General features: G+C 59.7%; 55 protein-coding genes and 1 pseudogene (2 of these 56 only partly in view). 25 read left to right on the forward strand and 31 right to left on the reverse strand.

The features are described 5' to 3' along the window. The 4 genes from IU397_RS02315 to IU397_RS02330 all read left to right on the forward strand — a co-directional run. Positions 1 to 397: the 3' portion of a hypothetical protein gene (locus IU397_RS02315; RefSeq protein WP_204410217.1), read on the forward strand. The gene continues 632 nt to the left of window position 1, outside the view; the window shows 397 of its 1,029 coding nt (coding positions 633–1,029); its start codon lies beyond the left edge, outside the window; the stop codon is at positions 395 to 397. A gap of 108 nt (positions 398 to 505) precedes the next feature. Then, positions 506 to 793: a 50S ribosomal protein L28 gene (rpmB, locus tag IU397_RS02320; RefSeq protein WP_204410218.1), complete on the forward strand. Its 288-nt coding sequence runs from the start codon at positions 506 to 508 to the stop codon at positions 791 to 793. A gap of 102 nt (positions 794 to 895) precedes the next feature. Then, positions 896 to 1,252 (forward strand): hypothetical protein, encoded by a 357-nt coding sequence (locus tag IU397_RS02325; protein ID WP_204410220.1) that lies wholly within the window; start codon positions 896 to 898, stop codon positions 1,250 to 1,252. Between the two features lie 39 nt (positions 1,253 to 1,291). Continuing rightward, on the forward strand, positions 1,292 to 1,726 hold the full coding sequence (locus IU397_RS02330; protein WP_204410221.1) for a copper chaperone PCu(A)C: 435 nt from the start codon (positions 1,292 to 1,294) through the stop codon (positions 1,724 to 1,726). 93 nt (positions 1,727 to 1,819) lie between these two features. On the opposite strand, the gene IU397_RS02335 is transcribed toward IU397_RS02330, so the two are convergent. After that, complete coding sequence (locus tag IU397_RS02335) at positions 1,820 to 2,083, reverse strand: hypothetical protein (protein WP_204410223.1); 264 nt, start codon at positions 2,081 to 2,083, stop codon at positions 1,820 to 1,822. A gap of 268 nt (positions 2,084 to 2,351) precedes the next feature. Here IU397_RS02335 and IU397_RS02340 point away from each other — a divergent pair, with 268 nt between their 5' ends. Beyond that, a complete protein-coding gene (locus tag IU397_RS02340) occupies positions 2,352 to 2,624 on the forward strand; it encodes a zf-TFIIB domain-containing protein (protein WP_204410224.1) in 273 nt (90 codons plus the stop codon). Positions 2,625 to 2,725: 101 nt separating this feature from the next. Here IU397_RS02340 and IU397_RS02345 read toward each other — a convergent pair whose 3' ends face one another. Both IU397_RS02345 and IU397_RS02350 read right to left on the reverse strand, forming a co-directional pair. Continuing rightward, positions 2,726 to 3,760 (reverse strand): putative sugar O-methyltransferase, encoded by a 1,035-nt coding sequence (locus IU397_RS02345; RefSeq protein ID WP_204410225.1) that lies wholly within the window; start codon positions 3,758 to 3,760, stop codon positions 2,726 to 2,728. 62 nt (positions 3,761 to 3,822) lie between these two features. Then, a complete protein-coding gene (locus IU397_RS02350) occupies positions 3,823 to 5,499 on the reverse strand; it encodes an NAD+ synthase (protein ID WP_204410226.1) in 1,677 nt (558 codons plus the stop codon). A gap of 254 nt (positions 5,500 to 5,753) precedes the next feature. Between IU397_RS02350 and IU397_RS02355 the strand changes: the two genes are divergently transcribed. Next, positions 5,754 to 7,196 (forward strand): 2-isopropylmalate synthase, encoded by a 1,443-nt coding sequence (locus IU397_RS02355; protein WP_204410228.1) that lies wholly within the window; start codon positions 5,754 to 5,756, stop codon positions 7,194 to 7,196. Between the two features lie 65 nt (positions 7,197 to 7,261). Here IU397_RS02355 and IU397_RS02360 read toward each other — a convergent pair whose 3' ends face one another. The 3 genes from IU397_RS02360 to IU397_RS02370 are packed head-to-tail and all read right to left on the reverse strand — an operon-like array spanning position 7,262 to position 10,287. Continuing rightward, positions 7,262 to 8,791 (reverse strand): cryptochrome/photolyase family protein, encoded by a 1,530-nt coding sequence (locus tag IU397_RS02360; RefSeq protein WP_204410230.1) that lies wholly within the window; start codon positions 8,789 to 8,791, stop codon positions 7,262 to 7,264. Further along, positions 8,785 to 9,450, reverse strand: coding sequence for an SDR family NAD(P)-dependent oxidoreductase (locus tag IU397_RS02365; protein WP_204410232.1), 666 nt, complete (start codon positions 9,448 to 9,450; stop codon positions 8,785 to 8,787). The genes IU397_RS02360 and IU397_RS02365 overlap by 7 nt, the downstream gene beginning before the upstream one ends. A gap of 33 nt (positions 9,451 to 9,483) precedes the next feature. Beyond that, a complete protein-coding gene (locus tag IU397_RS02370) occupies positions 9,484 to 10,287 on the reverse strand; it encodes a PHB depolymerase family esterase (protein WP_204410234.1) in 804 nt (267 codons plus the stop codon). A 258-nt stretch (positions 10,288 to 10,545) separates the two neighbouring features. On the opposite strand from IU397_RS02370, the gene IU397_RS02375 reads away from it, so the two are divergent. Then, positions 10,546 to 12,108: a 2-isopropylmalate synthase gene (locus IU397_RS02375; RefSeq protein WP_204410236.1), complete on the forward strand. Its 1,563-nt coding sequence runs from the start codon at positions 10,546 to 10,548 to the stop codon at positions 12,106 to 12,108. 142 nt (positions 12,109 to 12,250) lie between these two features. Continuing rightward, entirely contained in the window at positions 12,251 to 12,472 is a 222-nt protein-coding gene (locus IU397_RS02380) for a hypothetical protein (RefSeq protein WP_204410238.1), read from the forward strand. 96 nt (positions 12,473 to 12,568) lie between these two features. On the opposite strand, the gene IU397_RS02385 is transcribed toward IU397_RS02380, so the two are convergent. After that, positions 12,569 to 13,738 (reverse strand): alpha-hydroxy acid oxidase, encoded by a 1,170-nt coding sequence (locus IU397_RS02385; protein ID WP_204410240.1) that lies wholly within the window; start codon positions 13,736 to 13,738, stop codon positions 12,569 to 12,571. Positions 13,739 to 13,880: 142 nt separating this feature from the next. Between IU397_RS02385 and IU397_RS02390 the strand changes: the two genes are divergently transcribed. Then, the gene (locus IU397_RS02390) at positions 13,881 to 14,999 is read left to right on the forward strand and encodes a twin-arginine translocation pathway signal protein (protein WP_204410242.1); all 1,119 of its coding nucleotides are present in this window, start codon (positions 13,881 to 13,883) and stop codon (positions 14,997 to 14,999) included. Continuing rightward, the gene (locus IU397_RS02395; RefSeq protein WP_204410245.1) at positions 14,980 to 15,459 is read left to right on the forward strand and encodes a MarR family winged helix-turn-helix transcriptional regulator; all 480 of its coding nucleotides are present in this window, start codon (positions 14,980 to 14,982) and stop codon (positions 15,457 to 15,459) included. Before IU397_RS02390 ends, IU397_RS02395 begins: the two co-directional genes overlap by 20 nt. Here the strand turns inward: IU397_RS02395 and trpA are convergent, their stop codons facing one another. Then, complete coding sequence (gene trpA, locus IU397_RS02400) at positions 15,460 to 16,266, reverse strand: tryptophan synthase subunit alpha (RefSeq protein ID WP_204410247.1); 807 nt, start codon at positions 16,264 to 16,266, stop codon at positions 15,460 to 15,462. A gap of 207 nt (positions 16,267 to 16,473) precedes the next feature. Between trpA and ychF the strand changes: the two genes are divergently transcribed. Then, positions 16,474 to 17,571, forward strand: coding sequence for a redox-regulated ATPase YchF (ychF, locus tag IU397_RS02405; protein WP_204410249.1), 1,098 nt, complete (start codon positions 16,474 to 16,476; stop codon positions 17,569 to 17,571). Between the two features lie 123 nt (positions 17,572 to 17,694). On the opposite strand, the gene IU397_RS02410 is transcribed toward ychF, so the two are convergent. Further along, positions 17,695 to 19,974 carry an NADP-dependent malic enzyme gene (locus IU397_RS02410; protein ID WP_204410251.1) on the reverse strand — a complete coding sequence of 760 codons (2,280 nt, stop codon included), beginning with the start codon at positions 19,972 to 19,974 and terminating at the stop codon, positions 17,695 to 17,697. Between the two features lie 126 nt (positions 19,975 to 20,100). On the opposite strand from IU397_RS02410, the gene IU397_RS02415 reads away from it, so the two are divergent. Beyond that, positions 20,101 to 21,192: a cupin domain-containing protein gene (locus IU397_RS02415; protein WP_204410253.1), complete on the forward strand. Its 1,092-nt coding sequence runs from the start codon at positions 20,101 to 20,103 to the stop codon at positions 21,190 to 21,192. A 71-nt stretch (positions 21,193 to 21,263) separates the two neighbouring features. Here IU397_RS02415 and IU397_RS02420 read toward each other — a convergent pair whose 3' ends face one another. The 4 genes from IU397_RS02420 to IU397_RS02435 form a co-directional block, all read right to left on the reverse strand. Further along, positions 21,264 to 21,575, reverse strand: a complete 312-nt coding sequence (locus IU397_RS02420; RefSeq protein WP_204410255.1) for a hypothetical protein — start codon at positions 21,573 to 21,575, stop codon at positions 21,264 to 21,266. A gap of 109 nt (positions 21,576 to 21,684) precedes the next feature. Further along, a complete protein-coding gene (locus IU397_RS02425; protein ID WP_204410258.1) occupies positions 21,685 to 22,389 on the reverse strand; it encodes a Crp/Fnr family transcriptional regulator in 705 nt (234 codons plus the stop codon). Between the two features lie 148 nt (positions 22,390 to 22,537). Beyond that, positions 22,538 to 23,962, reverse strand: a complete 1,425-nt coding sequence (locus IU397_RS02430; protein WP_204410260.1) for a nicotinate phosphoribosyltransferase — start codon at positions 23,960 to 23,962, stop codon at positions 22,538 to 22,540. Positions 23,963 to 24,049: 87 nt separating this feature from the next. Further along, the gene (locus tag IU397_RS02435; protein WP_204410262.1) at positions 24,050 to 25,156 is read right to left on the reverse strand and encodes an NUDIX domain-containing protein; all 1,107 of its coding nucleotides are present in this window, start codon (positions 25,154 to 25,156) and stop codon (positions 24,050 to 24,052) included. A gap of 207 nt (positions 25,157 to 25,363) precedes the next feature. Between IU397_RS02435 and IU397_RS02440 the strand changes: the two genes are divergently transcribed. The 3 genes from IU397_RS02440 to IU397_RS02450 all read left to right on the forward strand — a co-directional run bounded on the left by IU397_RS02440 (position 25,364) and on the right by IU397_RS02450 (position 28,961). Continuing rightward, positions 25,364 to 26,686, forward strand: a complete 1,323-nt coding sequence (locus IU397_RS02440; RefSeq protein WP_204410264.1) for an AarF/ABC1/UbiB kinase family protein — start codon at positions 25,364 to 25,366, stop codon at positions 26,684 to 26,686. A gap of 72 nt (positions 26,687 to 26,758) precedes the next feature. Then, positions 26,759 to 27,817 (forward strand): sugar phosphate isomerase/epimerase, encoded by a 1,059-nt coding sequence (locus tag IU397_RS02445; RefSeq protein WP_204410266.1) that lies wholly within the window; start codon positions 26,759 to 26,761, stop codon positions 27,815 to 27,817. Position 27,818: 1 nt separating this feature from the next. Continuing rightward, entirely contained in the window at positions 27,819 to 28,961 is a 1,143-nt protein-coding gene (locus tag IU397_RS02450) for a Gfo/Idh/MocA family protein (protein ID WP_204410268.1), read from the forward strand. Between the two features lie 85 nt (positions 28,962 to 29,046). Here the strand turns inward: IU397_RS02450 and IU397_RS02455 are convergent, their stop codons facing one another. The 4 genes from IU397_RS02455 to fsa form a co-directional block, all read right to left on the reverse strand. Beyond that, positions 29,047 to 29,760 carry a phosphatidylcholine/phosphatidylserine synthase gene (locus IU397_RS02455; RefSeq protein ID WP_204410270.1) on the reverse strand — a complete coding sequence of 238 codons (714 nt, stop codon included), beginning with the start codon at positions 29,758 to 29,760 and terminating at the stop codon, positions 29,047 to 29,049. A gap of 94 nt (positions 29,761 to 29,854) precedes the next feature. Then, positions 29,855 to 30,787 carry a tyrosine recombinase XerC gene (locus tag IU397_RS02460; RefSeq protein WP_204410273.1) on the reverse strand — a complete coding sequence of 311 codons (933 nt, stop codon included), beginning with the start codon at positions 30,785 to 30,787 and terminating at the stop codon, positions 29,855 to 29,857. Between the two features lie 3 nt (positions 30,788 to 30,790). Beyond that, entirely contained in the window at positions 30,791 to 31,504 is a 714-nt protein-coding gene (locus IU397_RS02465) for a DUF484 family protein (protein WP_204410275.1), read from the reverse strand. A 56-nt stretch (positions 31,505 to 31,560) separates the two neighbouring features. Then, positions 31,561 to 32,214 (reverse strand): fructose-6-phosphate aldolase, encoded by a 654-nt coding sequence (gene fsa / locus IU397_RS02470; protein ID WP_204410277.1) that lies wholly within the window; start codon positions 32,212 to 32,214, stop codon positions 31,561 to 31,563. Between the two features lie 77 nt (positions 32,215 to 32,291). On the opposite strand from fsa, the gene IU397_RS02475 reads away from it, so the two are divergent. Further along, complete coding sequence (locus IU397_RS02475) at positions 32,292 to 34,505, forward strand: primosomal protein N' (protein WP_204410279.1); 2,214 nt, start codon at positions 32,292 to 32,294, stop codon at positions 34,503 to 34,505. Between the two features lie 225 nt (positions 34,506 to 34,730). Next, positions 34,731 to 35,276 carry a DUF2799 domain-containing protein gene (locus tag IU397_RS02480; protein WP_204410281.1) on the forward strand — a complete coding sequence of 182 codons (546 nt, stop codon included), beginning with the start codon at positions 34,731 to 34,733 and terminating at the stop codon, positions 35,274 to 35,276. Positions 35,277 to 35,291: 15 nt separating this feature from the next. Here the strand turns inward: IU397_RS02480 and IU397_RS02485 are convergent, their stop codons facing one another. Further along, positions 35,292 to 36,131: a universal stress protein gene (locus tag IU397_RS02485; RefSeq protein ID WP_204410283.1), complete on the reverse strand. Its 840-nt coding sequence runs from the start codon at positions 36,129 to 36,131 to the stop codon at positions 35,292 to 35,294. 133 nt (positions 36,132 to 36,264) lie between these two features. Here IU397_RS02485 and IU397_RS02490 point away from each other — a divergent pair, with 133 nt between their 5' ends. From IU397_RS02490 to IU397_RS02510, 5 genes are all read left to right on the forward strand, one after another. Beyond that, positions 36,265 to 36,672, forward strand: coding sequence for a DUF3775 domain-containing protein (locus IU397_RS02490; protein ID WP_204410284.1), 408 nt, complete (start codon positions 36,265 to 36,267; stop codon positions 36,670 to 36,672). Positions 36,673 to 36,803: 131 nt separating this feature from the next. After that, on the forward strand, positions 36,804 to 37,169 hold the full coding sequence (locus IU397_RS02495; RefSeq protein ID WP_204410287.1) for a phasin family protein: 366 nt from the start codon (positions 36,804 to 36,806) through the stop codon (positions 37,167 to 37,169). A 228-nt stretch (positions 37,170 to 37,397) separates the two neighbouring features. Beyond that, positions 37,398 to 38,210, forward strand: coding sequence for an aldolase/citrate lyase family protein (locus IU397_RS02500; protein ID WP_204410289.1), 813 nt, complete (start codon positions 37,398 to 37,400; stop codon positions 38,208 to 38,210). A gap of 47 nt (positions 38,211 to 38,257) precedes the next feature. Beyond that, positions 38,258 to 39,214, forward strand: a complete 957-nt coding sequence (locus IU397_RS02505) for an NAD(P)-dependent oxidoreductase (protein WP_204410291.1) — start codon at positions 38,258 to 38,260, stop codon at positions 39,212 to 39,214. Continuing rightward, positions 39,211 to 40,374 (forward strand): glycosyltransferase family A protein, encoded by a 1,164-nt coding sequence (locus tag IU397_RS02510; RefSeq protein ID WP_204410292.1) that lies wholly within the window; start codon positions 39,211 to 39,213, stop codon positions 40,372 to 40,374. The genes IU397_RS02505 and IU397_RS02510 overlap by 4 nt, the downstream gene beginning before the upstream one ends. Positions 40,375 to 40,547: 173 nt before the next feature. Here IU397_RS02510 and gyrB read toward each other — a convergent pair whose 3' ends face one another. The 9 genes from gyrB to mutM form a co-directional block, all read right to left on the reverse strand. Beyond that, positions 40,548 to 42,962, reverse strand: a complete 2,415-nt coding sequence (gene gyrB / locus IU397_RS02515) for a DNA topoisomerase (ATP-hydrolyzing) subunit B (RefSeq protein ID WP_204410294.1) — start codon at positions 42,960 to 42,962, stop codon at positions 40,548 to 40,550. Positions 42,963 to 43,092: 130 nt separating this feature from the next. Beyond that, positions 43,093 to 43,914 (reverse strand): nucleotidyltransferase domain-containing protein, encoded by an 822-nt coding sequence (locus IU397_RS02520; protein WP_204410297.1) that lies wholly within the window; start codon positions 43,912 to 43,914, stop codon positions 43,093 to 43,095. After that, positions 43,911 to 44,531: a LysE family translocator gene (locus IU397_RS02525; protein WP_204410299.1), complete on the reverse strand. Its 621-nt coding sequence runs from the start codon at positions 44,529 to 44,531 to the stop codon at positions 43,911 to 43,913. Before IU397_RS02525 ends, IU397_RS02520 begins: the two co-directional genes overlap by 4 nt. A gap of 55 nt (positions 44,532 to 44,586) precedes the next feature. Further along, positions 44,587 to 45,693 carry a DNA replication/repair protein RecF gene (recF, locus tag IU397_RS02530; protein ID WP_204410301.1) on the reverse strand — a complete coding sequence of 369 codons (1,107 nt, stop codon included), beginning with the start codon at positions 45,691 to 45,693 and terminating at the stop codon, positions 44,587 to 44,589. Positions 45,694 to 45,760: 67 nt separating this feature from the next. Beyond that, positions 45,761 to 46,879: a DNA polymerase III subunit beta gene (dnaN, locus tag IU397_RS02535; protein WP_204410303.1), complete on the reverse strand. Its 1,119-nt coding sequence runs from the start codon at positions 46,877 to 46,879 to the stop codon at positions 45,761 to 45,763. Between the two features lie 102 nt (positions 46,880 to 46,981). Further along, positions 46,982 to 48,349, reverse strand: a complete 1,368-nt coding sequence (dnaA, locus tag IU397_RS02540) for a chromosomal replication initiator protein DnaA (RefSeq protein WP_204410304.1) — start codon at positions 48,347 to 48,349, stop codon at positions 46,982 to 46,984. Positions 48,350 to 48,874: 525 nt separating this feature from the next. Next, positions 48,875 to 49,141: a 30S ribosomal protein S20 gene (rpsT, locus tag IU397_RS02545; protein ID WP_204410306.1), complete on the reverse strand. Its 267-nt coding sequence runs from the start codon at positions 49,139 to 49,141 to the stop codon at positions 48,875 to 48,877. A gap of 86 nt (positions 49,142 to 49,227) precedes the next feature. Next, complete coding sequence (locus IU397_RS02550; protein ID WP_204410309.1) at positions 49,228 to 50,004, reverse strand: enoyl-CoA hydratase; 777 nt, start codon at positions 50,002 to 50,004, stop codon at positions 49,228 to 49,230. A gap of 63 nt (positions 50,005 to 50,067) precedes the next feature. After that, on the reverse strand, positions 50,068 to 50,919 hold the full coding sequence (gene mutM / locus IU397_RS02555) for a bifunctional DNA-formamidopyrimidine glycosylase/DNA-(apurinic or apyrimidinic site) lyase (protein ID WP_204410310.1): 852 nt from the start codon (positions 50,917 to 50,919) through the stop codon (positions 50,068 to 50,070). Positions 50,920 to 51,006: 87 nt separating this feature from the next. Between mutM and ubiE the strand changes: the two genes are divergently transcribed. From ubiE to IU397_RS23775, 3 genes are read left to right on the forward strand one after another with little or no spacing between them, the layout of a single operon-like run. Next, entirely contained in the window at positions 51,007 to 51,759 is a 753-nt protein-coding gene (gene ubiE, locus IU397_RS02560; protein ID WP_204410312.1) for a bifunctional demethylmenaquinone methyltransferase/2-methoxy-6-polyprenyl-1,4-benzoquinol methylase UbiE, read from the forward strand. Positions 51,760 to 51,763: 4 nt separating this feature from the next. Further along, entirely contained in the window at positions 51,764 to 53,293 is a 1,530-nt protein-coding gene (gene ubiB / locus IU397_RS02565; protein WP_204410313.1) for a 2-polyprenylphenol 6-hydroxylase, read from the forward strand. Between the two features lie 24 nt (positions 53,294 to 53,317). Beyond that, positions 53,318 to 53,848, forward strand: a complete 531-nt coding sequence (locus IU397_RS23775; RefSeq protein WP_204410315.1) for a gamma-glutamylcyclotransferase family protein — start codon at positions 53,318 to 53,320, stop codon at positions 53,846 to 53,848. 179 nt (positions 53,849 to 54,027) lie between these two features. Here IU397_RS23775 and IU397_RS02575 read toward each other — a convergent pair whose 3' ends face one another. From IU397_RS02575 to IU397_RS02590, 4 genes and pseudogenes are all read right to left on the reverse strand, one after another. Beyond that, positions 54,028 to 54,276: a hypothetical protein gene (locus tag IU397_RS02575; protein WP_204410317.1), complete on the reverse strand. Its 249-nt coding sequence runs from the start codon at positions 54,274 to 54,276 to the stop codon at positions 54,028 to 54,030. After that, positions 54,273 to 54,653 (reverse strand): hypothetical protein, encoded by a 381-nt coding sequence (locus tag IU397_RS02580; protein ID WP_204410319.1) that lies wholly within the window; start codon positions 54,651 to 54,653, stop codon positions 54,273 to 54,275. Before IU397_RS02580 ends, IU397_RS02575 begins: the two co-directional genes overlap by 4 nt. A 142-nt stretch (positions 54,654 to 54,795) precedes the next feature. Then, positions 54,796 to 56,184 carry an MATE family efflux transporter gene (locus IU397_RS02585; protein ID WP_204410321.1) on the reverse strand — a complete coding sequence of 463 codons (1,389 nt, stop codon included), beginning with the start codon at positions 56,182 to 56,184 and terminating at the stop codon, positions 54,796 to 54,798. A gap of 12 nt (positions 56,185 to 56,196) precedes the next feature. Next, a pseudogene (locus IU397_RS02590) lies at positions 56,197 to 56,714 on the reverse strand (SDR family oxidoreductase); it runs 150 nt beyond the window's last position.

Raw genomic sequence — 56,714 nt, forward strand, 5'->3', positions numbered from 1 at the left:
CAACTGGCCCGCGGATTTGACCCCGCGCAAGCCCCCTGCCAGTTGGGGCGCGATGGAGGGGCCGCTGCCGCGGATGGCGGGCCATGATCCGCATTGCGTGACACGGACCTTGATGATCGAAGCGACGGTCCTGGCCAAAGATGTTGATGCCGTTGAGATGCTGCAACGCTTTGATGCCGATCTGACCCGCGCCTTTCCAGATATCCGATTGCTGGCCTTCGATTTGCAGACGCGCGACCGCCGATCAGGGCTGGACCGGAGCGAGGCCATGGACCCGGCTGTTGTGTCGTGGATTGGTGGCGGGGCGGATCGCTGGCAGTGGATCACCAATGTGGGGACAGTGGCCGCGCCCGATCTGGTTGGCTTTCGTCCTGCACCGCGCCAGAACCTGGCGTAACGGCGCCTTGGGGCCTTGACCCATCAGGCGATTCTCCCTATTGCAGCCAGACTGATCTGAGGTCTGCTTGATGGGCCTTTCTTTCATTTCGAAATCGAGGTAGATCCCATGTCGCGTGTCTGCGAACTGACCGGTAAGGGCCCGATGGTTGGCAACAATGTCAGCCACGCCAACAACAAGACGAAGCGGCGCTTTCTGCCGAACCTGAACGATGTGACGCTTATCTCGGACGCATTGGGCCGGTCGTTCAAGCTGCGTATTTCGGCGGCGGCCTTGCGTACGGTCGATCACCGCGGCGGTCTGGATGCGTTTTTGGCCAAGGCCAAGGATGCGGAACTGTCCGAAAAGGCGTTGAAGATCAAAAAAGATGTTGCAAAGTCCCTGGCTGCGGCCTGACAGACGGATCAACTTGGCTTTGCGTGACCTCGTCCTGACTTGGGCGGGGTCTTTTGTATTTCGCGGGTTTGCTTTCGAAATATTGCTGCTAGAGCTTGAGGTATGACGCCTTGGACCCGCCTCCTTGGTGCTGTTTTTGCAGGCCTTCTGACGATGACTGCCATTGGTGTTGGCCATGGGCGGGGGCAACCGCCAGTGGCTGGTCAGATGATTTTGTGCCACGGCCAAGACGTGGTCGTCGTTCCTGTAGATGTGGCCGGTCGCCCTGTTCCGGTTGTGTTTAATTGCCCCGATTGCGCCCTGACTGCTTTTGTTGATCTGCCGGGTGCCGGTCATTTTGGCACCGTGCCTTGGACGGATCGGTTGATGATCTTTGATGATCTGATGGCCTGGTTCGACACATTGAAACGTACTTTTGACCGGCCATTTGTCAGGGGACCGCCTGCTGGTTTGGTTTGATCTATCCATTTCTTGATTACCCCCGAAAGGAGACACACGATGTCGATGAAATCCCTTGCTGTTGCCGCCGTTGCAATATGTGCCGCGATGCCCGTTTTTGCCGAAGCGATCGAAGTGGACGGTGCCTATGCGCGGTCTTCGGGCCCCAATGCAAAAGCAGGCGCTGCCTTCATGGAACTGCGCAATACTTCGGGCGAGGAAGATAAGTTGGTTGGTGCGCGATCCGACGTTGCTGCGCGGGTTGAACTGCACACCCATGAGGACGCCGGTAATGGCGTCATGAAGATGATTGAACTGGAAGACGGCATCACGATCCCGGCCGGTGCGAGCCATATGATGGAGCGTGGCGGCGACCATGTGATGTTCATGGGTCTGAAAGAATCCCTTGTTCAGGGGGAGACCGTGACCGTGACGCTGGAATTTGAGAAAGCTGGCGATGTCGAATTGCAGATCCCGGTTGATCTGACGAAGTAAGGGTTTTGAGCAGTCGGACCTTCCGGGGGCGGCCGCTCCCCCACCCTCCCACCGCGCGCCCGCCCCCGGTAGGCCCTGGGGTGGGCGTATTAGTCAGGGTGAACTGGCCCTTGGGGGCAGGTCTGCGCGGATCAGATCGCGCAACATGTCTGGGTTGCTATCGGGAGGTTTATTGATGTTCCGGCGCTCTGTACCTGCCTCATGTTCCCCTAGGTGGGCCAACATATCATTGAAGTTGCCGGAGCCCGGCATGATGTGGATGGATAGATTGGCCTGTGTGAGTGCGAAGTCGATGGCAACGAATTCACCCGTTTGGGCCGTGACATAGGTGTATTTGTACTGTCCATATACTACCATCGATCTCCAAAGCCGTGGCTGAAATCCAGTGACCTCTTGAACGAGGGCTCCAAATCATTGTGCATCTTCCCGTCTGCGGGAGGCACTGTGACCAATTAGGTCGTGACGTCCTGATCCCTCGCTTGAATCCTGTTTGGGTCATCAGCGCACCAGCGTTCGAGGACGATAATGGTGTTGCCGCAGCCTGTGCAATTTTCTGCTGTGACTGCTTGAGTCGCCCGGCGCAGACCCCATCTTTGGATCAATGGAGATGAAAAGGAGCGCTTTGATGAAATGTCCCACCGATGGCACCACCCTGGTGATGGCTGACCGTAACGGGGTTGAGATCGATTACTGCCCGGCATGTCGCGGGGTGTGGCTGGATCGGGGCGAGTTGGACAAAATCATCGAACGGTCTGCACCGCAACACGCACCAGTGCAGACTGCCATGGGCCAGCGGCGTGATTACGACGACGATTATGAAGATTACGATGATCGGCGTGACCGCAAAGGAAAGCGCCGCGGCGGCGGCTTCCTGAGCGAGTTGTTCGATTTCGACTAGAGCCTGCTATTGCCCTGTTTTGGCACGCCAACGTGGGCACTGAGATCTTCTTTTCTATCCCAGTGTCCGTCGCGCCCCTCCTATTACCACGGGGACTATTGTCACGGCGTCATTCGCTCGAAAACCAGCAATTCCGAATTGAAACCATCGCTGGTGATGAAGCCGAACACCGCAGCATCTGAGCCGACTAATTTGTAGTTGGGTAGCTGTTTGCCGTAGAAATCTGACAGAATAGGCTCATCCACACCATAGGGATGGGCTTCACTGCGCAGTTGTTTCCCTTCTCGCAGGTTTCGTAGCAGGATCCATTGCGGTGCAAGCCGGTCAATATGCTTCAGATAATTGTGGACCACCTGCGGCTCCATCTCCTGAAATGAGATAAAGTTGACAAACAGATCAATTTTTCCGTGGAGGTTTTCGATGGCCCAATTTGGTAAGACATTCAGTTGGGCCAGATCTTTTATATTACGGTCTTTTCCATCTATAAAATCGGCGACCCCATGGTGCGTGATGTCATCGAAAGCATGTCGGAGATAATAATCTGCGAAAAAACAGGTCGGTGGGATATCAACATTCAGGTAGCGCATTGCGCGGCCATCGCTGGTTTGCATTAGAATTTCACCTAATGTCCCGAAACCGCCGCCGATCTCCAGGACGTTTTCGATTTTAGTCAAGTCGGTGAACTGTGCGAGGTAGGTCAATCCCATGAGATAGTTCAACGCGGAACGGCTATAGACACGGTCGTCGAAGACGAATTGCTCAATCGGCGCGCCTACATTCGATTCAGAAAACGCAAGAAGATGAGGCGCATGTTTGCGGGTGCCAGCACACAGCACGCGGTAGTCGGCCAACGCGCTGGTTCGGCCCGAAATCCAATCACGCAAGGCTGCGGCCTGCTTGGGCGTTGCCGCGTGGGCAAGCGCTTCAATCGCGCTGGTCTGCTCATCATCGAAACCGTTTCCCGGTGTGCCATATGTCGGCACGAAAAAGCTGAGTGGCGCGGTTTGTGATCGAAACTCATGCAATCGATCTGGTGCGAGATCGGGTAAAAGCTGTGCGATCGCTGCGGCCCAGAACGGTGTTGGCGCGTAGAGCGGACCTGCCTGTGCGCTCATCTCAAGAATTCGCTGTTCCATCGAAGGCCCCATTATAGTTTTTGATGCTGGAAAGGATGTCGTTCAATTGACATGGCCGCAGGTCACGGTCTGTTGGCGTCGGCGCTGTCGTCGCGCCAGCGGTTGACGATTGGGTAGCGACGGTCGAGCCAGAAGGCCTTTGGGGTCAGACGGGCGCCAGGGGCTGACTGGAAGCGCTTGTATTCGCTGATGTAAAGCAAGTGTTCGACCCGCTTTACAATGTCCCGGTCAAAGCCTTCTGTGACGATTTCGGCGACGCTCGCCTCCTCTTCAATCAGCATTTCCAGGATCCGGTCGAGGACGTCATAGGGGGGTAGGCTGTCTTCATCTTTCTGGTCTTCGCGCAGTTCGGCAGATGGCGGTTTGTCGATGATGCTGGTCGGGATGACCGCACCGGCAGGACCTTCCATCCAGGGACGATGATTGGTGTTGCGCCAGCGACAGGTCTCAAACACCCGGGTTTTGTAGAGGTCCTTGATCGGATTATAGCCCCCGGACATGTCGCCATAGATGGTGGCATAACCGACGGCGACTTCAGATTTGTTGCCCGTCGTCAAAAGCATCTCTCCGAACTTGTTGCTGAGCGCCATCAACAACAGACCGCGTAGGCGAGACTGGATGTTTTCTTCTGTGACATCCGGATTGGCGCCATTGAACAAGGGGGCCAGCGCATCGGTGACAGCGGCGCGGGGGGCCGAAATCGGTACGGTGTCAAGCTGACAGCCCAAGTTGTGGGCGACGGCGGCGGCGTCATCCAGACTGGATTGCGATGTATATTCGGACGGCAGCATGACGCAGCGGACATTCGCGGCCCCGATTGCATCGGCGGCAATGGTTGCGACGATGGCGCTGTCGATCCCACCGGAGAGGCCCAGCAGCACCTTTTTGAAGCCCGTCTTGCCCAGATAATCGCGCAAGGATTCGACCATGACACGGTAATCCTGCTCCCATGGGTCGGGGAGTGTTTCCTTGGGGCCGTCCAGGGCGCGCCAGCCCTCTGGCGTTTCTTCAAAATCAATATGCGCAACCGCATCATCGAAGACCGGCAATTGTGCCATCAAGGCACCGCCCGGGTTCAGAACGAAACTGCCGCCGTCAAAGACCTGATCATCCTGACCACCGACCATGTTGAGATAGACGAGCGGCAGGCCCGTTTCGACGACGCGGGCGACCATATGGGAGACGCGCTCCTCCCGTTTGACCCGGTGATAGGGGGAGCCGTTGGGCACAAGCAGGATTTGCGCGCCGCTTTCCTCTAGCGCTTCGGCAACGGCGGGGTGCCAGGCATCCTCGCAAATGGGGGAGCCGATGCGCAGGGGGCCGATCCGGTAGGGACCGCAGATTGGCCCGGGTTCATAAAGACGCACCTCGTCGAACACACCTGTGTTGGGCAGTTCATGCTTGAAGATGCGGGCGGCCACCTTGCCGTGATGCAAAATGAAATAGGTGTTGTGCAGATGATCGCCTTCCTGCCATGGCCCACCGATCCCCAAAGCAGGGCCATCGGCGCAATCAACGGCCAAAGATTCGATCTGTCGGGCGATGTCGGCAACGAATGCCGGTTTCATGACCAAATCCTGCACCTGATAGCCGCTCAGAAACATCTCGGGCAGGGCAATCATATCGGCCCCTGCGTCCTTGGCAGCGGTCCAGGCGGCACGGGCTTGGGCCGCATTGGCGCGCAAGGCGCCCACGGTGGGGTTCAACTGTGCAATCGTGAGGCGGAAACGGTCTGTCATTGGATCTGCTTTCTGGCACCGGTCTTCCAGACTTATAGGCTGACCCGCGGCGGGGGGAAGGCCTGCACGGCGCCATCGCTGTTTTCCTGGGCCCTTTTGCGGGTAATCTGGGTTTGGTTCCGGCGTTCTGTTCGGGGTTTTGGGCGGGAAAGGGCTCAAAACACCGCGTCAAAGTCGTTGTGTGGGATCTTAAGGCTCTATATCGTTCTCGTGGGTGATGAGCGCGGGGTATCTGCGCCGATGAGAGAGCAGGTATGATCGTAAAGACAACCGTCCTGGTTTGCTGCGCCATGGTGCTGGCGGCACCGTTGGCTGCGCAATCGTCAAGGGTGCAGACCAAGCAATACGAAAATGGTGGCATCTATGAGGGGACCTTTAAAAACGGGGTCCAGCATGGCCGGGGCACCTATCGGCTGCCCAACGGCTATGAATATACCGGCGCCTGGGTCGAGGGAGAGATCCTGGGCCAAGGGACTGCGCGCTTCCCGGACGGGTCGATTTATGAAGGGGCGTTTGCCGCGGGCAAGCCCGAAGGGATCGGCAAGATCACGTTCGCCGATGGCGGCACCTATGAGGGAACGTGGAAAGATGGCGAGATGACCGGCCAAGGTGTGGCCGATTACGCCAATGGCGTCCGCTATGAAGGTGGATTCACCAATGCCTTGCATGACGGACAGGGCGTGATGGTGAGCCCAACGGGATATCGGTATGAAGGGACCTGGATCGCCGGTGTCAAAGAGGGCAAAGGCAAGATCACCTATCCCGATGGTGCGGTCTATGAAGGCAATCTGAGCCGCGGGGAACGATCCGGCCAAGGCAAGTTGGTGATGCCGGATGGCCTGACCTATGAGGGTGCATGGCGCGGTGGTCAGATCTCTGGAACCGGGCTGCTGACCCAGCCCAACGGGGATGTCTATGAGGGCGATCTGGTCAACGGCAAACGCGAAGGCGCGGGCAAGGTGATTTACGCCAATGGCGATGTCTATGAAGGGGCCTTCAAAGAAGACCAGCGCCACGGCCAGGGCACGTTCACGGGCACCGATGGCTATGTTTATACCGGTGCTTGGCTGGATGGCCGTATCCATGGCTCAGGGCAGGCGACATATCCCGACGGGTCGGTCTATGACGGCGAATTTGCCGAAGATCTGGCAGATGGCACCGGCAAGATCACATATCCCGATGGCTCGACCTATGAAGGTGGCTGGAAAGGTGGCGTTATCGAGGGGCAGGGGATTGCGCGATATGCAAGTGGCCTCGTCTACGAAGGTGGTTTCCGGGATGCAAAGAACCATGGTCAGGGCAAGATGACTTACCCCGATGGCTACAGTTATGATGGAACCTGGAAGGAAGGCGTGCGGGAAGGCCAAGGCACCGCAACCTATGCCGATGGCACCATCTATACAGGCAGTTTCCTGGACGGGCAGCGCCACGGCGAGGGCGTGATCACCATGACCGATGGCTTCAAGTACGAAGGCGGCTGGTTCGGGGGCAAGATTTCGGGCCGGGGCCTGGCGACCTATGCCAATGGCGATGTCTATGAAGGCATGTTCCAGGAAGGGCGGCGTCAGGGTGAGGGGACGATGACCTATGCCAGCGGCGAAGTGGCCGAAGGTGATTGGGACGACGGCATCCTGACGCAAGTCGCCGATGATGCGAGCGAACCCCAGACCGATGCCGTCCAGACTGACACCAACTGATTGCCTGTTGTCAAATTGAGCGCGCAAGCGCGCATTACATCCTCCATGGGTGCCTGAGGCAAATGTTACACCCGTTCGCCAGCGGACATCTTTGTGAGGAAGTCGTCCGCCTCTGACAGGAGCGTTTCGCGCTTGTCGTTGGCCATGCGATCCCAGGTGCGATACATTTGGGCCATGCGGGGATTTTTCTCGAACAGCGCCCGATGGCGGTTCAGAAATGACCAGTAGAGCAGGTTGAACGGGCAGGCACCGTCGCCGATCTTGGTCTTAACCTTGTAGTGGCAGGATTTGCAGTAATTCGACATCTTGTCGATGTAGTTGCCAGAACTGACATAGGGTTTTGATCCGACGATGCCGCCATCGGCAAACTGGCTCATCCCGATGACATTCGGCGCCTCGACCCATTCATAGGCATCGGCATAGACAGCGAGGTACCAGTCGGCCACTTCCTGCGGGTTGAGACCGGCGATCAAGGCGAAATTGCCCGTGACCATGAGGCGCTGAATATGGTGGGCATAGGCCTCTGCCTGGGTTTGTTCGACGGCTTTAGAGAGACAATGCATCTTTGTCTCGGCCCCCCAATAAAGGTCGGGCAGGGCGCGTTGATGGTCAAGCTGGTTGCGTTGGGGATAGTCGGGTCCTTCAAGGAAATAAATCCCGCGCATGTATTCGCGCCAGCCGATAATCTGACGGATGAACCCTTCGACCGCATTGATCGGGGCATGGCCGTCTTTATAGGCATCCTCCGCGGCTTGGCAGACCTCGAGCGGCAAAAGCAGCCCGGCATTCAGATATTGGCCGATGACCGCATGGTACAAAAACCGATTCTCGTTCAGCATCGCGTCCTGGTAATCGCCAAAGAGCGGGAGCGCATCAGTGATGAACTGGTTCAGCGCCTGCAATGCCTGATCGCGGTCAGTGGCGAACCAGAACGGATGCAGATCGCCGAAGTGATTGTCGAAGCGGCTTGTAACAAGGTCGAGCACGGTCTGGGTGATGTCATCGGGCTCGAATTGAGGTGGCCCATCATGGGTCACGTCATCGGGGGCCGCCTTGCGGTTATCGTGGTCGAAGTTCCACTTGCCCCTTTCCGGCTGATCGCCCTCCATCAAGAGGCCAGTTTTGCGCCGCATGTCGCGGTAGAAATACTCCATCCGCAATTGCTTGCGTCCATCGGCCCAGGTGGCGAATTCCGCCCGGCTGCTGATGAAGCGATCATCGGTCAGTTGCGTGACCGGAAGAGGGAGGTCATCAAAGGCCCGGATAAGCCGCCATTCGCCGGGCTCCGTCACGACCACGCTGTGCGCGCCGGTTTGTTCAGCACGACGCAGGAGTTCACCAGTGAGAGAGCCGCTGTTTTCGGTATCGTCCAACTCAGTATAATGAACCGTCCATCCAGCCGTGCGAAGATGGGTCGCGAATTTGCGCATCGCGGCAAACAAAAAGGCGATCTTCTTGGGGTGGTGACGGACATAGGATGCTTCGTCGCTTACCTCGGCCATGACCACGACGTCGCTGTCTTTGTCGGCCTCGCGCAGGGCGGCAACCTGGTCGTTCAGTTGATCGCCAAGGATCAAGATGAGGCGTTTCACCATTGAATTTGCTCTCCTTTCCAATCGAAAAACTGCCCGGTTTGGGCCGGGGTCAGTTTGTCGATCACGGCCAGCAAATTTTCGGCGGCCTCCGCGGGGGGCACGGCCGGGTGTCGCCCCAGATATTTCTGCGTAAACGGTGTTGCGACAGTGCCGGGATGCAGCGCCACGCAGACGGCCTGTTTGTGGCTGCGGGCCAGTTCGATCGCTGTTGTGTGTATCACCTGGTTCACGGCCGCCTTTGCGGTGCGGTAGCTGGTCCAGCCGCCCAAGGCGTTGTCACCAATCGAGCCGACCCGGGCCGATAGCGTCGCCATGACGGCGCGGCCATCCCGGGGGATCAGAGGGATTGCATGTTTCAGGATCAAGGCAGGCCCGATCGTATTCAGCGCGAACTGATCGGCCATCGCCTGCGCGCTCAGGTGTCTGATCGATTTCTCCGGCGCTTGGCCATCGATTTCCAACGCGCCGGTGACGGTCAGCACCAGATCGAAAGGACCATTCAGCCTGCCAATATGCTCGGCGATACTTGTTTCTAACGTTACATCCAGACCATCGCCGGATCGGCTCAGCCCTGTCACATCTATCCCGCGCGCCTTGAGAGCGTTTGCCAAAGCACGGCCAATCCCGCCGCTGCTGCCTATGATCAATGCCCGTTCCATCGGCACCGCGACGTAGCAGTGCTGTCTGATGGGTCAAGCACCGGGCACAAACATCTCCCAGGCGCGGCGGATGTAGTCGACCTTGAAGGTGTGGCCGCCATCGAAAAGACAGATCTCCAGATATTTGCCAGCGGTGTTTTCGCGCGCCTCGCAGGTCAGTCCGGTCAGCGGTTGGCTGGTCCCTGCGGCCGCATAGCCACCATTGGTCGCGTAAGTCTGCATGACCTTGGTGATGTCACCTTGACTTGTCTGGGCGATGGGGCGTCCGGCCAAGGGCACCATGTTGTCTGTGGTGCCGTGATAGTGGATCAGGTTGGCAGGAGGGGCGGGGCAGGTTGTGGGTTCGGGCGCCCAGAACGTGCCGGACAGGGGGGCGAACCCGGCATAACGGGCGCTGTCATTGCAGGCGAGGGTCCAGGTCATCATGCCGCCAGCGGAAAACCCTGTCGCCAGCACGCGGTCCGGGTCGATCCCGAACTGGGCCACCGCATCGTCTAGCACCCGCGCGGCATAGGCGACCTCATCACGCTGGCGCACCCGACCTTCCTGTGGCGAATTGGGGATCGTCCAGTCATCGGCAGAGGCATTGAGCGCGATCAACGCAACCCCCAGATCCTGCGCAAGGTTTTCCAGGCTGCCGTTTCGCATTGTGCCCTGCGATGAGCCGCGATAGCCATGGGCAAAGACGATTGCACCCGGGCGTGTCCCCGCGGGAACAGCCTCGGGCATGCGGATCCGGTAGGTACCGTCATCGATCTGGCAGTCGCTATCCGGCCCGCAGGCCCATGCGAGGCTCGGCAGCGAGACCGCGAGAAGAGCGATAAGAAATCTGGTCATAGCACGTCCGATCCTGACAAATGACATCACTGATGTTTGGGGTCTTTTAAATTCTTCGCAGCATAGTATGCTTCACAACATGGTGACACATCGCGCATCTAAGACTGCTTTGCCGACCGCCCCTCTGGCGGGCCTAAGTGGCTGCGCGCTTGTTCTACTGCTTAGCCGCCTCTGAGCGTGCCGCCCGGCGCCAGCGCTCAGGGGAGAGATGCTTTGCGCCAAAGGCCCTTACAGAACACCATATGAAAGACATCTGATATGACCAACCGATCCCCCAACCGCGTGTTGATCTTTGACACGACCCTGCGCGATGGCGAACAAAGCCCCGGTGCCACCATGACCCATGATGAGAAATTGGAGATTGCCGGCCTGCTTGATGAGATGGGCGTTGATATCATCGAAGCCGGGTTCCCCATTGCAAGCGAGGGTGACTTCAACGCGGTGAAAGAGATCGCAGAGCGCGCACAAAATGCGGTTATCTGTGGCTTGGCCCGGGCAAATACCAATGACATTGATCGGTGTTGGGAGGCGGTCAAGCACGCCAAAAATCCACGGATCCATACGTTTATCGGCACTTCCCCTTTGCATCGCGCCATTCCGAACCTGAACCAAGATGAGATGGCAGAGCGCATTCACGCCACAGTCACCCACGCCCGGAACCTGTGTGACAACGTGCAGTGGTCACCCATGGATGCGACCCGGACCGAAGACGATTATCTGTGTCGGGTGATCGAGATCGCGATCAAAGCCGGGGCCACCACGATCAATATTCCCGATACGGTGGGCTATACGGCCCCGCGCGAAAGTGCCGACCTGATCCGCCTGTTGATCGAACGGGTTCCGGGTGCGGATGAGGTGGTTTTTGCCACCCATTGCCACAATGATCTGGGCATGGCGACGGCCAACTCCCTGGCCGCGGTAGAGGCTGGCGCGCGCCAGGTTGAATGCACGATCAACGGGTTGGGGGAGCGCGCCGGCAACACCGCGCTTGAAGAGGTCGTCATGGCCTTGAAGGTACGCAACGATATCATGCCCTTTGGTACGGGGATCGATGCCACCAAGATCATGAATATCAGCCGCCGCGTAGCCAGCGTCTCGGGCTTCCCGGTGCAGTTCAACAAGGCGATTGTCGGCAAGAATGCCTTTGCCCATGAAAGCGGGATCCACCAGGATGGCATGCTAAAAAATGCCGAAACGTTCGAGATCATGCGCCCCGAAGACGTAGGCCTGACCGAGACCAATATCGTCATGGGGAAACATTCCGGTCGGGCCGCCTTGCGATCAAAGCTGAGCGACCTGGGTTATGACTTGGGCGACAATCAATTGCGGGATGTCTTCGTCCGTTTCAAAGCCCTGGCTGATCGAAAGAAGGAGATCTATGACGACGATCTGGTCGCCTTGATGCGTGACACGGGCGGGGGCGAAGAACGGCTGCAGATCAAGTTCTTGCGGGTGATTTGCGGAACCGAGGCCCCGCAATCCGCAGATTTGACCATGACGATTGATGGGGAGGATCGGCAGACCACGGCGACAGGTGACGGACCTGTTGATGCGGCCTTCAATGCGGTGAAGCAACTCTTTCCTCACGAGGCGAAGTTGCAGCTTTATCAAGTGCACGCGGTGACCGAGGGCACAGATGCGCAAGCCACCGTCAGTGTCCGGATGGAGGAGGAGGGTCGCATCGTGAACGGCCAATCTGCCGATACCGACACTGTTGTTGCCTCGGCCAAGGCCTATGTCGCGGCGCTGAACCGCCTGATTGTGCGGCGCGAGAAAACGGGAAGCGATACACCCGAGATCAGTTATAAAGACGTGTCCTGAACAGGTGGGCGGGTCATCAGGCCCGCCCCAACAATGACCAGCCCTTACCAGACCCTGGCGCTGTTCGACGGTGATGGCTAACGATCCAAGCACAGACAGCCGCTTTGCACCACCAGTCCGGAATGTCGCGACGGCCGATCTGATGGCGCATCGTATCACAAGGCGCGAAACCTATTTACCCCAGATGCTGATACTCAATCCGGTTCGCTCAAAACAATGCGACGCCGTGGAGGATGAGCCATCGAAAACAGAGCCGTACATCCACCATGAAAATCTGCGTATGCGGCCCGCTTGGACCGAAAAACATCAACCTGCGCTTCAGGAGGTGCTGAATGATGGTGCTACGAAAACACTGATGGAATGACCGCTTTTGATCCGCACGTCAGGGGTACGCGTGTCGGATCTGTGCGCAGAGTGTTGGTCGCGGACTGGCGGTCTTTGTTGCGGGCGTGGCGTCCGGTCAGTTTTCTTTCCAGCGGCCTTCGAAATCTTCGGGAATAAGCAGGATGTCGTGGTCCAGATCTTCGACATGGCGGCGGCCACACAGGGCCATCGTGATATCCAACTCTTTGCGGATTGTCTCAAGGGCGGCGGTCACCCCCTTTTGGCCCATGGCCCCCAGACCATGGATATAGGCGCGGCCGATCATGGTGCCCTTGGCGCCCATGGCCATGGCTTTCAGCACGTCCTGCCCAGAGCGGATGCCGCTATCCAGCAGCACTTCGACCTGATCGCCGACAGCGTCCATGATCGAAGGCAAGGCGCGGATGGAACTGAGCGCGCCGTCCAATTGCCGCCCGCCATGGTTTGATACGACGATGGCATCTGCCCCCAGTTTTGCGGCCATCCGGGCGTCTTCGGCATCCAGAATGCCCTTCAGGATGACTTTGCCATCCCATTTCTCCATCAACTTGGCGACCTTGTTCCAATCGAGCGCTGGGTCGAATTGCTCCGCCGTCCAGGCATGAAGGGACGAGGGATCTTTGACGTTTGCGACATGGCCGATGATGTTGCCAAAAAAGCGGCGCTTGGTCCCCAGCATCTCCATCCCCCAACCCCATTTCGTGGCCAGGTCGGCGATCACGGGCAGGGTGAATTTTGGCGGTGCGGTCAAACCGTTTTTCAGGTCCTTGTGGCGTTGGCCGAGGATCTGCAGATCCAGCGTGATCACCAGTGCGGAACATCCGGCATCCTTGGCGCGCTGGATCAGCCGGTCCGTATAGTCTTCGTCCTTCATGGTGTAGAGTTGAAACCAGAAGGGGGCGGTGGTTTTTCCCGCCACATCCTCGATCGAGCAGATGGACATCGTGGACAGTGTGAAAGGCACGCCGAACTTCTCCGCCGCCTTTGCGGCGAGGATTTCACCATCCGCGTGCTGCATGCCGGTGAGGCCAACGGGGGCCAGCGCAACCGGTATCGAGACGTCGTGCCCCACCATCGTCGTCGCCGTGGAACGGTTGGTCATGTCCACCGCCACACGCTGACGCAGGCGGATTTTGTCAAAGTCAGACGTGTTCTCCCGAAACGTCTGCTCGGTCCAGCTGCCGCTTTCACAATAGTCGTAGAACATCTTGGGGACGCGGCGCTTATGCATGCGCTTGAGATCGTCGATGGTGGTGATGACGGGCATGGCAGCGTCCCTTTTTCGTCGGATTGGTTAGGTTCTATGACCAATACGACCGTTTGGAGGCAAATGCAAAGGGATCCCCAGCTTGATTTAAGTTCTATATCGTACTAATTGATGCGATATGAAATTTATAAGGAGATCTGAAATGCCTCTCTCTCGTCGAAAAACATTGGCCTTGATTGGCGGCGGAACGCTGTTTGCGGCAGCGGCCGGTGCCGGGACCTTTATCGGGACACGGACACCTCTCAAGGCGCTGGCACCGTGGGATATGGCGGGCAGTTATGGGGATGCGCGGCTTGGGGCATTGTCCTATGCGTTGCTTGCGCCGAACCCGCATAACCGGCAGCCTTGGCTGGCCGAATTACAGGGTGAGGACACCGTGATCCTGCACCGCGACCCGGACCGTGATCTGCCGGTGACCGATCCGTTCGCGCGGCAATTGACCATCGGGATGGGGTGTTTTCTGGGGCTGATGGACATGGCGGCGGGGCAGCAGGGCCTTGCGGTGGAAACCCAACTGTTCCCAGAGGGCGAGGATGGCCCTGTCGCCATCTGCCGGTTTGGGGCTGGCGGCCAACCCGATCCGCTCTTCGCCCATGTGATGGAGCGGCGCAGCCATAAAGAAGCGTTTGAAGCGCGGCCCGTATCAAAGGATGCGACCGCGGCGCTGGCGCTCCATGCGCGGATCGTGACGGAGCGTGCCGAGGTCGAGACATTGCGGCGGATCGGTGTTGCGGCCTGGCAGACAGAGGCCGCAACCAAACAGGCCTGGCAGGAAAGCATTGATTTGCTGCGAATCGGCAAGGCCGAGATCAATGCCCAACCCGATGGCATTGATGCCGGTGGGGCAATGCTGGAAAGCCTGGCTGCCGTCGGTCTGTTCACGCGAGAGGCGGCTGCCGACCTGAACAATCCCGGTACAAAGGGCGTGATCGAAGAGACGACGGATGCGATCACCGGCGCGCCTGCATTTGCGGTCCAAGTCAGCGACAGCAATACGCGCATTGATCAGATCGGGGTTGGGCGTGAGTGGTTGCGGCTGAACCTCGCGGCTACGGGGGCCGGGTTGGCATTGCGGCCCATCAGCCAGGCTTTGCAGGAATATCCGGAAATGGCCGAGATCTATGCCGAGATACATCAGGTTTGTGCGCCCGACGGCGGGACCGTTCAAATGCTGGGGCTGCTGGGCTACGGTACACGCACGCCGCGCACCCCGCGTTGGCCCTTGGAGACCCGTTTGCTGAATGGCCGAAACCTCACCTGATGACGCGTTGCCGCTGTATTTTCGGCTGTTCAATGAGATCGGGATCATTGAACAGCTCAGCCGGGCGTTGTTAGAGGCGCAGCTGCCCGCGGGCATGCTGGTGTCGCATTTCTCGGTCCTGAACCATCTGATCCGGGTCAAGGACGGGCGCACGCCGCTGGAACTGGCGCGCGCCTTTCAGATGCCCAAGACAACAATGACTCACACGCTGGGCGGCTTGCATAAGCACCAACTGGTGGAAACCCGGCCAAACCCCGAGGACAAGCGCAGCAAATGCATCTGGATCACCGATGCGGGACGGGCCTTTCGCGAGGATGCCATTGCCGCCATGGCCCCTGATATGGGGGAATTGGCCGCGCATATGGAAGCTGGGATCGCGCAGGATCTGGTGTCCAAGCTGACCGATTTACGTATTTACCTGGATGAAAGTAGGATCGCGAAGACGCGATTGCGGGAATGATCATGCTATCCGGATCTCGGCGCTGTGCGCGCCGTCGGCGAGGGATCTGACAAAATCCAGAACCTCGGCCACCGGTTTGCCTGAAGCCAGTTCCGATACAATGGCGGAGCCGACCACGCAACCATCTGCCACGCTGGCAATGTCCTTGGCATTCTCGGGTGTGCGGATGCCGAAGCCCACGATAACGGGCAGGTCGGTGGCTGCCTTGAGGCGAGCCACATCCGGGGCAACGTCGGAAGACTGCGCGGCGGCCGCACCGGTAATGCCAGTGATCGACACGTAATAAACAAAGCCGGACGTGTTTTGCAGCACGGTGGGCAGGCGATTGTCATCTGTGGTCGGGGTGGCCAGGCGTATGAAGTTGAGGCCTGCCTTCTGGGTGGGCAGGCACAGCTCATCATCCTCTTCCGGTGGCAGGTCCACGATAATGAGGCCGTCAATGCCAGCATCCCTGGCCTGGGTCAGGAAAGTGTCGACCCCCCGCGAGAAGATCGGATTGTAATAGCCCATCAGCACGATTGGTGTGGTCTGGTCGGTGGCGCGAAAGGTACGGGTCAGTTCTAGCGTTCGATCCAGCGTCATGCCTCCCGCCAGCGCGCGTTGGCCCGCCAGTTGGATCGTCTCGCCATCGGCCATGGGATCGGTGAAGGGCAGGCCAAGTTCGATGATGTCGACTCCGGCGTCGGGCAGGCCTTTGACCAGTTCAAGGGATGTTTCGTAGTCTGGATCGCCCGCCATGACATAGGAGACGAATGCCTTTTGCCCGGCGGCAGTGAGGCGTTCGAAAGTTTGGTCGATCCGGGTCATGGGCGGCTCCTGCAACATGCTGGCACGTGATGTGCCGAACTTGGCCGCCAAAGGCAATGGGGCAGCGGTGATCCAACGGCGCGCCCTGCCGGGCGCATCACATGCTTTGCCCTTTGCGCCCTGCCACACCGTATCACCGGTTTGGATGCTTGCGGGTTTTGGGGTGCCGGTCTATGGAGCGCCGATGTTTTCGCAAGGAGCGGCGTGATGGGGTTCAAGACCGGTATCGTGGGTTTGCCGAATGTGGGCAAGTCAACCCTGTTCAACGCGCTGACCCGGACTGCGGCCGCGCAGGCGGCGAACTTTCCCTTTTGCACCATCGAGCCTAATGTAGGTGAGGTGGCCGTGCCGGATGGACGGCTGGAGGCCCTGGCCGAGATTGCCAGCTCAAAACAGATCATTCCGGCGCGAATGACCTTTGTGGATATTGCCGGGCTGGTGAAGGGTGCGAGCAAGGGGGAAGGTCTGGGCAACCAGTTTCTGGCCAATATCCGGGAATGCGACGCCATTGCCCATGTGGTGCGGTGTTTTGAGGATGACGATGTGACCCATGTGGATGGGCGCGTGGATCCGGTCGCCGATGCCCAGACGATTGAGACCGAGTTGATGTTGGCCGATATCGAAAGCATCGAGAAACGGTTGCAGAATATTGTGCGCAAAGTGCGTGGTGGCGACAAGGAGGCCGTCATCCAGGAGCGGCTGATGAAGGATGCCCTGGCCGTGTTGAACGAGGCGCAACCCGCAAGGGTGGTTGAGGTCGCCGATGATGATCGCAAAGCCTGGGACATGCTGCAGCTGCTGACGACCAAACCGATCCTTTATGTTTGCAATGTGGGTGAGGCCGAGGCCGCGGATGGCAATGACCATTCCGCCGCGATTGCTGCGATGGCGGCGGAGCAGGGCGCAGGCAGTGTCATCGCCTCGGCCCAGATCGAAGAAGAGATCAGCCAACTGGAAGTGGAAGAAGCTGCGGAGTTTCTAGAGGAACTGGGGTTGGAGGAGGCTGGTCTGGACCGGGTGATCCGCGCAGGTTACGCCTTGTTGGGGCTGGAGACCTATTTCACCGTGGGCCCGAAAGAGGCCCGCGCCTGGACTGTCCCCGCGGGGACACGCGCGCCACAGGCTGCGGGTGTGATCCATGGTGACTTTGAGAAAGGGTTCATCCGGGCCGAAACCATTGCCTATGACGACTTTGTTGCGCTGCGAGGGGAGCAAGGCGCCAAGGATGCGGGCAAGATGCGGGTTGAAGGCAAAGCCTACACCGTGAAGGACGGGGATGTGCTGCATTTCTTGTTCAATACCTGAGCCAGGAAGTTCGGATCGCTGGCGCGATCCGATCGCTTGCGGGCCAGCCATCGGCGCCGTGGGCGCCTCTACCGCGGTACTTTAATCAACAGAACGCCTGATTTGATGCGCTTGCGGTTAAGGTCAGCCGTAATGGGCCACAGGGGTGCCGGCCAGGGCGCTCATATTGTAGAGGCCGCGGGCGGTGATGGAGGGCGTCACGACATGGGCGCGGTTGCCCATGCCCATCAGGATCGGGCCGACCTCCAACCCATCGGCTTTCATTTTCAGGATGTTGCGCACGCCCGAGGCGGCATCGGTTGAGCTGAAGACCAGCACATTGGCGGGGCCGTCGAACCGGCCATCGGGCAACAGGCGGGAGCGGATCTTGGGGTCAAGCGCGCTGTCGACATGCATTTCCCCTTCATAACAGAAATCGCGATCCCGGGCATCGAGCAGCGCCATGGCAGCGCGCATACTGTCGCCGGACCGCGAGGCGAGGTTTCCGAACTGGGAATGGGAGCAGAGCGCGATGCGCGGCTCCAGCCCGAAGCGGCGCACATGGCGGGCGGCCCCGATAACCGTTTCGGCGATCTGTTCTGGGGTTGGTTCTGCATGGACATAGGTATCTGCGATGAAAAGCGGACCATCCGGCAGGATGACAAGGCTGAGGGCGCCAATGGGATCCAGTTCCTGTGTTGAGAGCACCTGGCGGACATAATTCAGGTGCCACAGAAACTGCCCGAACGTACCACATATCAGGCTATCGGCTTCCTGGCGGTGGACCATCACGGCACCGATGGCGGTGGTATTGGTGCGCATGATGGCGCGGGCCAGATCGGGGGTGACGCCGCGGCGGGCCATCAACGCGTGATAGGTTTGCCAATATTCCCGATACCGTGGGTCATTTTCGGGGTTCACCAGCTCAAAATGCGTATCGGGCCGGATCGTCAGGCCAAGCTCCTTGCAGCGTTCTTCAACGACAGGGGGGCGACCGATCAGGATGGGTTGGTCCGTGCTTTCATCCAACATGGATTGGGCGGCCCGCAAGACCCGTTCATCCTCCCCTTCTGCGAAGACGATCTTGCGTTCGGCGGTTGAGGCGGCTTCGAAAACGGGGCGCATCAGAAGCGCGGATTTGAAAACCGAGCGGTCGAGCTTGTCCTTATAGGCGCGGATATCCGGCAGGGTTTGCGTGGCCACACCGCTTTCCATCGCCGCTTTGGCGACGGCGCTGGCCACGACACCGACAAGGCGCGGATCGAAGGGTTTGGGGATCAGATAGTCGGGGCCAAAGGTCATCTGTTCGCCTTGATAGGCGGCGGCGGCTTCGGCGGATGTGGTGGCGCGGGCCAAGGCGGCGATGCCTTCGATACAGCCCAGTTTCATGGCATCGTTGATCTCGGTCGCACCCACATCAAGGGCGCCGCGGAAGATGAACGGAAAGCACAGCACGTTATTGACCTGGTTGGGATAGTCGCTGCGACCGGTGGCGATGATGGCGTCTGGGGCCACTGCGCGAACATCCTCCGGCAGGATCTCGGGCGTTGGGTTCGCCAGTGCAAAGACGATGGGCTGCTTGGCCATTTTCGCGACCATGTCCTGGGTCAGTACGCGGGGGCCGGAGAGGCCGAGGAACAGGTCTGCTCCTTCTATGACCTCGTCCAGGGTGCGTTTGTCGGATGGCTGGGCATAGTCAGCTTTTTGCGGGTTCATATCTTCGGTGCGACCTTCATAGACCAGACCGTGGATGTCGCAGAGCCAGACATTTTGGCGCTTCACGCCCAGTTTGAGTAGCATGTTGAGGCAGGCGATCCCCGCAGCCCCACCACCGGTGGAGACGACCTTGATATCGCTGAAATCCTTGCCCGTGACGCGCAATGCGTTTGTGGCAGCAGCGCCCACGACGATGGCGGTGCCATGCTGGTCGTCGTGGAAGACGGGTATGTTCATTCGTTCGCGGCACAGTTTCTCAACAATGAAGCAGTCCGGCGCCTTGATATCTTCGAGGTTGATCGCGCCGAATGTGGGTTCCAGCGCGCAGACGATATCGGCGAGTTTCTCGGGGTCCGTCTCGTTCAACTCAATGTCGAAACAATCGATGTCGGCGAATTTCTTGAACAGGACGGCCTTGCCCTCCATCACCGGTTTTGAGGCCAGCGCACCGATATTTCCAAGGCCTAGAACGGCGGAGCCATTGGTGACCACAGCAACCAAATTGCCCCGCCCGGTGTAGCGGGCAGCATCGGCCGGGGTCCGGGCAATCTCCATACAGGCATCGGCCACACCGGGTGAATAGGCCAAGGCCAGGTCCAGACCATTGGCCAGCGGTTTGGTCGCGCGCACCTCCAGTTTTCCGGGGCGGGGATGGGCGTGATAGTCTAGCGCGGGCGTGCTGGCTGCCCCGTTATTCGTATCCGTCATATGTCCCTCCCCAGGATTGTTTAGCGTTAAACTATTTTTTTGGGCCGTTCTGGCGCGTGCCCGTCTGCCCTACCTTGCAAAACTGACAGCGCAAGCACAATCTCCGCTTGGAAAAGGAAAAATCCGATGGTTCAGATACATGCCGAGATGCGGTTACCCACCCAGGATCTGCAAGAGGATCTGCAGTTCTTCACCAAAATCTTGGGGATGCGGCTGGATTCAATTTATCCGGCTGATGATCCACAGGTGGCCGTGCTGTCGGGTCATGGCATGCGGTTGCGGATCCAGCAGGGTGCGACAGAGCCACCGGGGACATTGCGCATTCTGACCGATGATCCGGAGGGGTTTGCCAAAGGCGCGCGCACGTTGACGGCGCCTAATGGCACACGGGTGGAAATTGACGTGTTGAACCCGCCCATGGTTATGCCGCACACCGCGCACCGCTTTGTCGTGCGGCGTCTGGCCGATCAGGCCCCGTGGGTGATCGGGCGTGCGGGCATGCAGTACCGCGATCTGATCCCAGACCGGTTGGGAGGGGCCATCATCGCCAGCCATATCCGCATACCAGATGGCGGGCCGGTGCCCGACATGGTGCATTATCATACGGTGGGATTTCAGCTGATCTTTTGCTATCGCGGTTGGGTTGATCTGGTTTACGAAGATCAGGGCCCTCCCTTTCGGCTTGAGGCGGGTAATTGCGTGATCCAGCCCCCCGAGATCCGGCACCGGGTCCTGCATGCCAGCGACAATATTGAAGTGATTGAGATCGGCGTTCCGGCGGAGCACGTGACCACCATCGACCATGACATGACCCTGCCCAATGACACAATTGACCCCGACCGGCTGTTCCAGGGGCAGCGTTTTGTTCACCACCAGGCAAAGACAGCCGCGTGGGGGCCATTTCGACTGCCAGGATACAAAAGCCGTGACACCACGATTGCGGCTCACACAGATGGGGTGGCTGGCGTACACGTGATCAGACCGACGGGCGAAGAGACCGGTTGGGTCCGCCATGATAGTGACATCCTGTTCACATTCGTCATGGACGGTACACTGACCTTGGCGGGCGAGGGGCAGGAGGCCCAGCACCTGACCGCCGGTGACGCATTTGTGGTGCCACCGGGGATGTTGATCCACTATGCTCATCCGTCGGATGATCTGCAGCTTTTGGAAGTGGCGTTGCCGGGGGTGTTCACCACCACGGTTCAGCCAATGTAAAATGGGTGCCGCACCCTACCCAGATACGACACCCCCCGCAGCCTAACGGCCTTGGTTTCAATAAAATTTACTCATAATCCTATGAACTTCTCTCGCAGTTGGGGATGAGGACGATTGAAGTTCAAAAACAGGGCCGCAGCAGCAAGGCTAAGCCATGCTGTCAGGATCGCTGCGGTTTGAGGCGTGAAATCAGAGACCAACGTGACAGGAACAGGACCAACTGCCAGCGCGTTCAGTACCGTGTAAGCAACGTCCTTACTCATGAAAAAACCATTCTGATCCGCGCTGTTTGCAGGTCCATCATCAACAAAACGACCCTTTTGATGAAAACATGGCTGCGCTGGGGAAGGCTGCTGTGTTTTCTGTTCAAAAGACGTTTTCATCAGATGCTCCATGCAGGGCCCACATACCCGGGCTGTAGGCGGACCATCGCCCAAAACAGCCCTGTCGCGCATTGGGTTTTGTCAAAGAGATCTGAGTTTTTGTGGTTTCCTACGAATCGGTTGCTTCGCGGACCATCGCTTCGAGGCGCTGGACATCGGCGATGACCAGGGCATTGCCACCCCGCTTCAACAAACCGGCTTTGGTCAACCGGCTGATTTCGCGGGATACGGCCTCGCGGTGGGTGCTGACCCGGTCGGCGATTTCGGCCAGGGTCGGGGCGGGTTGCAGGCTGACGGACTGTTCGGTGGTTTCCGTAAGTCGGGCCAGTCGCAGCAATTCGGCGTGGATCCGGTTCTGTACCGCCAGGGTCCGGAACTCGAACAGGCGCTGCGACATGACACGAAGCTCGGCCACGAAATGGCGCAAGAAGGTATGGGTGATCTCGGGCTCATCATGGAGCAGCAGCAGGAAGTCACGCTCCGGCAATAGCAAAAGCTCGCAATCATCCAGGGTTTCCACACTGGCAGAACGGTCCAGTCCGTCAATGGCGGCCATCTCTCCGAAAAAGCCACCCTGCTCAATGTCCGACAGGATCACGGCCTTGCCATCGGCTGAGTAATTCAGAACCCGCGCGCGCCCTGCCACCAGGAAATAGACATCTCGGGTGTCTTCCTTGGCTTCGACAATCGATTGCCCCGCCTTGCGACTGACGGGTCTGCAATGGCTGGCGATGCTTGTTAGAATTTCGTCTTCCAGACCGCCGAAGAGAGAGATTTTTCGTAGCGCGTCAACGATGTAATCGGTGTTTGGCACTGCGCGTCCTGCTTTGTTGCTGAAGTCTCCGACTAGCTGCTTAGAGTGTTTTATCGGCAATCTGAATCGAAATTCGCCCCTGGACGAGTGAAACTGGCGTGAATATCTGCTTGCCCCCGGGCATCGCGCCGATGCCCGGGGGTATATTCTACAGCCCAAACCCGTCGGGCCAGGCTCGCGTGCGTATCTCGTCCAGAGTTTGCAGGTTCAGCAGGATACCGTTGCGGAAGACCGGCCGCAGTGCCTCGGCCCTTTTGGGGATGTTGTCCAGCCGTCGTGCCACCAAAGCGCCGCTATCGGTCTGCATCACGCCTTGCCGTCCCCGTTTGGACGTTTTGGTGCCTTTTGCTGTGATCGGATCCTTGTAAATGTCATGCCACTGCCCGTCGAGATAGAGGGCCGAAGCTTTCATGGAATAGCTAAAGCAATCCCGGTCGACCTTTTGCAGCAACCCGCCGCCCATGCCAAAGGCGATATTGCCGATGGCCAGACCCCGGTCGATCAGGACGTCCATGATATCGATGATCGAGTGGCGGTTGACGCCATCCCCTTGGATCACCCGCACCTTGTTGTTCAGCAGGCGATACCCTTGCGGTGTGGTGGTCGCGCCAAATCGCCCGATCAGCGCCTCGATCACATCGGGCACCACTTGCACAGGGTCACCGCTATCGGGCCGCACGACCAGCACGCCGTCGCGGGCCAGCACCTGGTCGCGCAAAACCTCGCCCCAATAAGATCGCACGGCGCGCATCAGGTCATAGCTGTCCGAGACGCAGGCGATCAGGCCCTTGGGGTTGCGATCCAGAAAGGCGCGCATCTGATCCAACTCACCCGGTTCCCCAAGTGCCGTCATGGTGGAGTGTTCGGTGGCTGGGATCGAAAAACCTGCCATATCTGCGCCATAAAATTTACGCGCGTAAACAATTGCCATGGCAGTATCAGTACCCATCGCGCTGACAAGGTGAGCAAGCCCGCCAATCGCGGCACTTTCACCGCTGGAGGCGCCACGCGCCCCGAAATCGTGCAGCTTGAAGGCGGCCCCGTCCGTTGACCCGTCCGTGATCATCATTCGTTCCTGGATCTGGCCCATCACATAGTGGGACAGGCTGGCGACGGTGGACGGATACCAGACCGCACGCAGCAGGCGCGTTTCCAGAAACGACGGCAGCCACCAACAGGCGGGATCGGTGTTCTGGATCCGCATCTGTGGCACGCCGACCGGGGCCATGGTGCCTTCGGGCAACGCCTCGATCAGGACCGGCAGCTTGCCGTCATGGGCATCCACGATCCGTTGCCATCCGGGCAGGTACAGTTCCAGCCCGTGGGTTTTTAGCACAGGTGCGGCCTCGTCGATCATCTGCTGGGTGACGCGGATCTGCGCCAGCTTGGCCAGTTCGATCTGCAGACCAAAGAACAGCACCGTGTCGATGCCCTCCCATGCCTTTCGCGGCTCGATGTAGGATGACACATATTCGGTGCCGTCCGGATACTGGGTGGCGTGTGAATACTTGTAGCTGTCTGTGTCAAAAATCGGGTTCTGCGCATTCAGCGCATCTGCAAATAATGCAGTCATGTCAGGTCCTCCTCGGACGGTTGATTACCCCTCCGGACCTCCCGGATGGGCGTTGCTGGCAGTCGCGGGCCAGCGCCGCATTCGCGATCAGGTGGCGTGGGCCATCAGGATGGAAGAATATGCAAAGGGCACATCCGGCACGAGCGCCTGAATGATGTCGAAATGATCCTCAAAAATCGTATCCGGCGTAATCTCGGTAATAGGTACCCATTTGGCGTCCACCGCATCGCTGCCGCTTTTGACACGCTCCATCTTTTCGCGGTCTTGGAGTTCAAAGACAAAGGCCTCCGTCCGGACCCAGCCGCGTTCCGAGCGTTCGGGGTGGTCAAAGACCTGGCGATGCCGCAACCGACTGCGCAGCGCGCCTTTGGGCATATCGAGGCCCGCCTCTTCGTAAAGCTCCCGCACCACGGCTTCGATTGCGGTTTCGCCCGGGTCGATATGGCCGCCGGGCAGGGCCCAGAGCCCGCGACCCGGTTCGCGCTGCCGTTGGATCATCAGGATATGGCCCGATTGCACGACCACCGCATCCGCCGTGTTGATCGGAAACGGATAGCCATAGACCTGTTCCGCAGCCGCGATTCGCGCGCGGTGATCTTTGACAAAGGTTGCCTCGGCCTGCACCCGAGCCACCGCGCCGGGATGCGCGGCCATCCAATCCTGCACCAAAGCTACCTGCGCCGGGCCAAACCTGTCTGGCCCATGGGCCGCATCCGCCGGAAAGAACAATGTCTCCCGCAGGTCGGTGGCGTTGATGATCTTGCCCTCATGCTCGGTCGGTGCGGCAGGCAGCATCTGCCATTCCGGAAACCAGCGTAGGTATTGGGATGACCTGTCCTTTTCAAACCCGGTGATCGCGATATCGGTCTGGTCCGGGTCCAGCCCTTTCGCCCGCATGTGCAGCCGCACGGCCGTCCGCACATTCGTGGCCCAGGCCCGGTCATTGTAGAGTGTGTCAACCAGCGGCAGCACGTCGACCGGAAGGCCAGTATTGCGAAGCGATTCGTTAATGAAACCCAACCGCTCCGCATAGCTGAACGGGTTTTTCCAACTGCGCGGTCGGTAGGCGCTGCCCACCAGCATCAGCATGCTGTCGGCTTGCGTTGAGACGGATAAGATCACGTCGAGATGACCGATATGGAAGGGTTGGAACCGTCCGATAAAGACGGCCAAGGTATGGCGTTGACTGCCCATGGCATGCGACCTCCGCTATGCTATTTGCTGTGATCGGACCTCCCGACCACGGGTAAAGGATACTCCCAGACCTTGCGGAAAGGAACCCCCGGGCAACGCATAGCCGGTAGAACAAACCGTTTCGCGGGCGCATGCGACCGCGCGGTCACTCGTTCTAAACCGGGCGCAGACTATATGGCGGGGTGTCAGCGTAACAGGATCCCAACTATGACCGAATATAAACACCGCCCGATGGGGCTGCCCGTGCCAGATGGCCGGTTGTCCCGGCTGGCGCGCCTGGGCGGGATGGCGGCGGGTGTCGCGGGCAATATCGCGGTCAATGGCGGCCGCCAGCTGGTGTCGGGCCAGCGGCCCAAGATGAATGACCTGTTGCTTACCCCTGCCAATGCCGCGCGGATCACCAGCCAACTGGCCCAGATGCGCGGCGCGGCCATGAAGATGGGCCAGCTTATGTCGATGGAGGGGGGCGATTTCATCCCGCCCGAACTGGCGGAGATCTTGGGCCACCTGCGCGCTGACGCCCATTACATGCCGCCTGCCCAGCTGAAAAAGGTTCTTTCTGCCAATTGGGGTGCCGATTTTCTGAAGCGGTTCAAACGGTTTGATGTGCGGCCCATCGCAGCTGCTTCGATCGGGCAGGTCCACCGTGCGCAAACGAAAGACGGGCGCGATGTGGCGATCAAGGTGCAATATCCTGGCGTTCGCAAAAGCATTGACAGCGATGTCAGCAATGTCGCCTCGCTTTTGCGTTTGACTGGCCTGCTGCCCAAGGAGTTGGACATCGCGCCTATGCTGGCCGAGGCAAAACGCCAGCTGCATGAAGAGGCCGATTACCAACGCGAAGGGGACATGCTCGACCAGTTCGGGATCCTCTTGGCCGACGATCCCCGGTTTGTTGTCCCACAGCTTCACCCTGATCTGACGACGGAGAACATCCTTGGCATGGATTACATCGATGGCGTCGCTATTGAGACGCTTACCGACGCCTCCCAGGACACCCGGGATACTGTGATGAACGCGCTGGTCGCTTTGGTCGTGCAGGAGCTTTTTGAGTTCAAACTGATGCAAACCGATCCTAACTTTGCCAATTACCGCTATGATCCCGACACGGGCAAAGTCGTCCTGTTGGATTTCGGCGCGACACGCCCCTTTTCTGACGGGATGGTTGAGAGGTATCGTCAACTTCTGCGCGCTGGCCTGTCCGATGACCGTGAGGCGCGCCGCGCCGCCATGATCGAGATTGGGTTTTTCACCGCCGACACGCAGCCCAAACACCAAAACCAGATCCTGGATATGTTCGCCATGGCGATGGAGCCGGTCCAGGCCGGTGGCACCTTTGATTTCGCCGAAACCGATCTGGCTGGCCGCCTGCGCATGGCCGGGATGGAGATCGCGGCAGAGCGTGATTTCTGGCATATCCCGCCCATGGACACGCTTTATGTCCAGCGCAAGATGGGCGGGATCTACTTGCTGGCCAGCCGTCTGAAGGCGCGGATCAACCTGTCGCCGTTGATCGCGGCGGCCACCTGATCAAACGGATCGACAGCGGCCCAATCCCCCGGCAAGATGCCCTGGAACGGCACAGACCGAGGGGAGGATATAATGAAAACCATCAAGGGGCCGGCATTGTTTCTGGCGCAATTCGCGGGCGATGATGCGCCGTTCAATTCGTGGGATACGATCACGAAATGGGCGGCTGATTGCGGTTACAAAGGTGTGCAGGTGCCCAGCTGGGATGCGCGCCTCTTCGATCTGGCCCAAGCCGCCACGTCCAAGGATTACTGCGACACGTTCAAGGGCCAGGCCGCCGAAAACGGGGTGGAGGTGACAGAGCTTTCGACCCATCTACAGGGTCAACTGGTTGCCGTTCACCCCGCCTATGACGCCGCGTTTGACGGCTTTGCCGACCCTTCCGTGCATGGCGACCCCAAGGCGCGACAGGCCTGGGCGGTTGAGCAGGTCAAGATGGCCATCACGGCTTCGGCCAATCTGGGGATCAAGAACCACGTCTCCTTCTCTGGTGCGCTGGCCTGGCCCTATATCTATCCCTGGCCGCAACGCCCCGCGGGCCTGGTTGAAACCGCTTTCGATGAACTGGCGGCCCGTTGGCGCCCGATCCTCGACCATGCTGATGCCCATGACGTTAATATCTGTTACGAGATCCACCCGGGCGAAGACCTGCATGACGGCGTCACGTTCGAGATGTTTCTGGACCGCGTCGACAACCATCCTCGCTGCAACATGCTCTATGATCCGTCCCATTACGTGCTGCAGTGTTTGGATTATCTGGACAATATCGACATCTACAAAGATCGGATCAAGATGTTCCACGTCAAGGATGCGGAGTTCAATCCGACCGGTCGCCAGGGGGTCTATTCCGGCTACCAGCCCTGGGTTGACCGGGCGGGCCGGTTCCGTAGCCTGGGCGACGGACAGGTCGATTTCGCCGCAATTTTTGCGAAAATGGCTGCCAATGATTTCGATGGCTGGGCCGTGGTCGAGTGGGAATGCTGCCTGAAACATCCCGAAGACGGTGCGCGCGAAGGGGCGCAATTCGTCAAGGATCACATTATCCGGGTGACCGAACGCGCCTTTGATGATTTCGCCGATGGCGGTACGGATGATGTCATGAACCGCAAAATACTCGGGATAGGCGCGTAAGATGGTGGATCAGAACAAAGGCCCCATCCGCCTCGGCATGGTCGGCGGTGGCAATGATGCGTTCATCGGTGGCGTCCACCGGATCGCGTCGCGCATCGATGACCGGTACCGTCTGGTCGCGGGCGCGCTGTCCGCAACCCCCGAAAAAGCCCAGGCCTCTGGCGCGGCCCTCGGCCTGCCGCCCGACCGGATCTACGACGATTACATCACCATGGCCACGCACGAGGCTGCACGCGATGACAGGATTGAGGCCGTCTCCATCGTCACGCCAAACCACGTCCATATGGAGGCCGCACGCGCCTTTTTGCGCCAGGGCATCCATGTGATCTGCGACAAACCCCTGACCTCCACCCTCGACGATGCGGAAACGCTGGTGGCGGAGGTCGAAAACAACAACGCCCTCTTCATCCTCACCCATAACTATACCGGCTACCCGATGATCCGGCAGGCACAGCATATGATCGCCGCTGGTACGCTGGGTCAGATCCGGGTGGTTCAGGTCGAATATGCGCAAGACTGGCTGACTACGCCTCAAGATTTCAAACAGGCCGCATGGCGAACCGATCCCGCGCGGTCCGGCGCGGGCGGTTCAACCGGGGACATCGGCACCCATGCCTATAACCTCGCCTGCTTCGTCACCGGACTGACCCTGGACAGCCTCGCCGCCGACCTTCAGGCCTTCGTCCCTGGACGGCCAGTCGACGACAATGCCCATGTGATGCTGCGTTTCAAGGAAGGCGCACGCGGCATGCTCTGGTGTAGTCAGGTCGCGCCGGGCAACGAAAATGGCCTGCGCCTGCGCGTCTATGGCGAGAAAGGTGGCGTGGAATGGGGGCAGGAAGACCCAAATTACCTGTTCTTTTCCCCTTTCGGTGAGCCGACCCAGCGGATCACTCGAAATGGCCCGGGCGCCGGGGATGCCGCAGCCGTCGTCAGCCGTATTCCCCCTGGCCATCCCGAAGGCTACCTGGAAGGCTTCGCGAACATCTATACCGCAGCGGCCGATGCTATCCGCGCGCATCAGGCAGGCCAACCGCTCACCGACAGCCCCCTTCCCACCGTCCATGACGGCCTGAACGGCATGAAATTCATCCATGCCTGTGTCACATCCTCCGCCCAAAACGGCGCTTGGATACAGGTCTAATTGATCTGGGAGCAGGCCTCTCAACGCGCGCCTCCCTCCCCCAATCTGGGGGAGGGATGGGGGGAGGGGGCATCACCCGATGTTTCTATCGCGCGGAGGCGCGGCGCGGGGACCATGGCGGAATAACCTGCTGAAGCACTCCGGCAAAAACCAGGTAAGTTGTCGTCGCAGCCAAAATCACCTGGCCCCAATCGGGCAAGCCAAACTCCGTCCAGGCTGCCCAGATCGCGCACATGGTCCATAGCACCGCCACGGGCAAGGACACGGTCCGCCAACGTGCCGTCCGCACCGGGTGAATGAACCGGATCGGCAAAAACATCGCCGCGGCCAGAACAACAATCGCCAACAAGCTCGCCCAGCCCGGCGGCTCCACGGCGAATACTACCAGAACCACCATGTTCCAGCAGCCCGGGAAGCCCCAAAACGATGCGTCCGAGGTCTTCATACCCGTATAGGCAAAATAGATCGCGCTGGCGAAGGTGATCACGAACAACCCGGCCCAACCCATCCAGTCCGGGACGATACCCGAAGCATAAAGGGCGTAGGCTGGGATAAAAACATATGTCAGATAGTCGATGATCAGATCCAGCAGGGCTCCATCCACCTGCGGCGCAAAGGTCTTGACGTCGTATTTCCGCGCCAGTGGCCCATCGATCCCGTCCACGACAAAGGCAATCATCAGCCACAGCACCATAATCGACCAATTTGCATTGATTGCCGATAGCAAGGCCAACATAGCAAAAACCGCGCCCGTGGCGGTCAACAGATGTATGGAAAGGGCGCGCAGCTTATGTGTCATCGGTCCGTCATATAACCACAGACTAAGCGAAATGCCACCGATCTGATAGGTTAACAACAGTACGGAATAAATGACTGGCCGTGCCGTGCGCCGGCTATTCGCCGGCGAGGGGATGCGCCTTTTCATAGACCTCCATTAACCGGGCCGTATCGACAGCCGTGTAGGCTTGTGTAGTCGACAAGGAGGCATGGCCCAGCAGATCCTGGATGGCACGCAGATCCCCGCCCGCACTCAGCAGATGCGTGGCAAAGCTGTGGCGCAGGGCATGGGGGGTCACAGTGGATGGCAGGCCCAATTGCAGACGTACGGATTGCATCAATTGCTGAACGATGCGCGGGTTCAACTTGCCGCCGCGTACGCCGCGAAACAGGGGCGCGGCACCAGGCAGATCATGGGGGCATAACCGGACATATGCGGCCACGGCATCGCGCGCGGGGTCAATCACAGGGATGACCCGCTCCTTTTTGCCTTTGCCAATTATCCGGAGCGAACCGGGCAGGGGGGCCTGCCCGGCGGTCAGGCCAAGCGCTTCTGAAATCCGCAAGCCACAGCCGTAAAGCAGCGTCACCACGGCCAGATCCCGGGCTGCGACCCAAGGCTCGCGCGCTTGCACTTCAACCAGATCCAGCACCGCCTTGGCCGCATCCACCTCCAAGGGGCGGGGCAGTTTGGCATGGAACCGCGGCGCCCGGGTCGACAGAACCGCAGTAGCATCAAAACCTTCGCGCTCGGCATTCCAGCCCGTGAAGTTCTTCACCGCAGACAAGGCCCGCGCGAGGGAGCGGGCTCCAACGCCCCGCCCCCGCTCATGGGCCATCCACGCGCGCATCTCGCCGATGCTGAGTTCTCCCAGAACAGCGACGCCTTGGGGACCACCTTTATGCTGGGTGAGAAAAGCCAGAAATCCCAAAAGGTCGCCGCGATAGGCCTCAACCGTGGTGTCAGCGACATTATCGATTGCCGCAATATGGGCCAACCAACGCCCAAGCGCATCTAGCAAAGCGGGGGATGTGGTCAGCACCCCCATGCACTAATCCAACCAGCGGCGCATCTGTCGTTCGAACACACCGGCGAAAAAGCCCAGCAGATCTGTCCCCTGGCTTGGGCGGAACTGGTGCGGATCTTCGGCCCCCAGCACCAACATGCCGGGCAGCCGGCCCTTGCCAAAGTCCAGGCGCAAAACCGCCTCGGACTGGATCCAATCCGCTGCCTCCCCGTAAACGACGTCGCTGTCAGGGCGCAGCTGGCGCAGGATCACCTGCCGCGACGGCGCTGTCGCGTCGCGGTTGCGCATCCCGTAATCCTCGACAAAGCCGGGGCGGACCACGGCCAGAACCTCCCCCAGCTGCGTCACGACCTTGTCGGCATCATTGTCGTGGCTCTCAAGCACCAGCCGGATCGCATCGACGCGCAGGATACTCGCAACCTCTTCGCCCAGATTGCGCAGGAAAACCTCAAAATCCACCGGATCCAGCATGGCCAGAACGGCACGGTGCACCTGATTGGTCCCCGCCAGATTTTCATAGGCCGCAGCAATCACCGAGCGATGGGTATCTTCCAACCGGTCAAGCCGCTGTTCCAGCCGATCCATGGCGATCCCGCGCAGGTCGACGACATTGCCGCCCAGCGCGTTCTCATTGGCATCGATCAGCGCGCGCATCACGTCATGGTCGTTCAAAATGACATCGGGTTCGTGTAGGATCTTTTTTCGAAGTACCTTAAGATCCACGGCGTGGTCGCTCATATCTATCTGCCCTCAAACGGTTTTTGGTTAACCTTTGGCGACAGCCTGTTGCCGGATCAAAGGATCTTTTGCCCCGTTTTCTTCCAGTCTGACAGGAATGCGGCAAGCCCTTTGTCGGTCAACGGGTGTTCGGCCAGCTTTTTGATGACGTTAGGTGGCGCTGTGGCCACATCTGCCCCCAACAAGGCGGCATCCGACATGTGGTTGACGGACCGGATCGAGGCGGCCAGTATCTCGGTTCCGAAATCGTAATTATCATAGATCGTGCGGATGTCGGCAATCAGGTCCATACCATCGATGTTGATGTCATCCAGACGTCCGATGAAGGGCGAGATGAAGGTCGCGCCAGCCTTGGCTGCGATCAACGCCTGGTTGGCGGAAAAGCAAAGCGTGACGTTCACCATGTTGCCTTCGCCCGAAAGCACTTTGCAGGCCTTCAGGCCCGCCCATGTCAGGGGAACCTTGACGGTGATATTTTCGGCGATCTTGGCCAGCTTACGGCCTTCGGCGATCATATCGTCGGCCTCAACGGCCACGACTTCAGCCGAAACAGGGCCGTCGATCAGATCGCAGATCTCTTTGGTCACCTCCAAAATGTCGCGGCCAGATTTCATGATCAGCGATGGGTTTGTCGTCACCCCATCGACCATGCCCAGGTCATTCAGCTCGGCAATTTCGGCAATTTCGGCGGTATCTACAAAGAACTTCATCGGTGGCCTCCCGGGCATGTCAGGCAATGTTCGCCGTGTGCCTAACCCAAAGGAAACGCCTGCGGAAGCCCTCCTGCATGACTGACCTGTTAGCGGTCACATTTAACTGCGATTTTCCGCCCGGATCACGGGTTGGCGTGCTGACAACGCAGCCGCTGGACCGGATCCTGGACTATCTGGCGCCCGAAACCGGCTGCTCGGTCGGCGATTTCGTTGAGGTTCCATTAGGCCCGCGCAAGGTGCTGGGCGTGATCTGGGGTCAAGGCGCAGGTGATTTCGACGCGGCCAAGCTGCGCCGTGTGACCCGCGTCCTTGATGCCCCGCCCATGCGGGAGGAGTTGCGCACCTTCCTGGGTCGCACTGCCGATTATACGCTAACGCCGATGCCCGCAATGCTGCGCCTTGCCACCCGTGCGCCGGGCCTCAGCGATCCGCCTTCGATGCGCAAGGTCTATAAACTGGGGGATGACGAACCCTCCCGCATGACGCCAGCCCGCACCCGTGTTTTGGACATCCTTGGGGCCATGTCCGACCAGGCTTTTACCCTAAAGGAGTTGGCTGATCATGCCGGGGTCACGTCTTCTGTCATCACCGGTCTGGTCAAACTCGGCGCCGTGCGAGAGGAGGCGAGCCCTCGCGACAGCCCCTATCCCCGCCTTGATCCCGCTCGCCCCGGCGTTGCCCTGAGCGACGCGCAGGTCGCGGTTGCGGATCAGCTCCGCGCCAGCATCCGCACAGGCACCTACGGTACCACCTTGCTGAAAGGCGTCACCGGCTCCGGCAAGACGGAGGTGTATCTGGAGGCTGTCGCGGAATGCCTCGCCAAAGGTCGCCAAGCTCTGGTCCTGCTGCCTGAAATCGCATTGACCGGTGAATTTTTGGCCCGTGTTGAGGCGCGTTTCGGTGCCCGCCCGGCCGAATGGCATTCTGGTGTGACCCTGACCGAGCGCCGCCGGTGCTGGAAGATGGTCGCGAGCGCCGAGGCACAATTCGTTGTGGGGGCCCGGTCAGCGCTGTTTTTGCCGTTTCGTGATCTGGGGCTGGTCGTGGTGGATGAGGAACATGACACCTCCTACAAACAGGAGGAGGGCGTCCTTTATAACGCGCGCGACATGACGGTCCTGCGGGCATCCCTCTGCGATGCGCAGGTCATCCTGGCTTCGGCCACGCCGTCGCTGGAAAGCTGGGCCAATGCCGAGGCTGGCAAATACCAGCGCGCCGAACTTGGTGCCCGGTTTGGTACCGCCGTCCTGCCTGAGATGCGCGCGATTGACATGCGCGCTGAAAACCTGCCCGGCGGGCGCTGGATTTCTCCAACTTTGCAGAAAGCCGTCGAGGCGCGGCTCGATGCTGGCGAACAGGCCATGCTGTTCCTCAACCGCCGGGGGTATGCGCCGGTTACGGTCTGCCGTGCCTGCGGGTACCAGGTCGGCTGCACCCATTGCGATGCGCGCATGGTCGAACACCGGTTTCTCAAACGCCTGATGTGCCACCAATGTGGTGAGACGCGGCCAATGCCGCAGGCTTGCCCCGCCTGCAAGGCCGAGGGGAAGATGGCCGCCGTGGGCCCCGGGGTCGAGCGCATGGCCGAAGAGGCCGCGGCGCTCTTTCCCAAAGCGCGGCTGGCGGTCCTGTCGTCGGATCTGTTCGGCTCTGCCCGTGCTTTGAAAGAGGCGATTGAGACAATTGCCCAAGGCGGCGCTGACATCATCATCGGCACGCAATTGGTCGCCAAGGGGCACAACTTTCCCCTGCTCACCCTGGTGGGCGTCATCGATGCTGATCTGGGCCTCATGGGATCCGACCTGCGCGCCGCCGAACGCACATTCCAACTTATGCGGCAGGTGGCGGGCCGGGCTGGTCGCGCTGACAAGCCGGGCACCGCCCTGATGCAAACGCACCAGCCAGATCATCCGGTGATCCGCGCCATCCTGTCCGGCGACGAAGAAGGCTTCTGGCGGGCGGAGGCGGCGGAGCGTCAGGCCGCTGGTGTCCCGCCCTATGGCCGGATGGCGGGCATCATCCTGTCATCTCCGAATGTGCAGGAGGTCTTTGACCTGGGCGAGGCTCTGGCGCGGGGTGATGCACCGCTCCGCCGGATCGGTGCCCAGGTCTTTGGACCGGCTCCCGCCCCCATCGCCCGGGTCCGCGGCAGACACCGGGTCCGCCTACTGGTGAAGGCTGATAAGGGCGCGCCGCTCCAGGCGGCCTTGGCCCAGTGGATCGCTCAATTCAAGCCGCCCAACACCTTGCGTCTATCGGTCGATGTGGATCCGCAAAGCTTTTACTGATCTGCGCGTACAAAGTCGCTAACATGTTGGCTTTGTGCGAAAACCTGTAATCCAGATCGGTGCACACGCTCTGTGCATCGGGCGCGTTGCACAGCATCTTGGGCCGTTATCGGATATCACGGCGCCGTTATTGCGCAGCACGGCCACCATAGCGCCTTGTCCCGCCGATTACAGCCTGCCCGGCCAACGCTAAATGCGCCGGGCCTCCACCCATCGGAGCCTATTATGATCCAGCGTTTCATTTTGATGATCGCCGCGGGCCTTGGCCTGTCGGCCTGTGCAAGTTTGACCGAAGACCAGTGTATTGCCGGTGATTGGTACGGCATTGGCGTCAGGGATGGCGGCAATGGCCGCTACCTCAGTTACATCAATGACCATCGCAAAGCCTGCGAAAAAGTGGGCGCCGCCCCAAATCAAAGCCAGTGGCAAGCGGGTCGCACTGCCGGGTTGCCGCGCTATTGCAATGCCGACAACGCCTACCGCATCGGTCAGCGTGGCGTCTCCATCAACAATGTCTGCACGCCAGCGCAACGGGCCGAGATGACCAAACCCCATGCCCTTGGGCGCCGTTATCACGAGATCACCCAGCGCATCTCGTCCTTGCAGAATGAGCAATCGGGGATCCGGCTGTCCTTGGACCAAAGGCGGGTTCAACGCGCCAACGGCCCCGAGACGGAAGAAGAACGCAAGCTGCGCCGCCGGTTGCGGCGACTTGACAATCAGGTTGAAGATCTGCGCAACCAGCGCCTTCTGGTGACGCTGCTTCTATAGCGGGGCGCGTGCTGCTTAGGTTGAGTACAGAACGGGGCGGTCTGCCGTCGACAAAAGCTCGCTTGTGGCCGCCCCGATCATGAAATCATAGGCGCGTGAATGGCCAAACGCGCCCGTCACGATCAGATCTGCGCCTTGCTCCACGGCCTCCTGGCAGATCACCTTGGCCACGCTGTGACCGGCCAGCGGCCGATGGCGCACTGTGGGTTTGAACCCATGGCGGCTACAGCTCTCGGCCAGGTCGTTGGTCGTGTAATCCGCCAGTTCATCCATATCGTCGCTTCCGACGCGCAGTAAAAAGAAATCGGCACCCTCCTGCGCCAGGCCAAAGGCATCATGGGCAGCCCGCGTCGCCTCCCGCGTGGCGCTCCACCCCAGGACGATGGTTTGGCCCAAGTGATCGGCCTGATATCCGGTGGGGACGACCAGAACAGGCCGCCCGCTGTCGCGGATCACCCGATCCTGGGTAAAGGCCTCCTCACCACGACCTCCGCCGCGGTCGACCTGGCTCATCACGATCAGATCGGCGCCTCGGGCACTTTCAACGATCCGGTCGGCGGCCGTCGATGTTTCGATCCGGATCTCGCGCCATTCGGCGGTGACGTCTTCGGGGCCGCTGATTTTTTCGAACAGGGCTTTCAGGTCATCGGCCTTTTCCCGTTGCCCTTCATCGAACCCGGCGGCCATCTGCGGTGGCATATGGGCTGCGATTCCGGGGTAAACCATCAGCGTCTCGATCACATGTAGGCCGATCAGATGGGCGCCATGCTGTCGGGCCAGCAAGACGGCGCTTTTCACCGTGGCTTCGGGCGTGGCACCTGCGCCGATGACGACAAGGATGGTTTTGAGCGACATGGGCGACCTCCGATAATGACGAGCCAGGCCCCTTATTAGGCCGTTGCACCTACGTTAACCTTGATCGGGATCAATGTCGCCGTCCGGGCTTTAGGTTAGCCTGTGATCCAGGATGACTGACGGGAACAGTGCCATGATCGAACTGACCACACCATCTGATCACATGCGTGAGATACTGGACCGGATGCGGGCCGTCATGGGCCGCGAGGGTGAGGTGAGCCCGGATCCGGGCGGAAACCCATCTGATGATGACGGGCCCGCCACGGCCCAGGAAACACTGGGTGATCTGCAACAAAGCGAACTTGCCGCCGATATCGATATGCTGGATATCGACCAACAGCACGAATTGGTGGCCCTGATGTGGGTCGGTCGCGGTGATTTCAGTGCGAGCGAATGGGCGGAGGCGATGGCCCTTGCCGCCGAACGCCACGATGGCCCAACGGCACGCTATCTGCTCTCCCATCCCCGGGTAGCGGACCAGATCGCCAGCGGGTTGGAGGATCTGGGCCACGACCATGTGCTGCAAGACGGCATCTACTGACCGGCAGAGGTAAATTGGGCGAAACGCTCGTTTTTCTGCCCGCGATAAGTGATTCTTGTGGTATAAAAATACCTGCGTGCGGCATCGGGGACCGGACGCCACCCCTCAACTGACTGACGAAGGAATATGTGATGGCTGGACAGACCAAAGAGGACCACAGCCCAACTCAAACAATGCTGAGCGCCTTTCAGGATATGCAAAAGGCCGGGCTTGGGCCAGCGGCGTGGATGGGCACAACCTGGATGCAGCACATGAGTAGCCTGGGATCGGAATGGCTGACCTTTGTGTCAGAGCGCATCCAGGAAGACGTCAAGACCCAGCATGCGCTGCTGCACTGCAAGGATTTGGCCACCGCTCAACATGTTCAGATGCAATTCCTGCAAAAGGCAATCGACGATTATCAGGCCGAAACCGGCAAGATCGTTGAAATGAACACCCAAATCATGGATGATCTGAGAGCGTCCTGGCAGGCCGACCCGGCAGGCAAAACATCATGATATGATCCCGACCGGGCGGGGCGGTGATGATGTGTATCTCCCGCCCCCCGGTTTGGTCTTCTTGCCAACTGGCAGATACCCTTGGCAGTTACGTGATAAGTCGGTATTGCCAGCAAAAATGTGTTTCCAAGTGTGAAAGGTATAATGGACCGCGAACTATCAAGTTCACTTCAAAGAAGTGGGTTTGTATGTCACAAAGAGTAGACGGTTTTGTTTTTAGAGTTCCCCTTGAAAAAATTTCCCGAACTTTTTTTGTTTACCAGCGATGACGCCATTGCATCGCAAGCAATTTCTGCAGGTGTCGATGGTATCGTCATCGACTGGGAACATGTTGGAAAATCCGATCGGCAGCTCAATTACGACACGGAAATCAACGCGGATACGGTCGAAGATGTCGCTCGTTTGCACGCGACCGTGCCCACCGCCAACATATTGGTCCGGATCGAAGCGGCCCCGGGTATCATGGAAGATCAGGTAGAGGCGGCAATAGGCGCAGGTGCCGCCACGCTGATGCTGCCCATGGCCCGCTCGGCGCGAGATGTTGAGGTATTTCTGAACGCTGTGAATGGACGGGCAAAATCGGTTATCCAGATCGAAACCCAGGATCTTTTCGAACGATGTGGCGACCTGAAAGATCTTGAATGGGACTATGCCTATATCGGATTGAATGACCTCGCCATTTCCCGTGGGCGTGAATGGTTGTTTGAGGCATTCGTGGATGGCACCGTCGATGACATTTTCGAAACCCTGCCGGAACGAAAGATTGGTTTGGGCGGCCTGACTGTTGTTTCAGGTGGCGCACCATTGCCATTTCCGAAACTTTTTTCCGAAATGGCCCGGCTTGGTTGTGCTATGACCTTCATGCGGCGATCCTTTCACCGCGAAATTGTTGGGCGCGATCTTAAATCCGAACTCGATGCCGCACGCAGTCTGTGGCACGCTTTTGATCAGCGTGGCCCCGAGGCTGTGGCCCACGATCACCGCCTGTTCATCGAAGCTGTGGAGGGTCACGCCGTCTCGATCGGGCTCAAGACCGCTTGAGCCAGGCCCTGACACGTCCCTCGCTTTCTCCAATGTGACCGGATCCAATGCCGTTTCTGTCTACGCCGCTGAATATCCTGCTGATGCACAGCAAGTTCGAGCCGTCGGCCGGGCATCTGGCAGCACTTGAACGTGCAGCAGGCGGGCGCATCACCGTCGCCCGCTCGGAGCCAGAGGCATGGGAGGGTATCGCGGATGCAGACATTGTGATCGGGCACCGATATCTGCGCCAAAGTCTGAAGAAAGCCGCCAACTTGCGCTGGGTGCAGAGCACAAGCAGTGGAGTGGATCGGTTGCCTTTGGCTGATCTGAAAGCGGGGGGTGTCCGGTTGACCTCCAATCTGTCGGGTAATCTATTGGTGGCGCGCCATGCCGTGACACTGGCCTGGGCCGTGGCCCGTAATCTGCCCCTGGCACGGGACCGTCAGGTGGTGGGTCGTTGGGATAACGCGTTCATTTGGCCGCCTTTGCCACGCCGTGCCATGGTCTTTGGTCATGGGACAATCGGGGCGGAAATCGCGCGGTTATTGCATAACGATGGGATCGAAGTGCATGTGGTGGTGCGCCAGCCACGGATCGAGCAAATCCAGGATGTCACCGCGTTTTACTGGGACGAGCGTTGGCGTGACATGCTGCCCCAGATGGATTGGGTCTTCCTTGCCCTGCCCAATACGGCTGACACGCAGCATCTGTTTGACGAGGCCACGTTGCGCCACATGGCGCCTCGGGCCGTTCTTGTGAATGTGGGACGTGGGACAACCGTGGATACCAGAGCGCTTGGCCGGGTCTTGGAAAGTGGGCATTTGGCGGCGGCGGCATTGGACGTTTTGGATCCAAAGCCCACGCAACCCGACGATCCGTTTTGGAGGACACCGCGCTTGGTGCTCACCCCCCATGTCGCGGCCCATGCCAACGAAGCCCTCGACTGGTTCGAGGCGTTCATGGAGGCGCAGCTCAATCGCGCCCTGACCTCCGACACGCTCGCGGCAGAGGTGCGATTGTGACCAGCAGAACTGCACCGGGACCCCAAACCCCCTATGATGTGATCATCCCGCTTTACAATGGTGGGCAGACTATCGAGACCGTAATCGATGGCTTGACCCGGCAGACCCGGCACCCCTCCCGCATTATCGTCATTGATGACGGGTCATCCGACGGCGCGCCGGATCGTTTGGCCGCGCAGGAGGGCATAGAGGTGTTGCCCAACCCTGAAAAAGGGGCCAATGCGGCGCGTCAATTCGGTCTCAGCCAGTCGACCGCACCCTATCTTGCATTGCTGGATCAGGATGATGCGCCGTGCCCGTGGCATTTCGAACAGCTTGCCCAGGCGCTGGATGATGACCCGACATGCCCTGCCGCCATGGCCAACGCTTTTGAAGATGTGCGCCAGGAGCCGCGGCGGGGGCCAACCGGGCCTGGTGCCGCCTCTCCCCTTGATCCTTGGGGTGGGTTTCCGTTTTTCTCCCGCAACCCGTCAGCCCTGCTGATCCGTCGGCAATCCCTGGATGCGATCGGTGGGTGGAGTTCGGAATTTCCGGGTATTGCAGATCTTTATACAATGCTGCGGCTGTCTGAGCGTCGGCCGATGGTGGTGGCGATTTCCCGCAGTTGGTGGGTCGTGCCGCGGGCCATGTCCTATAGCACGACCTTGCGGCGCGAAAATCCGGTGCGCTATTTCGACATGCGCGTGCGCGCGACCCAGGATGCGGCGGCCCATCGGCTGGAGTTGCATCCCGAGCATCGGGACTTTGTAGATCGCAGATTGCATCTCCAGACGGCGCTGCGCGGTGTGATGGAGGCCTTTGAGGCCGGGCAAACAATACCCCGGAACCTTTCGCAACTGGCGATCGCACTGGAGGAGGCATTGTCGCATGAGGCTGTCGGGATCCGGCGCCTCGCCTGTCGCACAATGTTTTGGTATCTCACCCCGCTTTTCGGCGATCCCGCTTGGCGGCGCGCTTTGGTGCATGGCCTGGTGGATGCCTGGCCGTCGGACACGGCTTGGACGCGAAGCTATTTCCTGTACGCGGTTGCCAAGCGGTTGTCGTTATTTGATCTGGCTCGTCTGACGGTGGAACGGCCGATCTCCTTGCGGCGTTGGCATTTGCTGGCGGCCGGTTTTGGCATGCATGCCCGGGATGGTTTGCGGGCGATCTGGCTTTAGGGTCGCGTGCTTGGCATCAAACGGGCGATCCAATCCGTTGACTCCGCCCCCTCCCTCAATCCCTCCCCCTCATAGGGGGAGGGAGGCGCGCGTTGCGGGTGCCGCTATCCCGTTCAACGGGTATTGTCCTGATATCCAATCGTATTGACGCAGAGAGATCACGTGCCCGGATGTCAGAAATCGACATTTTCCACGCTGAGTGCATTGGACTGGATGAATTCCCGCCGCGGTTCCACGACATCACCCATAAGCTTGGTGAAGATGTCGTCGGCCTCTGCCACATCGTCGATCTTGACCTGCAGCAGGGTTCGCGCCTCTGGGTCGAGGGTCGTTTCCCATAGCTGGTCCGGGTTCATCTCTCCCAAACCCTTATAGCGCTGCAGGCTCAGACCTTTTTCCCCTTCGGTCAGGATCGCGTCCAGCAAGGTTTCCGGCCCGAAGACATCGATCGATCGGTCCTTGCGTATCAAAGCCCCGACCTGACCATAGACTTCCTGCAGATCGGTCGTATGGCGCCCCAGTTTGCGCGCCTCACCGGACCGCAACACGCCACCATCTAGGGTGCGGACCTCTTCGACCCCGCGCACTGCACGTGCCAGCCTGATCCCCTTGTCCTGGGTCGGGCGGCCTTGCCAGCCCCGCTCATACTCCACCGCGACCAGGTCGAGCCGCCGCGCCACCGCATCTGCGGTGCCTTGCAAGTCGGTATCCGCCTGACCCGGCATGAACGCTCCGGCAATCGCGGCCTGTTCCAGAATGGGAATGGGGTAATGGGTTGGGAAGGCCTGCAGCGTGCGCCGCACAGCGCGGGCATCCTCGACCACGCGGGCCAGATCGGCGCCGCCGATCTCTTCACCGGAACCCAGGCGCAGAACCGCGCCGTCGATCCCCATATCGACCAGGTAATCGTCGAGGGCTGCCTGATCCTTCAGGTAAACCTCGGACCTGCCGCGCGCGACCTTGTAAAGCGGCGGCTGCGCGATATAGAGATATCCGCCCTCGATCAGCGCAGGCATCTGCCGGAAAAAAAACGTCAACAAAAGCGTCCGGATATGCGCCCCATCGACATCGGCATCGGTCATTATGACGATCTTGTGGTAGCGCAGCTTTTCGATGTTGAACTCGTCGCGCCCGATCCCCGTGCCCAATGCCATCACCAGGTTGCCGATCTCGGTCGAGCCCAGCATCCGGTCAAACCGCGCGCGCTCCACGTTCAGGATCTTGCCGCGCAGGGGCAGCACGGCTTGCGTGCGCCGGTCGCGGCCGGTTTGTGCCGATCCTCCGGCCGAGTCCCCTTCCACCAAAAAGATCTCGGTCTTGGAGGGGTCTTTCTCGGAACAATCCTTCAGTTTGGCAGCATTATAGTTCACATCCATCGCCGACTTGCGCCGGATCTCCCGCGCCTTTCGGGCCGCTTCCCGGGCCGCTGCGGCTTCGATGATCTTGGTGATGATGACCTTTGCCTCGCCTGGGTTTTCCTCGAACCATTCGTTCAGTTTCTCGCCCATCAGGCTTTCGACTGCGGGGCGCACCTCGGAACTGACTAGCTTGTCCTTGGTCTGGCTTGAGAACTTTGGATCGGGCACCTTGACGCTCAACACACAGGTCAACCCCTCGCGCGCGTCATCGCCGGTCAGCGCGACCTTCTCCTTCTTGGCGATCCCCGTCTCGGTCGCGTATTTGCTGATCGTCCGCGTCAGCGCCCCGCGAAACCCGGCCATATGGGTGCCGCCATCGCGCTGGGGAATATTGTTGGTGAACGGCAGCACCATCTCGTTGTAGCTGTCATTCCACCACATGGCGACTTCAACGGTGATGTCGTCGCGCTCCCCCGAAATGAAAATCGGGTCCGGCATCAGGGATGTCTTCGAGCGGTCCAGGTATTTGACAAACTCCCGCACGCCGCCTTCGTAGTAAAGCTCGCTCTCCAGCGCCTCGGCGGGTCGCTCATCGCGCAAGACGATCCGCACGCCGGAATTCAGGAAGGCCAGCTCCCGCAAGCGGTTCTCCAGCGTCTTGAACACGTATTCCAGGTTCGAGAAGGTGTCGGTCGAGGCCAGGAACCGCACCTCGGTCCCCTTGCGGCCCCCCGCATCGCCGGTGACAGCCAGATGTTCGGTCGTAAATCCACCCTCGAACCGGGCTTGGTGCGCCTTGCCATCGCGCCAGATCCGCAACTCCAACCAATCCGACAGCGCATTCACGACCGACACGCCCACGCCGTGCAAGCCGCCAGACACTTTGTAGGAGTTGCTGTCAAACTTCCCGCCCGCATGCAGCTGGGTCATGATGACCTCGGCGGCGGAAACGCCTTCTTCTTCATGGATGCCAACCGGAATGCCGCGGCCATTATCGCTGACGGAAACGCTGTTATCGGGGTGAATTGTGACAGTCACGCGATCCGCATGACCGGCCAAAGCTTCGTCTATGCCGTTATCGACCACCTCATACACCATATGGTGCAGGCCGGACCCGTCATCGGTATCGCCGATATACATACCTGGCCGTTTGCGAACAGCTTCTAACCCCTTGAGAACTTTGATTGAATCCGCGCCATAGTCTTCGGGAGGTTGCTCTGCGTCTGACATGCGATGTTTCCGTCTTATTTTTGTTATTTTATACGGCTTTACCGCCAGATTGTCACGCAGTTGCACCCCAAAAATGCACGTTACTTGACAGTTCTACCGTGGCAGGTAGCTGCGCGGCAGCAGATCCCTGTCAGGCCCCGGCCTGGTTGGCGTATTTCAGGTTCAGGGCACCCGCTGTCTGATAGTTCCGCGCGTCCGGTTTGCTGCGTGCCCCGCCATCAAGGTAGATCCGGGCGGTGTCTACCTCATCCATCACCAGATCCGACAGCACGGTTGGCACGGCACCGGTCTGGGTCTTTTCCATCAGTTGCTTTTTCATCTCGATCAGATCGAGGATGGCCTGTGTGTCTGCAGGTTTCAGATCACAGCCTGCCAACAGGCTGGCCATGTCCATGGGGGGCATCGCCGCGTCATTCATCCGGATCCAGCGCAGTGCCAGGGCCGGACGCAGAGTATAGAAAAACCGCTTCAGGCGGATGCTGCCATCGGCCTCCACCAAGCGCTCTTGCTGGCGCCGCACCATCGATAGGTAATGCCACATGATCGGGCGGCGGGTCAGCACGTTGCGGGTAAAGGTGGTCAAATCGTCGTGTGCGCCGGGATAGGCGGCGTAGCAGATGGGCGATTGCAGCCATTCTGCGATCACCGCGTTGGATTGCAGCGCAAGACAAAGCGCCTTGCCCAGATCCCAGCCCGAGAGGTCCAGTTCGTTATCGATCGGACGCTCGACCACGTCGCGTTTCTTGGTCAGGCCCAGATGCCAGGGGATGGGGCGGGCATAGATGAACCGCACGTCGTAATCGCTGTCGGTCGAATGAAAACCCCAGGCGCGGGAGCCGGACTCAACCGCCAGAAGGATTAGAATGTTCTCTTCCGCGGCCAGGGCGGCCAGCCGGTCCTTGATCTGCGCCGTCATTTTTGGGCAGACAGCGTCGTTCGCATGCATCGTCATGTAACTGCTATGACCCCCGCAACGCCGATCAGCAAGAGGCCGGACGTCACGTTGATCCGCCGCACCATCCTTGGAGAGGCGATAAGCCGCCGGGCGCGGCTCACAAACCCGGCCAATACCAGATTGCCAGCCAGCGGGATGGTCAGTGACACGCCGCAGATCGCCACGATATCCCAACTTGTGATCGCCCGCAGATCAAAGAAGCCGGGTAAAACGCCCATATAGAACAGCACGGCCTTTGGGTTGCCAAGGATCACGGCAATCCCCGCCATGAAACCTGGCCATAATCCGGGGCGGGTCAGGCGGCTATCTTGTCCTAAAGCATGGCCCGCATTGCGGATCAGACCGGCCCCCATGACCAGAAAGATCACGACAGCACCCCATCGCAAAACGCCTAGGAAATCGGCATAGATCGTGGTCACCCAGCTGATCCCGAAAATGGCCAGCACCGTCCAAAGGATATCGCCCAGGCTGACCCCAATGGCCAGGGGCCAGGCGGCCGCAAATCCGCCCGAAAGTGCCCTCGCGATCAATGCCACCCAGACAGGGCCCGGTGTCAGAAAAAGGATCACCACTGCGACAGCATAAAGCGCCAGTTCTGAAGGAAGTATTGTCATACCGCGCGGCGCGTATGTATGGAATGTGTATGCTTTGTGCATGGCTTCTGCATGGTCAATGCGCCCTGATTTCCGAGGTTCCCTGATCGTCGGTCACTTCGAAAGTCTGGGCGCGGTCGCCCAGATCTGCAAACAGATCCGCCCCGGTACCGGTCATCCAGGCCTGCGCCTTCAGCGCGCAAATCTCATCATAAAGCGCGGCGCGCCTGTCGGCATCCAGATGCGCTGCTACCTCATCTAGCAACAACAGGGGCGGGGCCCCAAAATCTTGTGCCAAGGCGCGGGCATTCGACAGGATCAGCGACAGCAGCAAAGCCTTTTGTTCGCCCGTCGAACACTGCTTGGCCGGAATCCCCTTGGCTGCAAAAAGCGCATGTAAATCAATACGATGCGGGCCTTGTAGAGTTCGCCCAGCGCGCAGGTCAGTGCTTCGCCCCGCCTGCAGCGCCGCCCTCAGATCCGGTTCCGTGTCCAGCGGAGCATTCCCGTCAGGGTCGATAAGCTCCTGATCTGCTTTGGGAAAACTGGTCTCCGCCCCATCCTGCGCCATCGCAACCCGGCTGACAGCCATCTGCCGATTGGCCATGATCTGCGCCCCAAAGGACGCCATGCGCCCTTCCAAAGCATCATACCACCCAGGATCCTGCACTTGGTCCTTCAGCAACCGGTTCCGCTCCCGCATCGCCTTGTCATAGGCCAGCACCACTTCCCCATGCCGCGGCTCAAAACTCAGCGTCATGCGATCCAGAAACCGTCGCCGTCCCTCCGCCCCTTCGATCCACAGACGGTCCATGGCAGGGATCAGCCAGACGACCCGGGCGATGCGGCCAAGGGCCAGTTGCGGCGCGGTCTTCCCATCGACTGTGACGCTTCGGCTGGCACCAGGTTCGGCCCAGGTCTCCACCTCGTGGATCTGACAAAGGCTTTGTAATTCTGCAGAAACCTTCCATCCCAAAGCTTCGGGCTTGCGGGCGATCTCGTCCGCTGCAGCGCGCCGCAAACCACGCCCCGGGGACAAAAGCGACACGCCTTCCAGCAGGTTCGTCTTGCCCGCACCGTTGGGCCCGAACAACGCAACAGGCCGCCCGTCCAGCGCCATTTCGGCCATCTTGTGCGACCGGAAATGAGACAGCGTCAAAGCCGCGACCGATAGCCCGGACATGACCACTCTCCATTTCTTATTGGCAAAAATACTCCCGCCGGAGGCATCCGTCAGATCGAAAAGGTGCCTATACCCGCATCGGCATCACAACGTAGACTGCCGATGTGTCCGTTCCTTCCCGCATCAGGGTCGGGTCGCCAGATGAATTGAACATAAAGACGGCATTTTCGCGGTCCACCTGGCTGGCAATCTCCAGCAAGTATTTGGCGTTAAACCCGATCTCCAGTCGGTCATCACCGTAGGCCACGGCAAGCTCTTCTTCGGCATTGCCGCTGTCGGGCGCGTTGACCGACAGGACCAGACGATCTTCGTCCAAGGCCATCTTCACCGCGCGGGAGCGTTCCGAGGATACGGTCGCGACCCGGTCCACCGCCTTGGCAAACTCGCTGGCATCCACTTCCAGCTTGCGGGTGTTTCCGACGGGAATGACCCGTGTATAGTCCGGGAAGGTCCCGTCGATTACCTTTGAGGTCAGTGTGATATTGGGGGTCGCAAACCGCACCTTGGTCTCCGACACCGAAACGGCGATGTGCGCTTCGTCGTCATCCAGCAATTTGCGCAACTCGCCCACGGTTTTGCGGGGGACAATCACGCCGGGCATGTCATCGGCACCAGATGGCAGATGCGCGTCGATCCGCGCCAGACGGTGGCCGTCCGTGGCCACGCAGCGCAAAGCCTTGCCGTCTTCCCCATCCGCGACATGCATGTAGACGCCATTCAGGTAGTACCTTGTTTCCTCGGTGGAAATCGCGAATTTTGATTTGTCGAACAAGCGCCGCAGTGTCGGTGCCTCGGCCGAGAAATTGGCGTCGTATTCGGCATTGGCCATTACCGGAAAATCTTCGCGGGGCAGGGTGGCGAGGGAGAAGTTCGACCGCCCGGCCTCCACCATCAATCGATTGGACGCGCCATCATCGGTCAGCTTGACCTGTGCGCCATCGGGCAGCTTGCGGACAATTTCATGCAGCAGCACGGCGGAAACGGTCGTTGCCCCAGCACGCTCAACCACGGCTGCGGCCTTGTCCACGACCTCGATATCCAGGTCAGTTGCGCGAAAGCTGGCAGTGTCGCCTTCCGCTTCGATCAACACATTGGCCAGGATCGGTATGGTGTTGCGCCGCTCCACAACCGACTGCGCCTGGGCGACCGCCTTTAGCAGCGTGCCGCGCTCAATGCTGATCTTCATCTATTTGCTCCCTCCAGTACCGGGAGCAAAAACGTATCTGTTTCGCACCCTTGCACAAGCCCTTTTTCCCACAGGCTTTTGATTTTCAGGCGGATTGTGCCGTTAAGCTTCCAGCGACCGGCGCAACAGGTCCAGATCTTCAGCGATCTGGCTATCGGTGCTGCGCAACTCCTCGATCCGTTTGACGGCATGCATGACCGTGGTGTGATCACGGCCACCGAAACGGCGCCCAATTTCGGGAAGGGAGCGGCTGGTCAGCTGTTTGGCGAGATACATCGCCATCTGGCGCGGGCGGGCGATGGTGCGGTGCCGCTTGGGCCCAATCATATCGCTGAGGCGCATGTTGTAATGTTCGCTCACCTTGCGCTGGATCTCCTCGACCGTGACCTTGCGGTCGCTGGCGCGGAGCGTGTCGGCAAGACAATCCTGGGTTAGATCAAGCGTAATCTCGCGACCCACCAGACTGGCAAAGGCAAAAAGCTTGGTCAGCGCGCCTTCGAGGACGCGGACATTGGTCGAGATGCGATGGGCCAGGAACTCCAGAACGCCATCGGCAATCACGAGACCGCGATAGAGCCCGCGATACTGCTCGACCTTTTGTTGCAGAATGCCCAGGCGCAATTCGTAGTCTGTTGGGTGAAGATCGACGACCAAACCACATTGGAGACGCGATTTGATGCGCTCTTCCAGATCCTTGATCTCTCCTGGCGCGCGATCCGCCGAGATGATGATCTGCTTGTGTTGATCGACCAGGGCGTTGAACGTGTGAAAGAATTCTTCCTGCGTGCTGTCCTTGCCAGCGATGAACTGCACATCATCGACCATCAGAACATCGACCGAGCGGAAAAGCTCCTTGAACTCCATCGTATTGCGCTCACGCAGAGCCTGTACGAAGCGATACATAAACTGCTCCGCCGACAGGTAGACGACACGCAGGTCAGGACGGTCATTCTGTAGTTGCCAGGCGATGGCATGCATCAGATGCGTTTTCCCCAAGCCCACCCCACCATAGAGGAATAATGGGTTGAACGAGACGGGGCCACCTTCGGCCACGCGGCGCGCGGCGGCATGGGCCAGCTCGTTGGGCTTGCCCACGACAAAGGTGTCAAAGGTGAACCGGCGGTCAATCGGTGCGCCGGGCACGTCGGCCTGCGTCTCTCGTGGCTTGGCCGGTACCTTTGGTTGCTGTTGTGCCACTTTTGCATCAGCAGGGACCGGGCTGGTTCCGCACCGTGGGACGTTAAATTCGATCCGATCCACATCTGCGCCGGAGCTTTCCAGATGTTGGATGATCTGATCCCCGAAATTCCGCGACACCCAGTTGCCGATGAAATTGGTGGGAACTTTGAATTGCGCGACACCATTTTGCAGCCCGTCAAATTCCAATGGTTCGATCCAGGTCAGGTAGTTGTTCTTGCCCACCGACTTGATCATGTCTTCTCGTACACGCCCCCAGGTGTCGTCCGTCATTCTGCTTCCGCTTCCTTATTCTGCCCCAAACACAACCAAGGACCTTCCCCGAAAGTCCAAGCACATGACGATCCAACCACAAGTCACCATCAGACCGGGCAAGAGCCGTCTTGCCAAGCCAGACAACACCCATACCAGACGCGGCCCAGCAGCGGGTCACGTGGATACGGTCGTTAAAGACATGAGGGTCGGGCCAAGGGCCGGTGACCTCTTTCGTAAGACCAGGTCAATGCTTCTGCATTTTGACCCGGGTTACCGATCTAACACATGACTGCTGATGTTCAGTTCCCCAACGGATTTCAGCAGTGCGTCAGGTCCATGTCCCCCCGGTGAATTGAATCGCACTCACAAGCTAGCAAGTGGGCCCATGACGGCGCAATCTTTCTTCGAACTTGACAAAACCTTTGTATGCCCGAATCCGCAAAGATCGTTTAAATCCAATAAAATAAGGGGATTTCGTCACATCGGACGAAGAAGGCGCCCCTGTGAGCAGGGACGCCTTGAACCATTCCGTACGGGCAGAATTTAGGCGCTGATCGCCTTCACGCGAGCGGAAAGCCGCGAGATTTTGCGCGATGCGGTATTCTTGTGAAAGATGCCTTTGGTCACACCGCGCATCAACTCTGGCTGGGCGGCGCGCAAGGCGTCTTTGGCTGCGGGTTGGTCACCGGAGGCGATCGCCTCTTCGACCTTCCGCAGGAAAGTCCGAATGCGCGATTTGCGCGCCTTGTTCACGGCGGCGCGGCGTTCGTTCTGACGCGCACGTTTCTTTGCTTGGGGCGAATTTGCCATAAGTGTCGGGTCCCGAAAGTCAGGTCTATGATCAGAAGTGCGGTGCGTAGGCGGCCTTCGTGATCGAGTCAAGCATGATCTTGCGTTTACTTATCGCGAAACTGCGGCTCGCGTTTCTCTAGGAAGGCGGCCATCCCTTCGGACTGGTCCTGGGTCGCAAAAAGCGCATGGAACAGGCGGCGTTCGAACAGCAATCCCTCGCGCAGTGGCATCTCGTAGGTGCGGTTGACCGTCTCCTTGATGGCGCGGACGGTCAGGGCGGATTTTTCGCTGATCTTGTTGGCTGCTGCCATGGCTTCCTCCATCAGCTTTTTGGGGGCAACCACGCGACTGACAAGGCCGCTCCGCTCCGCCTCCTCCGCATCCATGAACCGGCCGGTGAGATGCATGTCCATGGCTTTAGATTTACCAACGAAATGGGTCAGCCGCTGGGTGCCGCCGATCCCGGCCATGACACCCAGATTAACCTCAGGCTGGCCGAATTTTGCGGTGTCTGAACAAATGATGAAGTCACACATCATGGCCAATTCGCAGCCACCGCCCAGGGCATAGCCTGACACGGCAGCGATGATTGGCTTGCGGCAGCGCATGATCTGCTCAGCCTCCCGGCCAAACAGATCGTCCCCGAACGCATCGACAAAGGATTTTTCCGCCATTTCGCCAATATCGGCCCCGGCGGCAAAAGCCTTGTCCGAGCCGGTCAAGACAACGCACCGGATCTTGTCGTTGGCCTCCGCCTCGGCCAAGGCCGTTCCCAGTTCCTCCAGAAGCTGGCCATTCAGGGCGTTCAGCGCATCCGGGCGGTTGAGTTTGATGAGGCACACATGGTCAGTGATATCGACGATCAGTGTCTCGAATGCCATTGGTCAGCCTTTCGCATGGGTCGCTGCGTCGGAAGGGTTAACACCTGTCGGGGCCGTTTCAAGCTATCTTTGGCATTGCGGACAGTAGAATGAAGATCGACCCGACTGAATGATTCGGACGATTGTGCCGGTGCAATCAGGGGTGGAACAGGCCGTTCCTTCGCGATCATAAACCCGAAACGTATGCTGAAAATATCCAAGCTCGCCATCGGCTTGGCGGTAATCGCGTAACGAGGAACCGCCCGCCGCAATCGCTTCGTTCAGCACATCGCGGACCAGCGGAACAAGTGCGGCAGCACGCTGCGCGGAGAGGCGCCCAGCCTTGCGCCGTGGTGAAATTTTGGCCCGATGGAGCACTTCGCATACATAAATGTTGCCCAAGCCCGCAACCACACGCTGATCCAGCAAGGCCGACTTTATCGGTGTCATCCGCCCGGCCAGCCGATCCGTCAGATATGTTTCGTTGAAGGCATTGCCCAGGGGCTCCGGCCCCAGCCCTGCCAGCATCTTATGGGCCTCCACCTGTTCGGTGGCGGCCAAGTCCATCGCCCCGAACCGCCGCGCGTCGTTGTAGGTAATGCGCGCGCCATTCTCCATGTCCAGCACTACATGATCGTGCTTTTGAGGCGCTGGATGGCTGTGATGGAACTGTCCCTGCATCTGCCCCGAGATTAGGACACGCCCGGACATGCCCAGATGAATGATCAACGTCTCGCCACTCGACAGATCCGCCAGGATGTATTTCGACCGCCGTCGCAATGCTGTCACGCGCTGGCCCGTTAGCCGCGCGGCCATCTGCGGTGGGAGCGGCCAGCGCAGATCAGGGCGTCTGACATCCGCGCTTTGGATGACCTGTCCCTCCATCACGGGAAGCAGGCCGCGACGAACCGTCTCGACTTCGGGCAATTCGGGCAAGCTGGCCTCTCCTACCTAAGGGGGCGCATTGTAACCCCGTTGTGGCGCTCTATAAGGTCTAGCGACATCAAGGAACGGCAAGAGCAGATGACAGAGCAGGACGCAAGGACAACCCATTTCGGCAATCAGACCGTGGCCGAAGACGAAAAAGCGGGGCTGGTCCAGGGCGTGTTCTCGTCTGTCGCTTCTCGCTATGATGTCATGAATGACTTGATGAGCGGCGGCATTCATCGGCTGTGGAAAGACGCCATGATGGATTGGTTGGCGCCGCGCCCGGGGCAGCGTCTGCTGGATGTTGCGGGCGGTACGGGCGACATCGCGTTCCGGTTTTTGAAACGCGCACCGCAAGCTTCGGCTGTGGTCTGTGATCTGACAGAGCCGATGCTGATCGCAGGGCGCGAACGAGCCGAGGCTGAGCGTCTGGGCGACCGGCTGGACTGGCTGGTTGGCGATGCCATGGCGCTGCCATTCGACGACAACAGCTTTGACGTTTACACGATCAGCTTCGGCATCCGGAATGTCACCCGGATCGGCGATGCCTTGGCTGAGGCGTTTCGCGTTTTGCGCCCGGGCGGCCGCCTGATGGTGCTGGAATTCAGCCAATTGCCCAATCCGGCCATGCAATGGGCCTATGATCGCTATTCCTACAACGTGATCCCAACCATGGGGCAGGTGGTCACCGGAGATCGTGACAGCTATCAGTACCTTGTTGAATCCATAAGAAAATTTCCTGATCAGGACATCTTTGCAGACATGATCCGCCAGGCCGGTTTCGACCAGGTCAAATACCGTAACATGACGATGGGTGTTGCCGCGCTGCATTCCGGCTGGAAGCTCTGACCGCGTGCGGGGACCTCACAATATCTGGCGGCTGATCCGGACGGGGGCAACGCTGGAACGGACCGGTGCGATGGGCGCCGTCCTCGAAGCTTTTCGTGCGCCTGCCAATCTCCGGGTGGCCGCCCGGCTGCTGGGCTGGCCCTTTGCTTGGTTGGGTCTGAAAGGAGATCCGAACCTGCCGCCGGTGACCCGTGCGCTGACGGCGCTGGGCCCGGCCTACATCAAGTTCGGGCAGATCCTGTCGACCCGTCCCGATGTGGTAGGCGATGAGCTGGCGATGCAGCTCAAAGTCCTGCAGGACAAGCTTCCGCCATTCCCACGATCCGTGGCCATGCGGATGATCAAGGATGAACTGGACGTTCCCGTCGAAAGCCTGTTTTCAGAGTTTTCCGAACCGGTCGCCGCCGCCTCCATCGCCCAGGTCCACCGGGCGCGGCTCGCTGAGACGGATCAGGAGGTTGCGGTCAAGGTTCTGCGCCCCAAGATCGAACGCGATTTTCGGCGTGACATCGATGCCTTTTACTTTGCAGCTTCGGTGATCGAACTGCTGTCCCCCGCCTCGCGCCGATTGCGGCCCACGGATGTGATCACCCATTTTGAAGGGGTCGTTTTGGGGGAACTGGATTTGCGGCTAGAAAGCTCTGCCGCGGCGGAGTTCGCCGCCAACACGGCCAAGGATGCCGGGTTTCAGGTGCCAAAGATCCAGTGGTTCCTGTCGGGCCGCCAGGTCATGACGCTGGACTGGGCCAAGGGGTTATCGGCCAATGATATCGCGGGTATCGATGCGGCTGGTCACGATCGCCACGATTTGGGGGAGCGGGTCCTGCGCCTGTTTCTTCAGCACGCTTTGCGGGACGGCTATTTCCACGCCGACATGCACCAGGGAAATCTGAAGATCGCACCCAATGGTGACATCATCGCGCTGGATTTCGGGATCATGGGGCGGCTTGATGAATACACCCGCCGCGTTTATGCAGAGATCCTTTTCGGGTTCATCCGCAAGGATTATCGCCGTGTCGCGGAGGTGCATTTTGAGGCGGGCTATGTGCCAGCTGGCCAGGATATCGATGAATTTGCACGGGCGCTGCGCTCGGTTGGGGAGCCGATCTTTGGCATGGATGCCTCCCGCATCTCCATGGCGCGCCTGCTGACCTATCTCTTTGAAGTAACGGAGAGATTTGGAATGGAGACCCGGACCGAGTTGATCCTGCTGCAACGGACCATGGTGGTGGTCGAAGGGGTGGCGCGGTCGCTTAACCCGAACATCAACATCTGGGAAGTCGCGCAGCCCGTTGTGGAGGAATACATCAAGGAAAACATCGGTCCAAAGGCGCTATGGCGGGATCTGACCCGCACGGCGCGGGTGCTGGCGCGGTTTGGGCCGCAATTTCCGCAACTTGCTGAGGATTTGCTGATCCGCCAGACCTCACGCCCCTTACCGCAGCCAGAACCGACCGGGCGACGGGCCGTGGGATGGTTCACGCTGGGGGCTGTGGCGGCGGCTGCGCTGATCTGGGCACTGGGTGCCGTTTAGCGGCAGCGGCGCGTTGGTGTCGGTATGAGGGACCGTCATGTGTTTGGATACGGGTCGCTGGTAAATTGTGCGACCCATGATTACCGCGCACTCCATGCGACCCGATTGACGGGCTGGCAACGGGTATGGCGGCACCTACCCGGGCGAGATTTCGCGACGTTGAGTGTGGAACTCTCTGAAAATAAAGAAATTTTCGGGCTGGTTGCATGCGTGGCAGAGCCTGATTGGGCCGGGCTGGACCTGCGGGAAGCGCTTTATCGGCGACGTCATGTGCGCGTCTCTGAGCCTGAGGAGCGCAAGGTGATCTTGTATGAAGTGCCCCGCGATCAAGCATTTGCGGAAGCCCCGGCGCCGGTCCTGTCGAGCTATCTGGATGTCGTGGTGCAGGGCTATTTGCGGCTTGGTGGGGAGGCTGCGGTGGACGGCTTTTTCAACTCGACCATGGGTTGGAGCAGGATCCAGGATGACCGTGCCGCCCCGATTTACCCGGGCCATCAATCCCTGACACGCGAAGAGTGGGCGCTGGTTGACCGCCATGCGGCGCGGGTCAGTTAGCCCGTGCGGAGGAGATGCAGACTCCATGCACAAACCATACACATCCCATACACATGACCTGCGCGTCAGTCGCAACTAGCGCAGCGGCTGGGGAAGCTGGGCCCATGCAAAACGCGTGTGCAATGTGCACCGAAATGAAGCGGCCCGAACGAATCTGTGAGCGAGATGCACGGCCTGTGTCACAGCCCGCAGCCCACGGACATGGCGGCCTCATCAACCGCCGCGCGCCTATCCCGGGAGGTCGAAGAAATCCAAAGTGTCGAAGTTCGACAGAAGGAGATCGTCCAGATCCGTAGGCTGAATCCGTTCCCGTTATTCCAGGAAATATCACCATCGACCTGAACAGCCGTGACGAGGAAATAGTCATAGGCCGCTTCGGTCGTTTCTGGTGGCAGCGCGACCCCATTTGCGTTGCCGCGGATGGTCACATCTGGGTCAATGAAGGACAGGTCGATGCTATCATCACCGGCGCCGGCGAATATCGTGTAATCGAAATCCGCAGTGACACCGTAACATGCAATGGTTCGAAATAGTCGTTGCCGTCGCTGAGGCGCGTTTCGATGACAGTTCCCAAAGCATCCAATACCAACAGGAAGCCGGTTGGACTGTCCGTCTGTTCGGAGAACAGATTATACCAATTCGGGGAAAGCTCTTGCAGTTCCGAAAGGGCAATTGGAGCAATCTCAACGAGATGGCTTGCACCCCAAGGAAAGGGAGACGAGGTGGCCAGGTCCGAAGAGGTGACCGTACCGCCGATTGGCCTGCCGGTATTCGACCACAACTCCTGCTTCACCTGGGATGCCATGGCGAAATCCCGTGGGAGGATCATCGGAGAACATGAGGGACGGTTCAGCCATGGAAAAGCCCTCTCTCACGGATGGCTGTGTCGAAACGTTGAGGACATTTGGACGGTGGCCGCCGTCGATCACAGTGTTGCGCGAACTGTTTTAGCGGCGCATGTGCAGGAGGCTCATGAGGCGCCCTTCGCGGGCGAAGCTGTCGCGCGGTTTGGCGGTTTTTGTGCCATTCATCACCCGCAGTGTCAGCCACAGGGCGAGGGCCGCAAAGATCACCCCACCCAAGGCTTGACCGATCAGGACGCCGGGTGCGCCGAACAGCGCGCCGCCTGCCAAGACCAGGGGGATGGTGCCCAGCGTGTGGCGGCCCCAGTTGATCCATGTGGAATAGAACGGGTGGCCCAGATTGTTGAAGGCTGCGTTGCTGACGAAGATCGCGCCGTTGAAAAAGAATGCCAGCGCCAGGGGGCCGCAGAACAGGTAGACCAGTTGACGGGTTTCACCCGTCGCGCCGAAAAGGTCCGCGATGGGTGCGCGCAGCAAGAACAGCAGCACGGTCATCGACACCACGAAGACGCCGCAGAACAGCAGGCCATCGCGGAAGGCCTGTTTGACCCGGTCATGTTGGCCTGCGCCGAAATTCTGGCCGATGACGGGGCCGATGGCGCCGGACAGCGCAAAAATCACCCCGAACGCCACCGGGGTCAGTCGGGCGGTTATGGCCATACCGGCCACCGCGGCCTCTCCATAGGCGGACATGGTGCGGGTGACGAAGGCCTGACCGATGGGTGTTGCAAGCTGGGTCAGGATGGCGGGGAAGGCGATGGTGACGATGGGCGGCAAGGCGACGGCCAGCGCCCTGACGGTGGGCCGGACCAGCCCGCCATGGTGGTAGAAGATCGGCAAAAGGCCCGTGGCGGCGATGGCCACGCGGGCGGCGACAGAGGCGAGCGCCGCGCCGGTCAGTTCCAGATCCAGGCCGAAGATCAGGATCGGGTCGAGGATGGCATTGACGCCCGCGCCATAGATCGTGGCCATCATGGCGCGTCTGGCATCGCCATGGGCGCGCAGGATCGCGCCGCCCAGCATCCCGATCAGCAGCAGCGGCAGGCTGGGCACGATGATCGACAGGTATTGCACGGCCAGATCCAGCGTGACGCCGGACGCGCCCATCAAGGCAGTCAGTGGCCTGAGATAGACCCAGACCACGGCGGAAAAGGCCGCGCCGAAGATCACCCCCCAGACCAAGGCGGCGGAGGCGCGCGATTGCGCCAGTTCAGCATCCCCCGCGCCCAGGGCCCGCGCGACCAACGCGCCCGCTGCAATCGCCATACCGATGCTGAAGGAGGTGGTGAAGAACAGGATCGCACCCGCATACCCAACCGCGGCGGCCAGTTCATCCCGGCCCAGCATCGAGATAAAGATCATGTCGATGAAGTCGACGACGAAGACGGCCATCAGGCCCACCGAGGACGTCAGCGCCATCACTGTGATGTGGCGCAGCAGGTTGCCTTCCAGGAACTTTGCGTTTTCCGCCATCGCGACCTTGGATTAGCGCCCGCCGGTGACGTCCAGCGTGGTCCCGGTGATGTAACTGGCTTTTGGTGATAAAAGCCAGACAATCGCCTGGGCGACCTCATCTGCGCTGCCTTTGCGGCCCAGGGGCACGGCAGGCCCGAGATGATCGGCGCGGTCGGGTTCACCGCCCTTTGCGTGGATCGCGGTATCGATGATGCCGGGGCGGATGCCGACGACGCGGATATTCGCAGCGGCAACCTCATGCGCCAATCCGGTCGTGAACGTATCGATCGCGCCTTTGGTGGCGGCATAGTCGACATATTGGTTGGGCGCGCCCAGACGCGCGGCGGCGGATGAGATGTTGACGATTGCCCCGCCAGTGCCCTGCGCCTCCATCCGGCGCACGGTTTCGCGCGCCACGGCCATGGCCCCCACCACGTTGACAGCGAAAAGCTGGCTGATACGGGCATCGTCCATTTCGGTCAGGCGGGCGTTTCGACATCGGCGGAGAGCGAGACGTCACCTTGTGCGATCTCTACCCGGGCACCCTT

It is taken from the genome of Actibacterium sp. 188UL27-1 (assembly GCF_016901225.1).
GTDB lineage: Bacteria > Pseudomonadota > Alphaproteobacteria > Rhodobacterales > Rhodobacteraceae > 188UL27-1.

Bases quoted from the DNA above. Each gene is read 5' to 3' on its own strand.
- IU397_RS02525 (WP_204410299.1), bottom strand. From the start codon at position 44,531: ATGACAATACTTCCTTCAGAACTGGCGCTTTATGCTGTCGCAGTGGTG.
- IU397_RS02480 (WP_204410281.1), top strand. From the start codon at position 34,731: ATGATCCAGCGTTTCATTTTGATGATCGCCGCGGGCCTTGGCCTGTCG.
- IU397_RS02390 (WP_204410242.1), top strand. From the start codon at position 13,881: ATGCCTCTCTCTCGTCGAAAAACATTGGCCTTGATTGGCGGCGGAACG.
- IU397_RS02455 (WP_204410270.1), bottom strand. From the start codon at position 29,760: ATGACACATAAGCTGCGCGCCCTTTCCATACATCTGTTGACCGCCACG.
- IU397_RS02330 (WP_204410221.1), top strand. From the start codon at position 1,292: ATGTCGATGAAATCCCTTGCTGTTGCCGCCGTTGCAATATGTGCCGCG.
- IU397_RS02465 (WP_204410275.1), bottom strand. From the start codon at position 31,504: ATGAGCGACCACGCCGTGGATCTTAAGGTACTTCGAAAAAAGATCCTA.
- IU397_RS02475 (WP_204410279.1), top strand. From the start codon at position 32,292: ATGACTGACCTGTTAGCGGTCACATTTAACTGCGATTTTCCGCCCGGA.
- IU397_RS02520 (WP_204410297.1), bottom strand. From the start codon at position 43,914: ATGACGATGCATGCGAACGACGCTGTCTGCCCAAAAATGACGGCGCAG.
- IU397_RS02410 (WP_204410251.1), bottom strand. From the start codon at position 19,974: ATGACGGATACGAATAACGGGGCAGCCAGCACGCCCGCGCTAGACTAT.
- IU397_RS02495 (WP_204410287.1), top strand. From the start codon at position 36,804: ATGGCTGGACAGACCAAAGAGGACCACAGCCCAACTCAAACAATGCTG.
- IU397_RS02335 (WP_204410223.1), bottom strand. From the start codon at position 2,083: ATGGTAGTATATGGACAGTACAAATACACCTATGTCACGGCCCAAACG.
- IU397_RS02345 (WP_204410225.1), bottom strand. From the start codon at position 3,760: ATGGAACAGCGAATTCTTGAGATGAGCGCACAGGCAGGTCCGCTCTAC.
- recF (WP_204410301.1), bottom strand. From the start codon at position 45,693: ATGTCCGGGCTATCGGTCGCGGCTTTGACGCTGTCTCATTTCCGGTCG.
- IU397_RS02360 (WP_204410230.1), bottom strand. From the start codon at position 8,791: ATGGTGAAACGCCTCATCTTGATCCTTGGCGATCAACTGAACGACCAG.
- fsa (WP_204410277.1), bottom strand. From the start codon at position 32,214: ATGAAGTTCTTTGTAGATACCGCCGAAATTGCCGAAATTGCCGAGCTG.
- IU397_RS02460 (WP_204410273.1), bottom strand. From the start codon at position 30,787: ATGGGGGTGCTGACCACATCCCCCGCTTTGCTAGATGCGCTTGGGCGT.
- IU397_RS02580 (WP_204410319.1), bottom strand. From the start codon at position 54,653: ATGGCATCCCAGGTGAAGCAGGAGTTGTGGTCGAATACCGGCAGGCCA.
- IU397_RS02355 (WP_204410228.1), top strand. From the start codon at position 5,754: ATGATCGTAAAGACAACCGTCCTGGTTTGCTGCGCCATGGTGCTGGCG.
- IU397_RS02585 (WP_204410321.1), bottom strand. From the start codon at position 56,184: ATGGCGGAAAACGCAAAGTTCCTGGAAGGCAACCTGCTGCGCCACATC.
- IU397_RS02420 (WP_204410255.1), bottom strand. From the start codon at position 21,575: ATGAAAACGTCTTTTGAACAGAAAACACAGCAGCCTTCCCCAGCGCAG.
- IU397_RS02385 (WP_204410240.1), bottom strand. From the start codon at position 13,738: ATGCCCGTCATCACCACCATCGACGATCTCAAGCGCATGCATAAGCGC.
- rpmB (WP_204410218.1), top strand. From the start codon at position 506: ATGTCGCGTGTCTGCGAACTGACCGGTAAGGGCCCGATGGTTGGCAAC.
- dnaA (WP_204410304.1), bottom strand. From the start codon at position 48,349: ATGACGGACGACACCTGGGGGCGTGTACGAGAAGACATGATCAAGTCG.
- IU397_RS02435 (WP_204410262.1), bottom strand. From the start codon at position 25,156: ATGGGCAGTCAACGCCATACCTTGGCCGTCTTTATCGGACGGTTCCAA.
- IU397_RS02375 (WP_204410236.1), top strand. From the start codon at position 10,546: ATGACCAACCGATCCCCCAACCGCGTGTTGATCTTTGACACGACCCTG.
- IU397_RS02490 (WP_204410284.1), top strand. From the start codon at position 36,265: ATGATCGAACTGACCACACCATCTGATCACATGCGTGAGATACTGGAC.
- IU397_RS02415 (WP_204410253.1), top strand. From the start codon at position 20,101: ATGGTTCAGATACATGCCGAGATGCGGTTACCCACCCAGGATCTGCAA.
- IU397_RS02325 (WP_204410220.1), top strand. From the start codon at position 896: ATGACGCCTTGGACCCGCCTCCTTGGTGCTGTTTTTGCAGGCCTTCTG.
- IU397_RS02370 (WP_204410234.1), bottom strand. From the start codon at position 10,287: ATGACCAGATTTCTTATCGCTCTTCTCGCGGTCTCGCTGCCGAGCCTC.
- IU397_RS02505 (WP_204410291.1), top strand. From the start codon at position 38,258: ATGCCGTTTCTGTCTACGCCGCTGAATATCCTGCTGATGCACAGCAAG.
- ychF (WP_204410249.1), top strand. From the start codon at position 16,474: ATGGGGTTCAAGACCGGTATCGTGGGTTTGCCGAATGTGGGCAAGTCA.
- IU397_RS02380 (WP_204410238.1), top strand. From the start codon at position 12,251: ATGGCGCATCGTATCACAAGGCGCGAAACCTATTTACCCCAGATGCTG.
- gyrB (WP_204410294.1), bottom strand. From the start codon at position 42,962: ATGTCAGACGCAGAGCAACCTCCCGAAGACTATGGCGCGGATTCAATC.
- ubiE (WP_204410312.1), top strand. From the start codon at position 51,007: ATGACAGAGCAGGACGCAAGGACAACCCATTTCGGCAATCAGACCGTG.
- IU397_RS02430 (WP_204410260.1), bottom strand. From the start codon at position 23,962: ATGACTGCATTATTTGCAGATGCGCTGAATGCGCAGAACCCGATTTTT.
- IU397_RS02365 (WP_204410232.1), bottom strand. From the start codon at position 9,450: ATGGAACGGGCATTGATCATAGGCAGCAGCGGCGGGATTGGCCGTGCT.
- IU397_RS02440 (WP_204410264.1), top strand. From the start codon at position 25,364: ATGACCGAATATAAACACCGCCCGATGGGGCTGCCCGTGCCAGATGGC.
- IU397_RS02485 (WP_204410283.1), bottom strand. From the start codon at position 36,131: ATGTCGCTCAAAACCATCCTTGTCGTCATCGGCGCAGGTGCCACGCCC.
- IU397_RS02350 (WP_204410226.1), bottom strand. From the start codon at position 5,499: ATGACAGACCGTTTCCGCCTCACGATTGCACAGTTGAACCCCACCGTG.
- IU397_RS02550 (WP_204410309.1), bottom strand. From the start codon at position 50,004: ATGGCATTCGAGACACTGATCGTCGATATCACTGACCATGTGTGCCTC.
- IU397_RS02445 (WP_204410266.1), top strand. From the start codon at position 26,759: ATGAAAACCATCAAGGGGCCGGCATTGTTTCTGGCGCAATTCGCGGGC.
- IU397_RS02450 (WP_204410268.1), top strand. From the start codon at position 27,819: ATGGTGGATCAGAACAAAGGCCCCATCCGCCTCGGCATGGTCGGCGGT.
- rpsT (WP_204410306.1), bottom strand. From the start codon at position 49,141: ATGGCAAATTCGCCCCAAGCAAAGAAACGTGCGCGTCAGAACGAACGC.
- trpA (WP_204410247.1), bottom strand. From the start codon at position 16,266: ATGACCCGGATCGACCAAACTTTCGAACGCCTCACTGCCGCCGGGCAA.
- IU397_RS02340 (WP_204410224.1), top strand. From the start codon at position 2,352: ATGAAATGTCCCACCGATGGCACCACCCTGGTGATGGCTGACCGTAAC.
- IU397_RS23775 (WP_204410315.1), top strand. From the start codon at position 53,318: ATGAGGGACCGTCATGTGTTTGGATACGGGTCGCTGGTAAATTGTGCG.
- IU397_RS02395 (WP_204410245.1), top strand. From the start codon at position 14,980: ATGGCCGAAACCTCACCTGATGACGCGTTGCCGCTGTATTTTCGGCTG.
- dnaN (WP_204410303.1), bottom strand. From the start codon at position 46,879: ATGAAGATCAGCATTGAGCGCGGCACGCTGCTAAAGGCGGTCGCCCAG.